53 protein-coding genes and 2 tRNA genes (2 of these 55 only partly in view) are annotated in these 57,156 nt (G+C 61.9%); 18 read left to right on the plus strand and 37 right to left on the minus strand.

Annotation, left to right across the window (positions count from 1 at the left end; translation table 11 throughout):
* The 4 genes from LVD11_RS08845 to LVD11_RS08860 form a co-directional block, all read right to left on the minus strand.
* Nucleotides 1-1,572, minus strand: partial view of a marine proteobacterial sortase target protein gene (locus LVD11_RS08845; protein WP_237058075.1) — the 5' portion only. Its footprint begins 804 nt before the window's first position; 1,572 of the gene's 2,376 nt are visible here — the first part of the coding sequence; it begins with the start codon at nt 1,570-1,572; its stop codon lies off the left edge, out of view.
* A 188-nt stretch (nt 1,573-1,760) separates the two neighbouring features.
* Nucleotides 1,761-2,864, minus strand: coding sequence for a phosphoribosylaminoimidazolesuccinocarboxamide synthase (locus LVD11_RS08850; RefSeq protein WP_237058077.1), 1,104 nt, complete (start codon nt 2,862-2,864; stop codon nt 1,761-1,763).
* 153 nt (nt 2,865-3,017) lie between these two features.
* Nucleotides 3,018-4,133, minus strand: a complete 1,116-nt coding sequence (locus LVD11_RS08855; protein ID WP_237058079.1) for an AI-2E family transporter — start codon at nt 4,131-4,133, stop codon at nt 3,018-3,020.
* Between the two features lie 9 nt (nt 4,134-4,142).
* On the minus strand, nt 4,143-4,436 hold the full coding sequence (locus LVD11_RS08860) for a sulfurtransferase TusA family protein (protein ID WP_237058081.1): 294 nt from the start codon (nt 4,434-4,436) through the stop codon (nt 4,143-4,145).
* 236 nt (nt 4,437-4,672) lie between these two features.
* On the opposite strand from LVD11_RS08860, the gene LVD11_RS08865 reads away from it, so the two are divergent.
* Entirely contained in the window at nt 4,673-6,205 is a 1,533-nt protein-coding gene (locus tag LVD11_RS08865) for a M48 family metalloprotease (RefSeq protein WP_237058084.1), read from the plus strand.
* A 177-nt stretch (nt 6,206-6,382) separates the two neighbouring features.
* On the opposite strand, the gene nadA is transcribed toward LVD11_RS08865, so the two are convergent.
* The 18 genes from nadA to LVD11_RS08955 form a co-directional block, all read right to left on the minus strand.
* A complete protein-coding gene (gene nadA / locus LVD11_RS08870) occupies nt 6,383-7,432 on the minus strand; it encodes a quinolinate synthase NadA (RefSeq protein ID WP_237058086.1) in 1,050 nt (349 codons plus the stop codon).
* 169 nt (nt 7,433-7,601) lie between these two features.
* Nucleotides 7,602-7,677, minus strand: a tRNA-Lys gene (locus tag LVD11_RS08875).
* Between the two features lie 126 nt (nt 7,678-7,803).
* Nucleotides 7,804-7,879: transfer RNA gene (locus tag LVD11_RS08880), tRNA-Lys, on the minus strand.
* A gap of 119 nt (nt 7,880-7,998) precedes the next feature.
* Nucleotides 7,999-8,679, minus strand: coding sequence for a 7-cyano-7-deazaguanine synthase QueC (gene queC / locus LVD11_RS08885; protein WP_237058088.1), 681 nt, complete (start codon nt 8,677-8,679; stop codon nt 7,999-8,001).
* 58 nt (nt 8,680-8,737) lie between these two features.
* Entirely contained in the window at nt 8,738-9,397 is a 660-nt protein-coding gene (queE, locus tag LVD11_RS08890; RefSeq protein WP_237058090.1) for a 7-carboxy-7-deazaguanine synthase QueE, read from the minus strand.
* A 182-nt stretch (nt 9,398-9,579) separates the two neighbouring features.
* Nucleotides 9,580-10,359, minus strand: a complete 780-nt coding sequence (ybgF, locus tag LVD11_RS08895) for a tol-pal system protein YbgF (protein ID WP_237058092.1) — start codon at nt 10,357-10,359, stop codon at nt 9,580-9,582.
* A gap of 68 nt (nt 10,360-10,427) precedes the next feature.
* Nucleotides 10,428-10,910, minus strand: coding sequence for a peptidoglycan-associated lipoprotein Pal (gene pal / locus LVD11_RS08900; protein ID WP_237058094.1), 483 nt, complete (start codon nt 10,908-10,910; stop codon nt 10,428-10,430).
* A gap of 113 nt (nt 10,911-11,023) precedes the next feature.
* Nucleotides 11,024-12,319, minus strand: a complete 1,296-nt coding sequence (tolB, locus tag LVD11_RS08905) for a Tol-Pal system beta propeller repeat protein TolB (RefSeq protein ID WP_237058096.1) — start codon at nt 12,317-12,319, stop codon at nt 11,024-11,026.
* Nucleotides 12,316-13,098, minus strand: a complete 783-nt coding sequence (gene tolA / locus LVD11_RS08910; protein WP_237058098.1) for a cell envelope integrity protein TolA — start codon at nt 13,096-13,098, stop codon at nt 12,316-12,318. Before tolA ends, tolB begins: the two co-directional genes overlap by 4 nt.
* Before the next feature lie 20 nt (nt 13,099-13,118).
* Entirely contained in the window at nt 13,119-13,550 is a 432-nt protein-coding gene (gene tolR / locus LVD11_RS08915) for a protein TolR (RefSeq protein ID WP_237058100.1), read from the minus strand.
* Between the two features lie 18 nt (nt 13,551-13,568).
* On the minus strand, nt 13,569-14,258 hold the full coding sequence (gene tolQ / locus LVD11_RS08920; protein WP_237058102.1) for a protein TolQ: 690 nt from the start codon (nt 14,256-14,258) through the stop codon (nt 13,569-13,571).
* A 3-nt stretch (nt 14,259-14,261) separates the two neighbouring features.
* On the minus strand, nt 14,262-14,666 hold the full coding sequence (gene ybgC / locus LVD11_RS08925) for a tol-pal system-associated acyl-CoA thioesterase (protein ID WP_237058104.1): 405 nt from the start codon (nt 14,664-14,666) through the stop codon (nt 14,262-14,264).
* A gap of 55 nt (nt 14,667-14,721) precedes the next feature.
* The gene (gene ruvB / locus LVD11_RS08930) at nt 14,722-15,744 is read right to left on the minus strand and encodes a Holliday junction branch migration DNA helicase RuvB (RefSeq protein ID WP_237058106.1); all 1,023 of its coding nucleotides are present in this window, start codon (nt 15,742-15,744) and stop codon (nt 14,722-14,724) included.
* Nucleotides 15,745-15,805: 61 nt separating this feature from the next.
* Nucleotides 15,806-16,417, minus strand: a complete 612-nt coding sequence (gene ruvA / locus LVD11_RS08935; protein WP_237058108.1) for a Holliday junction branch migration protein RuvA — start codon at nt 16,415-16,417, stop codon at nt 15,806-15,808.
* Nucleotides 16,418-16,484: 67 nt separating this feature from the next.
* Nucleotides 16,485-17,015 (minus strand): crossover junction endodeoxyribonuclease RuvC, encoded by a 531-nt coding sequence (gene ruvC, locus LVD11_RS08940; RefSeq protein WP_237058110.1) that lies wholly within the window; start codon nt 17,013-17,015, stop codon nt 16,485-16,487.
* A gap of 135 nt (nt 17,016-17,150) precedes the next feature.
* Nucleotides 17,151-17,894: a YebC/PmpR family DNA-binding transcriptional regulator gene (locus LVD11_RS08945; RefSeq protein WP_237058112.1), complete on the minus strand. Its 744-nt coding sequence runs from the start codon at nt 17,892-17,894 to the stop codon at nt 17,151-17,153.
* Between the two features lie 73 nt (nt 17,895-17,967).
* A complete protein-coding gene (gene aspS / locus LVD11_RS08950; protein WP_237058114.1) occupies nt 17,968-19,749 on the minus strand; it encodes an aspartate--tRNA ligase in 1,782 nt (593 codons plus the stop codon).
* Between the two features lie 74 nt (nt 19,750-19,823).
* A complete protein-coding gene (locus LVD11_RS08955; protein ID WP_237058116.1) occupies nt 19,824-20,084 on the minus strand; it encodes an FmdB family zinc ribbon protein in 261 nt (86 codons plus the stop codon).
* Nucleotides 20,085-20,364: 280 nt separating this feature from the next.
* On the opposite strand from LVD11_RS08955, the gene LVD11_RS08960 reads away from it, so the two are divergent.
* The 5 genes from LVD11_RS08960 to LVD11_RS08980 all read left to right on the plus strand — a co-directional run bounded on the left by LVD11_RS08960 (nt 20,365) and on the right by LVD11_RS08980 (nt 25,459).
* Nucleotides 20,365-20,799, plus strand: coding sequence for an HU family DNA-binding protein (locus LVD11_RS08960; RefSeq protein ID WP_237058118.1), 435 nt, complete (start codon nt 20,365-20,367; stop codon nt 20,797-20,799).
* Nucleotides 20,800-20,981: 182 nt separating this feature from the next.
* Nucleotides 20,982-22,712, plus strand: coding sequence for a proline--tRNA ligase (locus tag LVD11_RS08965; protein WP_237058120.1), 1,731 nt, complete (start codon nt 20,982-20,984; stop codon nt 22,710-22,712).
* 124 nt (nt 22,713-22,836) lie between these two features.
* Nucleotides 22,837-23,403, plus strand: a complete 567-nt coding sequence (locus tag LVD11_RS08970; RefSeq protein WP_439651280.1) for a lytic transglycosylase domain-containing protein — start codon at nt 22,837-22,839, stop codon at nt 23,401-23,403.
* 27 nt (nt 23,404-23,430) lie between these two features.
* Nucleotides 23,431-24,498, plus strand: coding sequence for a helix-turn-helix transcriptional regulator (locus LVD11_RS08975; protein ID WP_237058122.1), 1,068 nt, complete (start codon nt 23,431-23,433; stop codon nt 24,496-24,498).
* 148 nt (nt 24,499-24,646) lie between these two features.
* The gene (locus LVD11_RS08980; RefSeq protein WP_237058130.1) at nt 24,647-25,459 is read left to right on the plus strand and encodes a sterol desaturase family protein; all 813 of its coding nucleotides are present in this window, start codon (nt 24,647-24,649) and stop codon (nt 25,457-25,459) included.
* Nucleotides 25,460-25,533: 74 nt separating this feature from the next.
* Here LVD11_RS08980 and LVD11_RS08985 read toward each other — a convergent pair whose 3' ends face one another.
* Nucleotides 25,534-25,911 (minus strand): DUF4345 family protein, encoded by a 378-nt coding sequence (locus LVD11_RS08985; RefSeq protein ID WP_237058132.1) that lies wholly within the window; start codon nt 25,909-25,911, stop codon nt 25,534-25,536.
* A 382-nt stretch (nt 25,912-26,293) separates the two neighbouring features.
* Here LVD11_RS08985 and LVD11_RS08990 point away from each other — a divergent pair, with 382 nt between their 5' ends.
* Nucleotides 26,294-27,148 (plus strand): peptidylprolyl isomerase, encoded by an 855-nt coding sequence (locus tag LVD11_RS08990; RefSeq protein WP_237058134.1) that lies wholly within the window; start codon nt 26,294-26,296, stop codon nt 27,146-27,148.
* Nucleotides 27,145-28,185, plus strand: coding sequence for a HupE/UreJ family protein (locus tag LVD11_RS08995; RefSeq protein ID WP_237058136.1), 1,041 nt, complete (start codon nt 27,145-27,147; stop codon nt 28,183-28,185). The genes LVD11_RS08990 and LVD11_RS08995 overlap by 4 nt, the downstream gene beginning before the upstream one ends.
* 54 nt (nt 28,186-28,239) lie before the next feature.
* Here LVD11_RS08995 and LVD11_RS09000 read toward each other — a convergent pair whose 3' ends face one another.
* The 6 genes from LVD11_RS09000 to LVD11_RS09025 form a co-directional block, all read right to left on the minus strand.
* Nucleotides 28,240-28,716, minus strand: coding sequence for an Lrp/AsnC family transcriptional regulator (locus tag LVD11_RS09000; protein ID WP_232941083.1), 477 nt, complete (start codon nt 28,714-28,716; stop codon nt 28,240-28,242).
* Between the two features lie 133 nt (nt 28,717-28,849).
* Nucleotides 28,850-30,043, minus strand: coding sequence for a pyridoxal phosphate-dependent aminotransferase (locus tag LVD11_RS09005; protein ID WP_237058138.1), 1,194 nt, complete (start codon nt 30,041-30,043; stop codon nt 28,850-28,852).
* Between the two features lie 175 nt (nt 30,044-30,218).
* Entirely contained in the window at nt 30,219-32,402 is a 2,184-nt protein-coding gene (locus LVD11_RS09010) for an autotransporter outer membrane beta-barrel domain-containing protein (RefSeq protein ID WP_237058140.1), read from the minus strand.
* Nucleotides 32,403-32,560: 158 nt separating this feature from the next.
* Entirely contained in the window at nt 32,561-34,024 is a 1,464-nt protein-coding gene (phrB, locus tag LVD11_RS09015) for a deoxyribodipyrimidine photo-lyase (RefSeq protein WP_237058142.1), read from the minus strand.
* Nucleotides 34,021-34,980: a MerR family transcriptional regulator gene (locus LVD11_RS16965; protein WP_305080677.1), complete on the minus strand. Its 960-nt coding sequence runs from the start codon at nt 34,978-34,980 to the stop codon at nt 34,021-34,023. The genes phrB and LVD11_RS16965 overlap by 4 nt, the downstream gene beginning before the upstream one ends.
* Before the next feature lie 34 nt (nt 34,981-35,014).
* Nucleotides 35,015-35,992, minus strand: a complete 978-nt coding sequence (locus LVD11_RS09025) for a YbgA family protein (protein WP_237058144.1) — start codon at nt 35,990-35,992, stop codon at nt 35,015-35,017.
* A gap of 157 nt (nt 35,993-36,149) precedes the next feature.
* Between LVD11_RS09025 and ydiJ the strand changes: the two genes are divergently transcribed.
* The 3 genes from ydiJ (at nt 36,150) to LVD11_RS09040 (ending at nt 40,851) form a co-directional block, all read left to right on the plus strand.
* Entirely contained in the window at nt 36,150-39,194 is a 3,045-nt protein-coding gene (gene ydiJ, locus LVD11_RS09030) for a D-2-hydroxyglutarate dehydrogenase YdiJ (protein ID WP_237058146.1), read from the plus strand.
* 69 nt (nt 39,195-39,263) lie between these two features.
* Entirely contained in the window at nt 39,264-39,944 is a 681-nt protein-coding gene (locus LVD11_RS09035) for a tetratricopeptide repeat protein (RefSeq protein WP_237058148.1), read from the plus strand.
* 496 nt (nt 39,945-40,440) lie between these two features.
* Nucleotides 40,441-40,851 carry a 3D domain-containing protein gene (locus tag LVD11_RS09040; protein WP_237058150.1) on the plus strand — a complete coding sequence of 137 codons (411 nt, stop codon included), beginning with the start codon at nt 40,441-40,443 and terminating at the stop codon, nt 40,849-40,851.
* A 113-nt stretch (nt 40,852-40,964) separates the two neighbouring features.
* On the opposite strand, the gene LVD11_RS09045 is transcribed toward LVD11_RS09040, so the two are convergent.
* Both LVD11_RS09045 and LVD11_RS09050 read right to left on the minus strand, forming a co-directional pair.
* Nucleotides 40,965-41,507 (minus strand): hypothetical protein, encoded by a 543-nt coding sequence (locus LVD11_RS09045; RefSeq protein WP_237058152.1) that lies wholly within the window; start codon nt 41,505-41,507, stop codon nt 40,965-40,967.
* Between the two features lie 179 nt (nt 41,508-41,686).
* Nucleotides 41,687-41,941, minus strand: a complete 255-nt coding sequence (locus tag LVD11_RS09050; RefSeq protein WP_237058154.1) for a baseplate wedge protein 53 — start codon at nt 41,939-41,941, stop codon at nt 41,687-41,689.
* Nucleotides 41,942-42,179: 238 nt separating this feature from the next.
* Between LVD11_RS09050 and trhO the strand changes: the two genes are divergently transcribed.
* Nucleotides 42,180-43,190: an oxygen-dependent tRNA uridine(34) hydroxylase TrhO gene (gene trhO, locus LVD11_RS09055; protein WP_237058156.1), complete on the plus strand. Its 1,011-nt coding sequence runs from the start codon at nt 42,180-42,182 to the stop codon at nt 43,188-43,190.
* 89 nt (nt 43,191-43,279) lie between these two features.
* Here trhO and apbC read toward each other — a convergent pair whose 3' ends face one another.
* Complete coding sequence (gene apbC, locus LVD11_RS09060; protein WP_237058158.1) at nt 43,280-44,428, minus strand: iron-sulfur cluster carrier protein ApbC; 1,149 nt, start codon at nt 44,426-44,428, stop codon at nt 43,280-43,282.
* A gap of 241 nt (nt 44,429-44,669) precedes the next feature.
* On the opposite strand from apbC, the gene metG reads away from it, so the two are divergent.
* The 5 genes from metG to LVD11_RS09085 all read left to right on the plus strand — a co-directional run bounded on the left by metG (nt 44,670) and on the right by LVD11_RS09085 (nt 50,040).
* On the plus strand, nt 44,670-46,697 hold the full coding sequence (gene metG, locus LVD11_RS09065; protein ID WP_237058166.1) for a methionine--tRNA ligase: 2,028 nt from the start codon (nt 44,670-44,672) through the stop codon (nt 46,695-46,697).
* A 72-nt stretch (nt 46,698-46,769) separates the two neighbouring features.
* Nucleotides 46,770-47,705 (plus strand): D-2-hydroxyacid dehydrogenase, encoded by a 936-nt coding sequence (locus tag LVD11_RS09070; protein ID WP_237058167.1) that lies wholly within the window; start codon nt 46,770-46,772, stop codon nt 47,703-47,705.
* 283 nt (nt 47,706-47,988) lie between these two features.
* A complete protein-coding gene (locus LVD11_RS09075; RefSeq protein ID WP_237058170.1) occupies nt 47,989-48,237 on the plus strand; it encodes a hypothetical protein in 249 nt (82 codons plus the stop codon).
* A gap of 71 nt (nt 48,238-48,308) precedes the next feature.
* Nucleotides 48,309-48,788 carry a hypothetical protein gene (locus LVD11_RS09080; protein WP_237058172.1) on the plus strand — a complete coding sequence of 160 codons (480 nt, stop codon included), beginning with the start codon at nt 48,309-48,311 and terminating at the stop codon, nt 48,786-48,788.
* A 379-nt stretch (nt 48,789-49,167) separates the two neighbouring features.
* A complete protein-coding gene (locus LVD11_RS09085) occupies nt 49,168-50,040 on the plus strand; it encodes an NAD-dependent protein deacetylase (RefSeq protein ID WP_237058174.1) in 873 nt (290 codons plus the stop codon).
* Between the two features lie 24 nt (nt 50,041-50,064).
* On the opposite strand, the gene yghU (LVD11_RS09090) is transcribed toward LVD11_RS09085, so the two are convergent.
* The 4 genes from yghU (LVD11_RS09090) to LVD11_RS09105 form a co-directional block, all read right to left on the minus strand.
* Complete coding sequence (gene yghU / locus LVD11_RS09090; protein WP_237058176.1) at nt 50,065-50,943, minus strand: glutathione-dependent disulfide-bond oxidoreductase; 879 nt, start codon at nt 50,941-50,943, stop codon at nt 50,065-50,067.
* A 185-nt stretch (nt 50,944-51,128) separates the two neighbouring features.
* Entirely contained in the window at nt 51,129-51,983 is an 855-nt protein-coding gene (locus LVD11_RS09095; RefSeq protein WP_237058178.1) for a GNAT family N-acetyltransferase, read from the minus strand.
* A 183-nt stretch (nt 51,984-52,166) separates the two neighbouring features.
* Nucleotides 52,167-53,042: a glutathione-dependent disulfide-bond oxidoreductase gene (yghU, locus tag LVD11_RS09100; protein ID WP_237058180.1), complete on the minus strand. Its 876-nt coding sequence runs from the start codon at nt 53,040-53,042 to the stop codon at nt 52,167-52,169.
* Between the two features lie 150 nt (nt 53,043-53,192).
* Complete coding sequence (locus LVD11_RS09105; protein ID WP_237058182.1) at nt 53,193-53,690, minus strand: arsinothricin resistance N-acetyltransferase ArsN1 family B; 498 nt, start codon at nt 53,688-53,690, stop codon at nt 53,193-53,195.
* Nucleotides 53,691-54,060: 370 nt separating this feature from the next.
* On the opposite strand from LVD11_RS09105, the gene LVD11_RS09110 reads away from it, so the two are divergent.
* Nucleotides 54,061-55,293, plus strand: coding sequence for a lipase family protein (locus tag LVD11_RS09110; protein ID WP_237058184.1), 1,233 nt, complete (start codon nt 54,061-54,063; stop codon nt 55,291-55,293).
* An 18-nt stretch (nt 55,294-55,311) separates the two neighbouring features.
* Here the strand turns inward: LVD11_RS09110 and LVD11_RS09115 are convergent, their stop codons facing one another.
* Nucleotides 55,312-57,156, minus strand: partial view of a hypothetical protein gene (locus LVD11_RS09115; protein WP_237058186.1) — the 3' portion only. The gene runs 1,002 nt beyond the window's last position; the window shows 1,845 of its 2,847 coding nt (coding positions 1,003-2,847); its start codon lies beyond the right edge, outside the window — the gene reads right to left on this strand; its stop codon occupies nt 55,312-55,314.

The following is a 57,156-nucleotide window of genomic DNA, read 5'->3' on the forward strand; positions in this document are numbered from 1 at the left end:
GGGGGCCGAACCGATACCAACGGTAAACAGGCGGGTATCGCCCAGCGATTGCCGCACCAGCTCGAACAGGGCGGCCTCATTACCCACCGCACCGTCAGTAATGAATACCACCTGCCGCACCAGGGTCTCGTCGCCGGGCAGCTGCTGCTCGAACGCCTTGCGCAGCGCCGGCGCCATCTCCGTGCCACCTCGCGCCTGCAACGCTTCCACCTGCACCCGCGCCAGGCGCAGGTTTTCAGTGGTGGCATCCACCGGGCGGGGGAAAACCGGGCGTGTCACACTGTTGAATTCAATAATATTGAAGCGGTCGCCGGGCTGCAGGCGCGACAGCGCCAGCAGCAGGCTGTCGCGTGCCTGGCGAATGGAAGAGCCACCCATGGAACCGGAAGTATCGATGACGTAGATCACCTCCCTTGGCAGCCGGCGGATTTTACCGGGCAGGTCCGGCGGCAACAGCAGCAACTGCAGGTAGGTACCCGCACGACCCGCATGGCCCTCGTCGCGGGAGTCTCCTCCCGATGTAACGGCATCATCCGCAACCACACCGGTAAAAAGTGCGGCCTGCGGCAGGGCCGACTGGCGTGGGCGCCAGCGCAGCACGAAATCCCGGTCCATCACCGCATCCCCGCCGCGCAGCGATACGGCATAGGTGCCACCGCCAGCCTGCTTAAAATCGATATCGTGATAGGGGCTGTGGATATCCGCCAGTGGCAGGCCACCCTCCAGATCCACCTCGATGGCGATTCGGTGACTGCCGCTGGCCGTCAATTCCGCCGCCGGCTGCATAAAGGGGCTGATCTTGTGCGCATCCGGCACCTGGTCGGTGGGCAGCGCCCAGCCATTGCCATCCAGCCGCAGCGCCTGCACCGTTTCGTCCGCGGCATCGACCCGCCCCGGAATGTAACGTGGCGTCAGGGTCGTGGGCAGCCGCAGGCTGAAGCTGCCACTGTCGAAACCCACCGGCATCAGGAACCGTACGGTTACATGGACTTTTTCCCCGGGAGCAATGTTGGCTACCTGGCTGGTAAACAGGTTCGGGCGCTGCTGCTCCAGCAGCGCCGCCCGCTTTCCCGCCGCCCGCGCCTCCCGGTAGATTCGCCTCGCCTGCTGGCGCTCCCTGATCTTGCCGACAATCCGGCGCTCGCCCAAACGGATTTCCAGTCTGTTGACGGCTGCCTGCGCCGGCAGCGGGAATACATAAACCGCCTCCTGCCAGCTGCCCGTAGTGTTCTCGAAGGCCTGCTCCAGCTCCACTTCCGCCAGCAGGCCACGCACCCGTAACACGGCGCGGCTGTTCAGGTGCACTGCCGGCTGGTAACTACCCTGCCCACCGGTCCTGAACAACAGGTCGCCGCTGCCGGCTTGCGCCAGGGACACTTCCCGGGTGACCGTGTCCCCGGGTACATTGGCCCGGCTCCCGGCTGCACCCACCACCACCGCCAGGGCGGTTACCAGTAATAGCAGCCAGCGGCCGCGCCGGTCACTGCGGTAGCGGCGCCGGTAATATTCCTCGGTGGGCAACACCACCAGTTCGCGCGGTATCCGCTGTCCGGAAAAAATTGTCCTGTCCACGGGCATCCCTCCATATCGTTTTCTCTATGGAGGGGATTACAGCGGAGTAACCGGGCAATCCCGGGGTCGGTTTATGGCAGCCGAGGGGAGAAACATGGCGAATTGTGGCAGGCGGTAACCCTTGTTATTCCCGACACAAAAAAAACCGGCGCAAGCGCCGGTTTTTTATCAGCCGTCAACAGCCCGGATCAATCGACCAGGCCATACTGGTCGCGCAGGATATCGATCAGCTCTGCCCGCGGATTGTCGGACAGCTCCAGCTCCTTGCCGATAATTTTCTCGGCAATACCCACGTAAGTGGCGGAGACATCCATCAGCATGGCCTCCGGCAGCTCGTTGTCACGTGCGAGCGCCTGGCGCTCGTCCATGCGGTCTTTGTTCAGCAGGATATCCGGGTCCGGGAAATAGTCCAGCAGCGCCTGGCGGAAGCCTTCCTTGGAGTTTTCCACGATCTTGCCCTGGCGATACTGCTCACCGTCCCAGATGCGCGAGGAGTCGGGAGTGCCCACCTCATCCATGTAGATCAGCTTTTCCTTGCCATCGGCGTCGTTCACGTAGCCGAACTCGAACTTGGTATCGACAAAAATCTGGTCGAGCTTGGCCAGCTCGGCGGAGATCACATCGAAGCCCTCTTTCAGCAGTTTTTCGTAGAGGTCGATATCCTCTGCGCTGCGGAAATTGAACGCCTCGACATTGTCTTCGATATTCTTGCGGGTGATGTTTACATCATCCGCCTCTGGAACCCCGGGGATGCCCTTGAGGACGCCCTTGGTGGAGGGTGTGATCAGCAGTTCCGGCAGCTTCTGGTCTTTCTGCAGGCCGTCCGGGATCTCGATACCACAGAACTCACGCTCACCCCTGGCGTAGGCACGCCACATGGAGCCGGTGATGTACTGGCGCGCAATGGCCTCGATCATGACCGGGCGCGCCTTCTGTACGATCCACACCAGCGGGTGCGGGATATCGAGGATATGACTGTCGGCCAGGCCGTTTTCCTTGAACAGCCGGAACCAGTGGTTGGAAATCGCGTTCAGCGCCGCGCCCTTGCCCGGCACGCCACGCATGCCACCTTCGCCCGTCCAGATACAATCGAAGGCGGAGATCCGGTCGGAGATCACCATTACCGCCAGCGGGGCATCCGGCGCCACCGGGTACCCCTTTTCCTCGATCAGGCGGCGGCTGTCCTCTTCAGTCAGCCAGTAAACCGAGCGGACCTTGCCACTGTGGACGGGTTTGTCGGTGCGGATCGGCAGATCATCGTTGACCGCCAGTACTTTATCAGCAAGGCTCATGGCTCTTTCCTATTACCTGTGCGGGAGGGAAAAATGAAGCGCGGCATTCTAGCAAAAGTCCGCGCCGCGCACAGCTTTACACTATGCAAGCGTCTTTTCATGCCACAAATGGTAGGCAGCAGAGACCAGGTTAACTCCCTGCAAAATGCAGGGTTACTCCACCGTATCGGTGGTCTCTTCCCCTTCTTCAGCCTCTTCCCTCGCCTGCCATTCCGCCTGGTGCTCGGTGGTAGGCCAGGCATTCATGATCGCCTTGGCCAGGGTGGCCAGGGGAATCGCAAAGAAGACCCCCCAGAAGCCCCAAATGCCCCCGAACACCAACACCGCCATGATGATCGCCACCGGGTGGAGGTTGACCGCCTCTGAGAACAACAGCGGCACCAGCACATTGCCGTCGAGCAGCTGGATAATGCCGTAGGCCAGCATCAGGTAAAGGAACTCGCTGCTGAGCCCCCACTGGAACAGGCCGATTGCCGCCACCGGGATGGTCACTACTGCAGCGCCGATATAGGGGATCAGAACGCTCAGGCCCACCGCTACCGCCAGCAGAAGTGCGTAGTTGACACCCAGCGCCAGGAAGGCGATATAGCTGACCACAGCGACAATACCGATCTCAATTACCTTGCCGCGCACATAATTGGCGACCTGGTCGTTCATTTCGTACCAGATCTGGCGCAACATTGGGCGGTGACTGGGGAGGAATGAAGCACACCAGTTGATCAGTCGGTCAGAATCCATGAGGAAAAAAAACACCAGGATCGGTACCACCACCGCGTAAATCAGGATTCCGGCCAGGATCGGCAGGTTCGCGATCGAGAAGGTCAACAGGGTCTGGCCGAAGGTACCCAGCTCACTGCCGAGGGTGTTGAAGATTTCCTGGATTTGCGCCGCCGAGACAAGGGTCGGGAAGCGCTCCGGCAGCAACAGCAACAACTGCTGCCCCTGCTCCACCATGTTGGGCAGCTCGGAAAACAGGCGCACCAGCTGGCGCCAGATTATCGGCAGGACGATAAAACCGAGCGCCGCGATAATCCCCACCAGTACCATGCAGGCGGTAGTGACCGCGGCCCAGTGCGGCGCGCCCCATGACTTGAGTCGCTGGACCATGCCCTGCATCAGGAAGGCGATGATCAGCGCCGCCAGCACCGGAGCCAGGACCTGGCCCAGCGTCGCCAGCACCACCATGGCGCCCACCAACAACAGGACCAGCAGGACAACCTCCTCCTGGCTGAAGTAGCGGTTTACCCAGTTGCGTACGATGCTCAGCATAAAATCTCTTTATATCCTGTTCGGCTTCCCGGCAGCCAGCGCACCGGCCCGCAGCCAGTAGTGGAACTCTCCCTGCCGCTGCTCGGCTTTCAGGAGTCCGCGACCGCTCAATTCGGCAAAACTATGGAAATCGCGCCAGGAGCCAGGGTCTGTGGCAAGCACACACAGCAGTGCCCCCGCCGGCTGCTCCCGCAGTGCGCGGCGCATGGCCAGCAACGGCTGCGGGCACGGCAGGCCGCGACCATCCACGACCACCGACTGCTCGCCATCCAGGCTGTATTCGCACGCGCTGCCTGCGTTCATCACCCTCTAACCCTCATTACCAGGGGGCGCAGTATAACGCGCTTTCCCCACGGAAATCGCTGCTCGGTCACGCCCGGCAGATCCGCAGCCACCGGCCTGCGCCGGCAACCGGTCGGTCATTTATAGCGGAAACGCGAACCATTCATCGTCTGACTGGTCAAAACCTCGACAGTTCAACCGACTTGCGTATAGAGTTGGAACCGTATGAGGCGCAATCAAGCGGGCAGTATCCATTCATGACCGAGTTTCCCCTCCCCCAGTACCGATCCCGATCCTCCAGGTGCGGCCGGACTGCACCACGCTCGCTCTGGCGCCGGCTCTGTGCGCTGGTGGCACCGCTGGGACTGGGCCTGGCGCTGGGCAGCGCGCCCCTGGCCGCCACCGCGCAGGACGACGACGGGATTCGCCTGCCGCAGCTCGGCGATGCCAGCAGCGGCGTGGTTTCCCGGGCGCGGGAGAAGGAGCTGGGCCAGATGTGGCTGCGCATGTTCCGCAGCCAGGTTCGCACCTCAAATGACGCGCTATTGCAGCAGTATGTAGAGAACACCCTGCAGGACCTGGCGGAGCACGCCCCCCTGGAAGACAAGTCGCTGGACGTGGTAGTGGTCAAGAACGAGACCATGAACGCCTTTGCCGTCCCGGGCGGCGTCGTTGGTGTGCACACCGGCCTGTTCCTGTTTGCCGAGAACGAGGACCAGTTTGCCTCGGTCCTGGCACACGAGCTGGCGCACCTCAGCCAGCGACACTACGCCCGCACCCTGGAAGCCAAGCGCAATAGCACCCTGCCCACACTGGCAGGCATGCTCGGTGCGCTGGTACTGGCGGCAACCGCAGGGGGCGATGCCGGCCTGGCGGCCATGACCGCAACCCAGGCCGCAGCACTGGACAGCCAGCTGCGCTTCTCGCGCCAGAATGAACAGGAAGCAGACCGCGTGGGTATCGAGACCCTGGCCAAAGCGGGCATGGACCCGGAGGCGGCCGGGGAAATGTTCGAGCAGATGCTCAAGGCAACCCGCTACTACCGGCGCCCACCGGAATTCCTGCTCACCCACCCGGTGACCGAAAAACGGATTGCAGACGCAAAGCTACGGGCCAGCCGGATGCCGGATACCCGCCCCAATGACAATCGCGAATATCACCTGATGCGTGCCCGTATCCGCGTGGCGGCAGAGGCCACACCGCAACAGGCGGTGAAGCGCTTCCAGGCAGAGTTGCGCGGCGTCAATGACAATGAGGACGCGGCACGTTACGGCCTGGCCCTTGCCCAGACCGCTGCGGGCAAGCCGGACAACGCCCTCGAGACCCTGCAACCGCTGCTGGACCGCGAGCCGCACAAGGCGGCGTTTGTACTTGCCCGGGCCGACATCGATGTGACCCGCCATGCATACGACAGCGCCATCCGGCGCCTCGACAACGCCCTGGAACGCAATCCGGGTGACCACGCCCTGACCATGGGCCTCGCCAATGCGCACTTCAAGGCCGGCAACTACCTGGCCGCAGAGCGCATCCTGGAAAAACACAGCCGCACCCGCAAGAAGGACCCGTCAGTCTGGTACCTGCTCGCAGAAACCCACGGGCTTGCGGGCGACATCGTCGGCGTCCACGAGGCCCGCGCCGAGTATTACATCCTCAACGGGGTCTTCGACAAGGCGCTGCAGCACCTGCGCCACGGCATGCGCCTGGCCAAGAATAACTACCAGACCCATGCCATCCTGGAACAGCGCTTCAAGGATGTGGTGGCCATGCAACAGAAAGCCAAGGAACTCTGAGGCCGCTCAACGGGGCCACCGAAATCGGCCGCGCCGTGCGTGGCACAGCCGGATTCACAGGCAGCAAGTCACCGGGAGGGATTCATTCGCTTTTTGGGGCCCTCAGCCGCTCCGCCAGAGCGGGCGATTGCGGCTTACCCGGCGCATGCCGGTCCCGGGGAGGACAGTGCCTGACCCTTAGTCGAGGGGCTTACGGAAGTCGAGCATGCGCTGCAGGGGCTTCATGGCGCGCTTGCCGAGTTCGGGGTCCACAAGTATCTCGTTGTCGCCGCGTTCCAGCACCCCGCACAGGTTTTCCAGCGAATTCATCGCCATCCACGGGCAGTTGGCGCAGCTGCGGCAGGTAGCACCGGCGCCCGCGGTGGGGGCTACGATCAGCTCCTTGTCCGGGCACTCCTTCTGCATCTTGTAGAAAATGCCCTGGTCCGTGGCGACGATAAAGCGCTTCTCGGGGCGCGTGCGGGCCGCATTGATAATCTGCGAGGTCGAGCCCACCACGTCCGCCAGCTCCACTACGGCCGCCGGCGACTCCGGATGCACCAGCACCACCGCATCCGGGTAGAGCGCCTTCAGGTCCGCCACCCCCTTGGCCTTGAACTCCTCGTGCACGATGCACGAGCCATTCCACAACAGCACGTCGGCACCGGTCTCACGCTGCACGTAGCTGCCCAGGTGCTTGTCAGGCGCCCACAGGATCTTCTCTCCCCGCTCGTCCAGGTACTCGACCACATCGAGGGCGATACTGGAAGTCACCACCCAGTCCGCACGGGCCTTTACCGCGGCGGAAGTATTGGCATAGACCACCACAGTCCGGTCCGGATGGGCATCACAGAAAGCGGCGAACTCTTCCGGGGGACAACCGAGGTCGAGGGAACAGGTGGCCTCCAGGGTCGGCATCAACACCCGCTTGTTGGGCGTGAGGATCTTGGCGGTCTCACCCATGAACTTGACCCCCGCGACAATCAGCGTATCCGCCTGGTGCTCGGCGCCGAAGCGGGCCATTTCCAGGGAATCGGACACACAGCCGCCGGTCTCCTCGGCGAGCGCCTGGATCAGGGGGTCGGTGTAGTAGTGCGCCACCAGCACTGCATTCTGCTCTTTCAGCAGGCGCTTGATACGCTCGCGCCACAGCTCCAGCTCTTCTTCGCTGTACTGGTGTACGGCGGGTTCCGCCAGGTGCGCCTGGACCAGGGAACGCGAATCGATAGTCTGGGGTTTCTGACTCATAGACACCTTCGGGCGGCGATAAACCGCGCATTATAGCGCGCTGCAGCCGGGCCTTCCGACTGCGCAAATCCATTTTAACGTATGCTGCACCGTGTCCGGCGGCGGCTCACAGGCCATCATACAGGGGCAGATACACAAAGGGCCGCCCTGCGGCAGCCCTCTGGAAAGATGGTGGGTCGTGCTGGATTCGAACCAGCGACCAATTGGTTAAAAGCCAACTGCTCTACCAACTGAGCTAACGACCCCGAAAGTGGTGCGTATCTTACTGATCTGTTACCAAAAAACAAATCTTTATCACCGCGCCCTGCGACCGCTAACAGGCGCCAGGCGGGCAATAAAAAAGGCCGCCTGCAGGCGGCCCTTCGAAAATATGGTGGGTCGTGCTGGATTCGAACCAGCGACCAATTGGTTAAAAGCCAACTGCTCTACCAACTGAGCTAACGACCCTTAAATGCCTCAATGTGAGGAGCTGCGTATCTTACTGATCTATTTCCGAAACACAATACCTGGCAGAAAAAAAATGTAGAGAATTGAACGGCTTACGCCCTCCCCCCGCCATTTTCCGGTCAGGTCCCGGCATAGACCGTGGGGTCGTCCAGCCCCGCCTCGGCAAAACCGGCGGCCCGCAGGCGGCAACTGTCGCAGCGGCCGCAGGCAGTGCCGTCAGGCTGCGCCTGGTAACAGGACACAGTTAAACTGTAGTCGACTCCCAGCCCGGTTCCGACCCTGACGATATCCGCCTTGCTCATATTCATCAGCGGCGCCCGGATACTCAGGTGATTGCCCTCGACCCCTGCGCGGGTGGCCAGGTTGGCCATCTTCTCGAAAGCCTCGATATATTCCGGCCGGCAGTCAGGATAGCCCGAATAGTCCACCGCGTTGACCCCGACAAAGATATCCCGGGCGCCCAGCACTTCCGCCCAGCCGAGCGCGATCGACAGGAATACAGTGTTGCGCGCCGGGACATAGGTCACCGGGATGCCCCCGGTTTGCTCCTCAGGCACATCGATACCGTCATCGGTCAGCGCTGAACCGCCTATCGTCCGCAGGTCCAGGGACACCACCTTGTGCTCGCGGGCACCCAGGTCAGCAGCGACCCGCTTCGCGGCCAGCAACTCCGCCTGGTGCCGCTGGCCGTAGTCAAAGCCCAGGGCATAGCACTCATAGCCCTCCTCGCGAGCCATGGCCAGTACCGTGGCCGAATCCAATCCCCCGGACAGCAGCACTACCGCTTTCTTCGCTGTCATCTTAACCTCTCTTCCCATCCGAAAGTTTCCATTGCCAGACCGACCACCAGCGACCGGATCAGACGCCCGGGATATCTCCCCACAGAATTTTATGCAGCTGTAGCTGCATGCGCACCGGCAGGCCATCCTCCAGGATCCACTCCGCCAGCTGCCGTGCCGGCAACTGCTCGTAACTCGGTGAGAAGAGCACCTCGCCGACCCGCTCCGGGAGCCGGTACTGGTCCAGGGTGAACCTGGCCCAGTCGTAATCCGCGCGATCACAGATCACGAACTTGACCTGATCGTCATTGGTGAGGGCGTCGATATTGGCCATGCGGTTGCGGTGTTGCTCGCCGGAAGCCGGGGTCTTGAGGTCCACGACCCGGGATACGCGAGCATCCACATCCTCCACGGGCATGGCCCCGCTGGTCTCCAGCGATACCCTGTAGCCGGCATCGCACAGTGCGGTCAGCAGCGGCAGGCAGTTCGGCTGGGCCAGCGGCTCGCCACCGGTGACACAGACATACCGTGCCGGGTACTCCTGAACCTTCTGCAGGATATCTGCCAGGCTCATGCGCTCACCGCCATAGAAGGCGTATTCCGAATCGCAGTAGGTGCAGCGCAGCGGGCAGCCGGTGAGTCGTACAAACACGGTTGGCAGCCCGGCGTCACGGGCCTCACCCTGCAGGGAGTAAAAGATCTCGCTGATCCGCAGTGACTCTTGGGAAAGATCAGTCATATTCTCTCGTCTGTAGACCGGCGCCACCGGGACTCCAGTGGCTAACAGCAATTTACCGGCCCATAAAATAAGAAACGCCCGGGCGGCAGGCCGTCCGGGCGCGGAATCATAGAGCTTTTATGGTCAAAAAACCAGCGATCAGCTTTCCGGGAGCTCAGCCTGGAAACTGGTCCGGGCGGCAATCAGAGGTTTTGCTCCAGGTATTTCTTCGCCAGCTTGGCAGCGCGGGCATCGCTTGCGGCTACCTGCTCCAGGAGCTCCCTGGCCTTCTGGTTGTCACCCAGCTGGTGGTACACCGTACCCAGCTTGTATCGGCCGTCCCACACTTTATTGGATTCAGGGTAGCCATCCAGCAACGCGGTAAACCACTCCCGCGCCTCTTCCAGGTTACCCTGCACCAGCGCTATCTCACCCAGCCAGTAATTGGCATTCGGCGCGTACTTGCCGTTGGGGTACTCTTCCAGGAGCTTCTTGAACTCGGTGCTGGCTGCGGCGAAATCGCCCTCGCGGGCGAGCCCGAAACTGGACTGGTAGCGCTCACGCTCATCATCACTGGCATCCGGGCCACCTGTGCCCACCGCCCCACCGGCGCTGCCGGATAGCGCAGCAGCGTCGTCACCGGCCGGCGGCTGGTCTGCCGGGGCGGCCCCGGACAGGCGCGCTATGCGGCGGTCCAGGTCCATATAGTCTTCGGTGCGCTGCTGTTTGAGGCGCTTGACCTCGTGGCGCAGCTCTTCCACAGCCCCCCGCAATTCCGCCACTTCCTGCTGCAGGACCTGCATTTGATAGTAAGCGTCGGCCTGGGGATTACCCTGGGCGCGGGGGCGAGCGGAAACCGGCGCGCGCGCAGTTCGCGCGTCTGCGTAAGTGGAATCCTGCTCATAGGCGGGCGCCGCGTTGCCGCTGTCGTTACCCAGCTCGACAATCGGCGCCTGCGAAAAAACGGGCGAAGCCGCAGCCATTATGGCTGCGGCAATCGCGACTTTCTTGAGAGAAAATCGAGTCGTAAAGTTCATCGCAATATAGGCAATTACTTAACGATTACTACACGACGGTTCTGGGCGCGGGCGCTCTCGTTGGAACCCGGAACAGCCGGACGCTCCTCACCGTAGCTGATCACTTCCAGGGAAGCGGCATCGACACCCTGCAGTACCAGGAAGTCACGAACGGCGTTGGCACGACGCTCACCCAGGGCCAGGTTGTATTCACGGGTACCCAGCTCGTCGGCGTGACCTTCCAGACGAACGTTCTGGGCGCTGTCACGCAGGCGGTCAGCGTGGGCAATCAGCAGCTCGCGGGTTTCCGGCTTCAGCAGGGACTCGTCAAAGTCGAAGTAGACAACGTTGTCCAGCGGCACTGCGGTTTCCGGCTCCGGCGCGGTGTCAACAACCGGCTCGGTGGGCTGTTCTACCATCTGCTGCTGGGCAGTGTCGTCGGTGTCGGTGCTGGAACAGCCAGCCATTACAGCCAGAACGCAAGCCAGGCCAAGACCAGTTTTTACTGATTTAAACATAAGCAACTCCGCTTTTAAGTGTTATCGAGAAATCCACAAGGTTCAGATTTTGTCTATTTTTTACAACTGCGACCGATACGCCAGTCACAAACAGCGCGTCGGGCAGGCCCCAATCAGTCGAAATAGGGCGACCAGGCCGGTTCGCGTACATCCCCGCTACGAGAGGGCAGCCTGTACTTCACCCCGGCATCCAGCGAAACCGCAGCCAGAATACCTTTGTCCCCACGCTTGGTGGCGTACATCAGCATGGCACCGTTGGGGGCAATGCTGGGGGACTCATCCAGACGCGTTTCCGTGAGGACTCGCATCCTGCCGGAAACGATATCCATCGTGGCAATAGTGAACACCCCCCTGCTCCGATGGACCATCACCAGCGTCTTACCGTCGGGAGAGACCCGCGGCCTCGCGTTGTAGTCGCCATCGAAGGTTAAGCGGTCTACTTGACCGGTGGCAAGGGTCAATTGGTAAATTTGTGGTTTACCTCCCCTATCTGAGGTGAAAACCAGTGATTTACCATCCGGCATCCAGTTCGGCTCGGTATCGATGGAGAAGTGTCGGGTCAAACGGGTGAACTTGCCACTGCGCAGATCCAGCACATAAATCTCCGGATTACCGTCCTTCGACAGCACCATTGCCAGCTTGCTCCCGTCCGGCGACCAGGTGGGCGAGCTGTTGATCCCCTTGAAGTTGGTCAACTGCTGGCGCGCACCGGTACGCAGGTTTTCACGGAAAATCGCCGGCCGCCCGGTTTCGAACGATACATAGGCCACTTCCTGGCCATCCGGTGACCACATCGGAGACATCACCGGCTCGCTGAAGCGACGAATCACTTTCGGGCGCGCACCGTCGATGTCCGACCTGACCAGCGAATAGCTGGGCCGGCCACCGCGCCGTTCCTCCTGCACGTAGATCATCTCCGTGGAGAAGGCGCCCCGGATCCCGGTAATCGCCTCATAGATCTCGTCTGCCGCGCGGTGGGCAATATCCCGCAGCTGGCGACTGCCGCCACTGACCTGCTTGGTGAACATGGTCTGCCGTCCAAAGATGTTCACCAGGTCGAAGGTCAACAGGTAGCCGCTTGCCTGGGGCTCTATACGACCGGTAACGACGTATTCAGTTCCCAGGATTCGCCAATCCCGGAAAATTACTTCATCCGGCGCCTTGGGGAATGACAGCATGTCCTCCTTGGGCACCGGCGCAAACAGGCCACTGCGGCGCAGGTCGGCGGAAATGATATCCGAGACATCCTCCGACAGTACCCCGGTACCGGTAAAAGCGAAGGGAGCCACGGCGATGGGCGTGGGGTCGTCGATACCGCTGGTGATATCCACCACCAGCTGGGCCCGCGCGCTCAGGCTGAGCGAGGCGACGACGAGTACAGATACGAGCTTCAGTAGGTTCTTTATCATTGGCGCAGATCTTCGACTCGGAAATTCAATAGGGTTGTTCGTACTTCACGCTCAAACACCGCCGGCTCCTTGCGGGCCAGGTCCGCCACTTCCGGGAATGTCTCAACCCGGCGGATGGCCGTAAGCACCGAGCGGTCAAGCGCGGCATTACCACTACCTTCTACGATGTTCGCCGCGACAACGCGGCCGGTGGGGACAAAGTTGATCTTGACCACCGTCAACATACCGTTGCGCGCGCTCGGCGGGCGGCTCCAGACCGACTCGATCCGCTGCTGGATCGCCTGTGCCACGGACATCACCGCCTGGGCATCCTCGCGTGCATCCAGTAACTCTTCCTCTTCTTCCAGCGCCTCCTCGAATGCGCTCTTGCGCTCCTGCTCGAGCTGCTCTTTGCGCTCGCGCTCCTTGCGCTCTTTTTCCTTGCGGGCCTTTTCCTCGGCGGCCTTGCGCTTGCGCTCGGCCTCGGCCTTACGCTTCTTCTCGGCCTCTTGTTTCTTCTTTCTCTCCAGAGCGGCGCGGCGCTCGCGCTCGGCTTCCGCCTCGCGCTGGCGCTGCAATTCCTGCTGGCGGCGCTTCTCGCGTATATCTACCTTTGGCGGGGCCTTCTTCTGCTTGACTGTGGCCTCAACGGTAACCAACTTGGCCTGCACAAACTTTGGCATTTGCCGCTTCTCGGGCTCGCTCGAAGCCTCCCAGCCCAGCGTCAGCACGGCGATCAGCAGGCCGTGGAAGGCCAGGCTGGCGACCACGGGCAGGATATAGGAGCTGGCGTTATTCATAATGCTCGCTCACGCCACCCCTATTCCGCCGGCGGCTCGGTGACCAGGCCCACGCTGGGCGCACCGGCCGCCTGCAGCTGGGTCATGGCACCGACGATCAGGCCGTACTTGGCATCCGTATCACCCCACACCAATACCGGTGTCTTGGGCTTTTGACGCAAAACCTTGGCGACAGTTTCCCGGATCTCGTCCATCGGTTTGGCGACTTTCTCATCGTCACCCAGGTTGAGGTAGTAGGTACCATCCGCGCGCACGGACACGATCAGGGGCTCGTCGTCGGTATCGTCGATCGGCGCCGAGGGCGCGTCGGGCAGGTCGACCTTGACGCCCTGCATCAGCAAGGGCGCTGTGACCATAAAGACGATAAGCAGCACCAGCATCACGTCGATATAGGGTACGACGTTGATTTCTGACACCAGTTTGCGCTTGCCGCCCTTGCGAAAAACACTCATGACAATCGTCCGCTCGCGTTAGCTGGAGTGCACTTTGCGGTGCAGGATCGAGGAGAATTCCTCGGCGAAAGTCTCATAGCTGGACAGCAACCACTCCGCCTTGGCGGAGTAGCGGTTGTAGGCCATGACCGCCGGGATAGCGGCAAACAGGCCCATGGCGGTGGCCACCAGCGCCTCACTGATACCAGGCGCCACTGTGGCAATGGTGGCCTGGTGCATGGTCGCCAGGCCACGGAAAGAGTTCATGATGCCCCAGACGGTGCCAAACAGCCCGATATAGGGACTCACCGAGCCAACGGAAGCCAGGAACGGCAGGTTCATCTCCACCTTTTCCTGCTCACGGGACATGGCCACACGCATGGCCCGCTCCGTGCCCTCCATCACAGCCTCAGGACTACTCCGGCCCTGCTGGCGCAGGCGGGTGAACTCGGTGAAGCCGGCGCGAAACAGGGATTCGACGCCGTCTACCTTGCCTTTCTCGGCCCGCGCATTGCCCTCGCGGAACAACTGGTTCAGGTCGGCGCCGGACCAGAAACGGCGCTCGAAGTTGGTCATCCCCTTCTTGGCCCGGGTCAGGTAGAGCCCACGCTGGATGATCATGACCCAGGAAATCACCGAGGCCAGCAGCAGTAGCAACATCACCAACTGCACCAGCAGACTGGCGTTCTGTATCAGCCCCCACAGGGAAAGTTGTTCACCGGCGTTCATGTCTTAGTTCACTGCCTTCAATGCTGTATGGATAGATTCGGGAAGCGCGCAGGGCCTGCGGCTGCCATCTGCAACGCAGGCGACTTTGACCACACCCTCACAGATAATTTCATCATCGCGCCAGATTTTTTGTTCAAATGTCACTGCCGCGCGCCCAAGTTTGCCAATCGCCGCCGTGACCCGCAATGCGTCATCCAGCAGCGCCGAGCGCCGGTACTGGATTTCCGCCGAATGCACCACCAGCAGGAGCCCCTGCTGCGGCATGGCGGGCTTATCATAACCGAGCGAACGCATGAATTCTGTGCGCGCGCGCTCCATATACTTCAGATAATTGACGTAATACACGATTCCGCCCGCGTCGGTATCCTCGATGTAGACACGCAAGGGGATACTGAAAACTTCTGCCACAGGGGTCCTTGTTATCTCTGCTCGCGGCCAGTGGCCGCCTGTCCGGATGCGCGGGTCAGCCCATCCGGTCCGGTTTCGGGATGCCGAAGTGCTCGTAAGCCAGGGCTGTGACCACACGGCCGCGCGGCGTGCGGGCAAGATAGCCCTGCTGGATCAGGTACGGTTCCAGAACGTCCTCGATGGTATCACGCTCTTCACTGACCGCCGCGGCAAGGCTGTCCACCCCCACCGGGCCACCATCGAACTTTTCCATCATGGTGAGCAGTACGCGCCGGTCCAGCTGGTCAAAGCCGCGCACGTCCACGTTAAGCATATTCAGCGCCCGGTCAGCGATACCGGTGTCCACCATGCCATCCCCCTTCACCTCGGCAAAGTCCCGTACACGCCGCAACAGCCGGTTGGCGATACGCGGGGTGCCGCGGGCACGGCGCGCGACCTCGAGGGCCCCGCCCTCGTCCATTTCCACCCCCATCAGCCCAGCGGAACGACGCACGATGCTGGTGAGGTCCTCGACGCTGTAAAACTCCAGGCGCTGCACAATGCCAAAACGGTCCCGCAGCGGTGAGGTCAGTAGCCCCGCGCGGGTGGTGGCGCCAACCAGCGTGAACGGCGGCAGGTCCAGCTTGATGGAGCGCGCGGCCGGCCCCTCGCCGATCATGATATCGAGCTGGTAGTCCTCCATGGCCGGGTACAGCACCTCCTCCACGTGGGGACTGAGCCTGTGGATCTCATCGATAAACAGGACATCCCCCGGCTCCAGGTTTGTCATCAGGGCCGCCAGGTCGCCTGCCTTCTCCAGCACGGGGCCCGAGGTGGTCTTGATGGCAACGCCCATTTCAGTGGCGATAATGTTGGCCAGGGTGGTCTTGCCGAGGCCCGGCGGGCCGAACACCAGCGTGTGGTCGAGGGCATCACCGCGCAGCCGCGCGGCCTGGATAAAGATCTCCATCTGCTCACGCACCACGGGTTGGCCCACATAATCCGCAAGGCTCTTGGGCCGCACAGCACGGTCGTGCTGCTCCTCCTGACCGGAGGGGCCGATGGGCTCAGGGGCAATAAGGCGATCAGCTTCGATCATAATTTACTCACCGGGTTGCGCGGCCGAAAGCCGCTCCTGCTCGACAGTGGTGTGGCGCCGGCTATGCCGGTGCCATGCTTTTCAGGGCCAGGCGGATCAGGGTCGCACTGTCGGCCCCGGGCTGCTCCTTCGCAGCCCGGGCCACCATTTTGCTGGCCTCGGTGGGCTTGTAGCCCAGGGCGGCCAGGGCACTCTCGGCCTCCCCGGCATGATCCACCTGCGGCCCTGCCGAGGCGGCCATCAGCGGGATATCATTGCTGTCACCAAACTGGGGCGCCAGCTTGTCGCGCAACTCAATAATCAGGCGCTCGGCGGTCTTCCTGCCCACCCCCGGCACTTTCACCAGCGCCGCTACATTGTCCTCCGAGACACAGCGGGCAAGGGCCGCGCCGTCGAGACCGGAGAGGATCGCCAGCGCCATTTTGGGGCCCACACCGCTGACCTTGATCAGGGTACGGAACAGGCTGCGATCCGCCTCGCGAATAAAGCCATACAGTTGCTGCGCGGTCTCGGAAACCGCCAGGTGGGTATGCAGCACTACCGGCTGGCCCACAGGGGGCAATTCAAAGATGGTGGTCATTGGGGCCAGCACTTCATAGCCGACCCCCTGCACGTCCACCAGCAGCTGTGGCGGCTGTACCACGGCGAGGCTGCCGCTCAGTCTTCCGATCATTGTTATCCGGTTCTCTGTCTGGTTTTACTTCTTTGTTTATTGCGCGGCCACGGGCGGCCCGAATCTGCTACGAAACCGTCAGGCGCCCGCGACGGAAACGGCCGCGGCCGCGGCCGGCGGTATGCACCAGTGTCTGCATGGTGTGCATATGGCACAGGGCCACAGCCAGGGCATCGGCGGCGTCTTCCTGTGGTGCGGCTGGCAGCGACAGCAGCGTCTTCACCATGTGCTGCACCTGCAGCTTGTCCGCCGCACCACTGCCCACAATCGCCTGCTTGACCTTGCGCGCCTCATACTCCGCCACCGGCAGGTCGGCATGGGTAGCCGCCACGATAGCGGCGCCGCGGGCCTGCCCCAGCTTCAGGGCGGAACCCGCGCTCTTGGCCATAAACACATTCTCGATCGCCATTTGCGTAGGCCGGTACTGGCCCGCAATCTGGCTCACGGCGTCGAAGATTAGCTTGAGGCGCTCGGGCAACTCGGCCGCCGGCAGGCGGATCACGCCACTGGCCACGTAGCGGGCCTTGCCGCGCTCAACGTCGATCAGGCCGTATCCGGTCTTGCGCGAGCCGGGGTCGATCCCCAGGATTCGGGTCAAAGGGCGCCTTCCTGTATGTTTATATAGTAACGGCGAAAGGTAAGAAGTGTCCCAAGGCGGACGGGGAGCGTCAAGGGAGGAAGGGGGGGGCGGGCCTCGCGGCCCGCCGGCGGGGCCTGCCCCCGCCAACCCGGCTCAGCCGAGCTCTGCCATCACCTCTTCGGGGATATCGGCATTGGTGTAGACATTCTGCACGTCATCCAGGTCTTCCAGCATATCCACCAGCGCCAGCACTTTTTCCGCACCATCCTTTTCCAGCGGAATGGTGGTGGAGGGAATCATGGAGATCTCCGCACCGTCCGGCTTGAAGCCAGCCTCGGTCAGCGCATCTTTTACCGGCATATAGTCCTGGAACTCGGTAGTGAGCTCGATACTGCCGTCATCGTTGGTCTCGATGTCCTCGGCGCCGGCCTCCAGGGCCGCTTCCATCAGGGCATCCTCGTCGGTGCCGGGCTCGTAGTACATCTGCCCCTTGCGCGTAAAGAGGTAGGCCACCGAGCCGTCAGTCCCCAGGTTGCCGCCACGCTTGGTAAAGGCGTGACGCACCTCGGCAACGGTGCGATTGCGGTTGTCGGTGAGGCACTCCACCAGGATGGCGACACCACCGACACCGTAACCCTCGTAGGTCACCGCCTCGTAGTTGTCCCCCTCGGCATTGCCGGCACCGCGTGCAACCGCCTTGTCGATGGTGTCCTTTTTCATGTTGGCACCCAGCGCCTTGTCGATGGCGGTGCGCAGGGCCGGGTTGTCATCCGGGTTGGGACCGCTCTTCGCGGCGACGGTCAACTCGCGGATGATCTTGGTGAAAACCTTGCCGCGCTTGGCATCCTGGGCCGCTTTGCGGTGCTTGATATTGGCCCATTTACTGTGTCCAGCCATCTGTAACCTCCGGTAGTTGCGCGGGCGCCTGGAATGCAGGCACCCGCCTTACTCTTGTATTGATTCCGTCCGCTTAGCTGACCTGCTCTTCCTTTTTCTGGCGCAGGCGGATATTGAGTTCGCGGAGCTGCCGTGAATCCACGGTGCCCGGAGCATCGGTCATCACGCAGGACGCGCTCTGGGTCTTCGGGAAAGCAATCACGTCGCGGATCGAGTCGCTGTCGGTCATCAGCATCACCAGGCGGTCGAGGCCGAAGGCCAGGCCACCGTGGGGCGGCGCACCATACTTGAGTGCGTCGAGCAGGAAGCCGAACTTCTCACGCTGTTCGCGCTCGTCAATTCCCAGGGTGCGGAACACCGCCTGCTGCATGTCCTGGTTGTGGATACGGATCGAGCCACCGCCCAGCTCGGTGCCGTTAAGCACCATGTCATAGGCCCGCGACAGCGCCTCCAGCGGGTTTTTCTCCAGTTCTTCCGGCGAGCAGGAGGGCGCGGTGAACGGATGGTGCAGCGAAGTCAGGCTGCCATCGTCCTCTTCCTCGAACATGGGGAAATCCACCACCCACAGCGGTGCCCACTCGGCGGTGTAAAGATCCAGGTCCTCGCCCAGCTTGCAACGCAGCGCACCCAGCGCCTCTGAGACGACCTTGGCCTTGTCGGCGCCGAAGAAAATCAGGTCACCGCTCTCGGCCTGCATGCGCTCCAGGATCGCTGCACGGGTTTCAATGGGCAGGAACTTGGTAATCGGTGACTGCAGGCCGCCCTCGAGGTCATCCTTGTCGTTGACCTTGATGTAGGCGAGGCCCTTGGCGCCGTATATACCCACGAACTTGCCGTAGTCGTCAATCTGCTTGCGGGTCAGCTTATCGTTACCGCCCGGCACCTTCAGGGCCGCAACGCGCCCCTTGGGATCGTTGGCCGGGCCGGAGAAGACCTTGAACTCCACTTCGGCCATCAGGTCCTTGATCTCGACCATCTCCAGCGGAATGCGCAGGTCCGGCTTGTCGGAACCGAAGCGCAGCATGGCCTCGTAGTAACTCATGCGCGGGAACTCGCCCAGCTCCACGCCCTTCAGCTCACTGAACAGGCTGCGCACCATGCCCTCGGTAATGGCCATGATGGCGTCTTCGCCGAGAAAGGCGGTCTCGATATCAATCTGGGTAAATTCCGGCTGGCGGTCCGCCCGCAGGTCCTCATCGCGGAAACACTTGGCGATCTGGTAATAGCGGTCGAAGCCCGAAACCATCAGCAGCTGCTTGAACAGCTGCGGCGACTGCGGCAGGGCGAAAAACTTGCCCTCGTGGGTGCGGCTCGGCACCAGGTAATCACGGGCGCCCTCCGGTGTCGCACGGGTCAGGATCGGGGTCTCGATGTCCAGGAAAGCCTCGCCATCCAGGTAATTGCGGATAGCAGTGGTCAGCCTGGAGCGGAACCGCAGGTTGTGCTGCATCTCGCGGCGACGCAGGTCCAGGTAGCGGAACTTGAGACGCACGTCCTCACCGACATCAGTGTGCTCATCCAGCTGGAAGGGCACGGTTTCTGCCGTGTTCAGGATCTCCAGGGCAGTGCCGTAGACCTCGATTTCACCGGTGGCCATGTTCGGGTTTACCGCTTCCGGCGCCCGGGCGCGCACGCGGCCGGTCACCTTCAGGACATACTCACTGCGCACGCGGTCGGCCAGCTCGAAGTGCTCGGCCGCATCCGGGTCAAACACCACCTGGGCGATCCCGTCGCGGTCGCGCAGGTCGATGAAGATCACACCACCGTGATCACGGCGGCGGTCAACCCAGCCGCACAGGGTAACTTCGCGGTCAATGTCCGCAGAACGAAGGCCGCCACAGTAGTCGCTGCGCATGAATACTATTCCCGTTGTCGATAGTGATTGGCTGGGCGGCAGGCGCCGCCCGATTGGCTCCGGCCCGGCCGCTCTCAGCTGGCCTTGGCCTTGTCCCCGGCGGGCTTGTCCGCCCTGGGCTTGGCCGCATCCCCGGCCAGGTTCTTCTTGCTTCCGGTCTTGAAGTCGGTTTCGTACCAGCCGCCACCCTTGAGGCGGAAGCCGGCGGCCGAGATCTTCTTGCGGAGTTCGGCCTTGTTGCACTCGGGGCAGTCGGTCAGGGGCGCATCACTGATACGCTGCAGGGCCTCCATCTGGTGACCGCAGGCACTGCACTGATATTCGTAAATCGGCATGGATTCAGTACCCGATACATTAAGGGGCGCAGATTATACATTACCCCCCGCGAGGGAAGAAGCAGGCAGCGGCCACCTGTGCCAGCCTTTCCATGCAGGGCGCAACGGGCCACCAAAAGGAGCACGGCGCAGCGGTCCGGGGGCCAAAATCGTGAAAAAAAGCACTATTTTTCCCGCTTAACCCCGTGCGCGTGAAAAAAAACTATATATACTTCGAGGCAGTACCACGCTGTACGAACACATTTTTATCGGAAAAACACAACTCAAAAGGAAGCTACTCATGGCCGCACGCAAGAAAGCCACAGCCAAGAAAGCACCCGCTAAGAAGACCGCAGCGAAGAAAACCGCGGCTAAGAAGGCTCCGGCCAAGAAAGCTGCCCCGAAGGCCAAGAAGGTTACAGCGATCAAGGAGAAGTACACCAAGACCCAGATCCTGAACCAGATCGCCGAGAACACCGAGCTGAGCCGCAAGCAGGTCCAGTCCGTCATGGACGAACTGTCCGACATCATCGAGGGGCATATCAAGAAGCGCGCCGTGGGCGAATTCGCTTTGCCCGGCCTGATGAAGATCACCACCGTGAAGAAGCCGGCCAAGAAGGCCCGCAAGGGTATCAACCCCTTCACCGGCGAGGAAACCGTGTTCAAGGCCAAGCCGGCCAGCACCACCGTCAAGGTACGGCCGCTGAAGAAGCTGAAGGAAATGGCCGAGAAGTAATTCCCGCCGATTCCGGATGCCAGACCCCGCCCCCGGCGGGGTTTTCTGTCTCTGGCCCCGGCCCGGTATAGCGAAATTGCCCCCGTACGGCCCTACCATCCCCAGCCCACCCCGGCGTAAAATACCTGCCCCCTGAGTACGTAACCCAACATAAGCAACACCAACCGGACAAGACTCGATTTATGCGCGCATCCCGCTACCTGATCGCCACCCAGAAAGAAACCCCGAATGACGCCGTGGTCATCAGCCACCAGCTGATGCTGCGCGCGGGCATGATCCGGCGCCTGTCCTCGGGACTGTATACCTGGCTGCCCACCGGACTGCGCGTACTGCGCAAGGTGGAGCGTATCGTACGCGAGGAAATGGACCGGGCCGGCGCCCTGGAGGTGCTGATGCCGGTGGTCCAGCCGGCAGAACTGTGGGAGGAATCCGGCCGCTGGCAACAGTACGGACCGGAGCTGCTGCGGGTCGAGGACCGCCACCACAACCCCTTCTGCCTGGGCCCGACGCATGAGGAAGTGATCACCGACCTGATCCGCAACGAGATCAGCAGCTACAAGCAGCTGCCGGCCAATTTCTACCAGGTACAGACCAAGTTCCGCGACGAGATCCGCCCGCGGTTCGGCGTGATGCGCGCCCGCGAATTCACCATGAAGGATGCCTACTCCTTCCACCTGGGTGCGGACTCACTACAGGAAACCTACGACATCATGCACGGCGCCTACTGCCGTATCTTCGACCGCATTGGCCTGGACTACCGGCCGGTGCTGGCGGATACCGGCGCCATCGGCGGCTCCAGCTCACATGAATTCCATGTACTGGCCGAGAGCGGCGAGGACGACATCGCCTTCTCTACTGACAGCCGCTACGCCGCCAACGTGGAACTGGCCGAAGCCGTGGCCCCTGCCGGGGAGCGCCCGGCCCCCACGGCCGACATGACTGAGGTACACACCCCGGGCCAGAAGACCATCGATGCAGTCAGCCAGTTCCTGGACAGTGATCCGGCCCACTCGGTCAAGACCCTGATCGTACTCGGTGAGGCTGCCGAAGACGGGGAAACCGCCCCATTGGTGGCCCTCATATTGCGCGGCGACCACGAGCTGAACGAGCTCAAGGCGGAAAAACTGGCCGGAGTCGCCAGCCCGCTGCAATTCGCCCCCGAGGAACGCATCAGCGCCGAGCTGGGCTGCGGTATCGGCTCACTGGGACCGGTGGGACTGGGAATCGAGGTCATCGTGGACCGCGCCGCTGCGCACCTGGCCGACTTCACCTGCGGCGCCAACCGCGACGACTACCATCTGACTGGCGTCAACTGGGAGCGCGATGTGCCGCTGGCGCGGGTCGAGGACCTGCGTAACGTCGTAGCCGGCGATGCCAGCCCGGACGGCAAAGGCACCCTGGAGATCAAGCGCGGTATCGAGGTTGGCCACATCTTCCAGCTGGGCGACAAGTACAGCCGCGCGATGAATGCCACCGTGCTGGACGAGAACGGCAAGGAACAGACCATGGCCATGGGCTGCTACGGTATCGGCGTTTCGCGCATCGTTGCCGCCGCCATCGAGCAGAACCACGACAATGCCGGCATCATCTGGCCGGAAGCCATTGCGCCCTTCCAGCTGGCAATCGTGCCCATCAACATGCACAAGAGCGAGCTGGTGCGGGAGAAGTGCGACCACCTCTACGAAACCCTGCGCGAGGCCGGCATCGATGTACTGCTGATGGACGAACCCAAGGCGCGTCTCGGGGCAATGCTGGCCGATGTCGAGCTGATGGGAATTCCGCACCGCATCGTGGTGGGTGACCGCGGCCTGGAAAAAGGCGTGGTGGAATACAAGGGCCGCCGCGACGCTGAAAGCCAGGACTTCGCCGAGTCCCAGCTGGTCGAGGTCCTGCTGGAAAAACTGGGCGGTTAACCGCCCCAGGGCAGCGGCCGGGGGCTGACAGGCTCCCGGCCGCCCGGCTTAATCAGCGGGCTGGCAGCGCCCCCCTGAACTTGCCCCTGCCCTTTCCCCGCGCCTTCTCGTAAAATCCCCTCCCATGATAAGAACAACGCTTTTTACCCTCCTGGCCCTGGTTTTCGCCGCCGGCGCCAACGGGCAGATGCGGATCCCCGAGCTGGCGCCGGCGGAGCGCAAGGCCCTGCGCAATGCCATCGGCCAGGCGGACAGCTTTGCCGACCGCTTTGACGCGGAGGTATGGCTGATGGCCAAGTCACAGCCCCTGGCCCGCTATATCAAGGACCCGGACGAGCGCATGTATGTGCTCAAGGCTGTCCACCGGGAGGCCACCCTGGCCGGGCTAAGCCCGGAGATCGTACTGGCCGTGATCCAGATCGAGAGCGCCTTCAACCCCTACGCGGTGTCCCGGGTGGGCGCCCAGGGCATGATGCAGGTGATGCCATTCTGGAAAAACGAGATCGGCAGCCCCACCGACAACCTGATCGACATGGACACCAACCTGCGCTATGGCTGCACCATCCTCAAGCACTACATCGGCAAGGCCAAGGGCAACCTGGCCAATGCCCTGGCCTACTACAATGGCAGTTATGGCCGGCACACCTACAGCAGCAAAGTGCTGGACGCCTGGGCGGAGCGCTGGCGCTAAGATGAACGGCAGCGGAGCGGGCACCCAATGAATATGGCATTTGTCTTTTTCACCGGTGCCGCCTGCAGCCTGTTACTGCTGGCTGCCTCCAAGCTCGCCACCCATTACCGCAACCTGGCAGCCGGGCGCTGGCTGCTGGTGGTTGTCTGCGGGGTTTTCTTTTATCTGCTGCGCCACACCCTGCCGGAGGCACCGCCGCTGCTGCGCTTTACGGTGGTGTGGCCCTCGATTCTGGTACCCGGCGCCTTCTGGCTGTTTGCCCATGCCCTGTGCTGCGACAGCGAGCGTTTCCCGCGCTGGGGATGGCTGCTGATCGGCACGGATATCCTGGTCAATACCGTCTCTGCCAGCAGTGTGCTGCGCAACGACTGGCCGCAACTGGACGGGGCCGCCTACCTGCTTGCCCAGCCTCTCAAGCTGGGCCTGCTCGGCGCCGGGGTCGCCACCCTACTGCGCCAGTACCAGTCGGATCTGGTGGAGGCGCGCCGCAACCTGAGGCTGGTGCTGATGATCACTGTCGGTGGCTACATGTTGCTGGTGGTGTGCGCGGAGTTCCTGTTTTCTTACCAGCCCGCTCCCGCCGGGGTCGTAACCTTGCACGCGGTACTCGCCAGCCTGCTGTCCCTGGCCGCCTGCCTGTGGCTGCTGGCCCCGGCCCCAGGTGCGCTGGCGGAATCCCTGCCTCCCGCCGGCGAGACCGCAGGGGCTCCTGAGGCCAATGCTCCACCGCCGCCCCGGATGGATGACAGCCAGCGAATACTGGCCGAGCGGCTGGAAAGCCATATGCAGTCCGGTGGTTACCGGGAGACGGGCCTGACCATCCGCGCGCTGGCAGAACAGCTGGACGCCCGTGAACATGTCCTGCGGGCACTGATCAATCGCCACCTGGGCTACCGAAATTTCAACGAATTCCTCAACCAGTACCGGATTGACGAAGCCAGCAGCCGGCTGGCGGATCCCGACCAGACCCACCTGCCGGTTCTCACTATCGCGCTGGATATCGGCTATCGCTCCCTGAGCCCCTTCAATGCGGCATTCAAGCGCCGCCACAGCCAGACCCCCACTGAATACCGGCGCACCCACCTGCCCGCCTGAACCGCCGTATTTCCGGAATCCGTCAGCTGTTTTTCGCTTTCCGTAAGCCAGCCGGGCATAACTGCCCCAGACTGTAGCCATGTGCCGTGGGGAGCGCTTGCCCCGGCAGGCAACCCAGGATGAAAACGAATATAAGAGGGGTAAGACCATGGAACTGGCATTCCTGTCGGACATGGCACAGCAGTGGCTGTCACATTTCAGGACCGACCTGTTTCGTTACCTGATGGCGGCCACCGCGGTGAGCCTGTCAGTAAGCTGGCTGTTCCGGGGCTGGATGGAGCGTCGGCGGATCCAGAAGCGCCGCGCCCACTGGCGGGATATACGCCGGGAGGTCAGTTTCTCCATGCTCACCCTGGGGATCTTTGCCACTGTTGGCATTATCACCAGCATTCTGCGCGACTGGGGGCTGGTTAAGCTCTACTGGGAGTGGGGTGACTATCCGCTCTGGTGGGCAATCGTCAGCCTGCCGGTGGTCATCCTGGTCCATGACACCTACTTCTACTGGACCCACCGGACCATGCACCACCCGAGGCTGTTCCGGCATTTCCATCGCGTGCACCACCTGTCGCGCACCCCTACCCCCTGGGCCGCCTACAGTTTCTCTGTGGGCGAGGGTGTGCTGATGGCCATCTTCTCCCCCCTGATACTGACAATTCTGCCGCTGCATGTGCTGGTATGGCTGGCCTTTATTTTCGTGATGATCTTCCGCAATGCCATGCTGCACGCCGGCTGCGAGTTCCATCCGCGCGGCTGGGTCGACGGGCCGCTGGACTTCATGACCACCACCACCCACCACGACCTGCACCACCAGAAATTCCGGGGTAATTACGGCTTCTATTTCACCTGGTGGGATCGGCTGATGGGGACGGAGTTCAGGGACTACAAGGATGCTTTCCGCCGCGCCGCCAGCGGCGACACAGAGAGCGGGAATGATGGGAAAGGTTTACAGGTGACAACCTGACACCGAATTGCGGCTGATCGGCAAAAACTCCGCAAGTTTGCGCGGTACCACTTGCGGTGCCGCGCTTTTTTAACTCAGTTTACCGCGCGCCGCCTGTCCCGTTCCTGCAGGTAGCAGGCAGTTCCCCAGAGGACCAGCAGCACCTCGGTGGCAAGGAACACTCCGTTGCGCCAGTCAAAACCACTGTGCGCCAGCATGCCCACCAGTCGCCCGCCACCAAAACCGGCATAAGCCATGGTGAGCAGGAGAAACGCCGTGGCGCGATGGCGCCGGAGGACCAGGGCGAGCACAGTGGCCGCTGCAATCATCAGCATCAGGCCGCCAAAGGTGGCCAGGAATTCCGGCATGGCTGAGGGCGCCAGCAACGCAAAGTCGATCGTCTTGGCGAACCCCCCGGGGTTGGCAAAGGCCATCACACCGATGATGGCGTATACCAAAGCATTCAGAATCAAGTAAATCGTTCCACTGTTTTTCACTGCCTGCCTCCTGTTAAAACCGGCTCGCCCATATGCCCCTTTAAAGTTTGGCCCCCCACCCCCCGACGGGCCAGCTTTCAGCACCCGTCGATGAAAATTGCGTACCGGATGCGGCTTTACCTGCCAGGCGGCCACGGCCGGAACCACTCCGGACTACTATCCGATCGAGCATCATTGCAACCGCCATTGGGAATTCCAGCTCGGCGCACAACGCCACCAGTTTAATACGCTCCCGACAACCACCGGGATCCTGGCGGTCGCGATTAACAGGGCGTGTTTCTGCTCACCCAACCGGCATGGCACCGGCTCATACAGCCCCGGCAAGCACAGGCCCAACAACAACGGTAAGGACGTCAGTATGCGTAATTCGTACCTGCGTGAACCTCTGGTGCATTTCGCCCTGATCGGTGCGCTGCTGTTTGGCATCAATGCTGTTTTTAACGACAGACGTGACAGTACGGATGAGATCATGGTTACCCGTGACCGTATCGATCACCTCGCCGCCGTATTCGAGCGGCGCTGGCAGCGACCGCCCACCGAGCAGGAATTACGTGGCCTGGTGGACAACTTCGTGCGTGAGGAAGTGCTCTACCGGGAGGCCGTGCAGCTGGGCCTGGACAGGGACGACACTGTTATCAGGCGGCGCCTGCGGATGAAAATGGAGCTCCTGGCGCGGGACCTGGTCGACGCCGTGGATCCCGACGAGAAAACCCTGCGGGATTTCTACGCCGCCAATACCGAAGAATACAGCCGGCCGGCACGCATGAGTTTCCGGCAGGTCTATTTCGACCGGGCAGCCCACGATAAGCCGGAATCAGCCATCGAGACAGCCCGGTCGCTGCTGTGGGAAGGTGTACCGGAAACTGAGCTCGGCAACAGCAGCCTGTTGCAGCGACACTACCGCAACGAAAGCGCCGAGCGGCTGGAACGGGTATTTGGGGCGGGCTTTGCCGGGAACCTGCTCGAGCTGCCCCTGGAGCAATGGACTGGCCCAGTGAAATCCGCATACGGGCTGCACCTGGTTTTTATCGAGGAGCGTGAGCCCCGGCGGGTAGCCGACTTTGAGGAGGTGCGCGCGAAGGTACTGCGCGACTGGCAGCTCAGCAAGAAGCAACAGGTGCTAGAGGCACAGTATGAAAATTACCGTACGGGCTACAGGATACGTATCGGCGAGATACAGGGCCGCCCGGCTAGCGGGGTAGCCATGCAATGAAACAATTGTCACAGTCCCCGGTTACGCTGCTTTTTGCCGCATTTGCCCTGCTGCTGTCCTGCCAGGCCTGGTCCCACGAGTTGCGCCCCGCCTACCTGGAGGTCCAGCAGACTGCAGAAGAGTCCTTCCGGGTGACCTGGCGGGTACCGGCCCGCGGCGACCTGCGACTGGCCATCAATGCACGCTTTGACGACAGCGTGGTGGCCATGGGCACGCCACGCGCCAGCTTCGCCAATGGCTTTTACACCGAGTCCTGGGATATCGGCCACCCGGACAAACTGGCCGGGGCACGGGTCTCCATCGATGGACTCGCCCGGACCATGACCGACGCACTGGTGCGTATCCAGTGGCAGGACGGGCGCGAACAGGTCGCGCGCCTGTTGCCGGACAAAACCGGAATGGTGGTGGATAACACAGCCACTAGCGGCCAGGTTGCCGCAACCTATTTCGTGCTGGGCGTGGAGCATATCCTCCTTGGCATCGACCACCTGCTGTTCGTATTGGCACTTGTACTGCTGGCCAGCGGCTGGAGGCAACTGGTGATCACCATCACTGCTTTCACCCTGGCCCACAGCCTGACCCTGGCCGCCGCGGTGCTCGGCTGGCTTGCCGTACCCCAGGCGCCGGTTGAGGCCATCATTGCCCTCAGCATTGTGTTTGTCGCCAGTGAGATACTGCACAAACAGCGCGGCCGCTCGACCATCGCTATTCACCGGCCATGGCTGGTGGCGTTTGCCTTTGGGCTGCTGCACGGGCTGGGATTTGCCGGCGCGCTGGCGGAGGTCGGCGTACCGGAACACTCGATCCCGCTGGCCCTGGCGGTGTTCAATATCGGCGTGGAAGCAGGACAGCTGGCCTTTATCAGCACGCTGGCAGCGCTCTATTGGCTGGCCCTGCGGCTGCCGCCGGTGCAACTGTGGGAAGCCCGCAGCAGCGGGTCAGCCACAACACTGGTGGCGACTCCGGTCTCTTACGTGGTGGGCGGCCTGGCCGCATGGTGGCTGGTGGATCGCACCCTGGCGATGATACTGGTGTGACCCAGCCCGCGGGGTGGTAATGGGCGGGAGATGCCCGCCCGACAAGCAGGTCAATCAGTCCTGGAACAGCAGCTCCAGCGGATAGCCTTTGAATGGCTTGGTCTTCTCGATCACCAGGTGCGAGGTCATGCGCGAGATGGCCGCATCCTCGTTGGCCAGCAACTGCTCGGAGACGCGGTTGAAGTCGGCCGCGTCCGGGCAGATAAAGCGCAGCATGTAATCGAACTCTCCCGACATCTTCACGCAGGAAACGATCTGCGGGATATCATTGATGGCGCGCCGGAAGCTCTCGCTGGTACGGGCATCCTGGCGCTTCAGGGCCACATTGACGTAGAACTCCGCATGGCGAACCTTGTCCAGGTTGACCTCCGCCAGGAACTCGCGGATATAGCGCTCACTGGTAAGCCGCTTGACCCGCGCCAGGCAGGCACTCTCGGACAGGCCAATCTCTTCACTCAGGTTCAGGTTGCTGATGCGCGCGTTAGTCTGCAGTGCCTGCAGGATTTTCAGGTTGTGCCGGTCGATTTTCACGGTGTTGTTGATCTTCTACCACGGAGGGGCCAAGGATACCGGCATTCGCGCCGGGCCGAAACATCGGGCGAGCCGTCCAACGGCCCACCCAACCGGAACACCCTGCCGGCGGGCGCCGGAAGGGCAGTCTCAATCAACCAGCCTGGCGATTGCCACTGGTGACGAAGCGCTCGATACGGTCCAGCGCGCGACGCAGGTCACCGTCGTCAGCAGCCAGCGTCAGGCGTACATGGTTGACCGCACTGGCACCGAAGGGGGCACCCGGCAGCACCGATACGTGCTCAGCATCCAGCAGCGCCTCGGCAAAGGCCTCGCCGGACTCGGCCACCTCGGAAACATCCACCATCACAAACATGCCGGCATCCGGCGTGGCACAGCTCAGCCCCGGAATCTTCGCAATCCGCTCGACAATCAGGTCGCGACGCTGCTGGTAGGCATCACGCATCTGGCTGACAAAGTAGGAATCGAACTCCAGTGCAAACGCCGCCGCCTCCTGGATAAACTGCGGGCAGCCGAAGATGGTGGCGCCGGCGAACTGGGCCAGTCGCTCAGTCAGCTCGCCCCTGGCCACGGCCCAGCCGAGACGCCAGCCACTCATGGCGTGGGACTTGCTCAGACCGTCAATCACCACCACATTGTCCAGTTCCTCGGCAGCGGTGCGCAGGGAAGTATGGCGACAGGCGAAGGTGATCATCGAGTACATCTCGTCGCTGATTAGCCAGATATCCCGTTCGCGGCAGTAGGCTGCCAGTTCGCGCAGCTGCTCCGGGGTAGCCATGGCGCCGGTGGGATTTACCGGGGTATTGATCATCACCACGCGGATGTCGTCGGTGATTGCCGCCTTGATCGCTTCCACGTCAAAGGCAAAATTGTCTTCTGCCGGGCAGGCAACTTTCTGCATATCCAGGCCCAGGGCGTTACAGATGGGCACATAGCCGATATACATGGGCTCCGGGATGAGCACTTTTTCTCCCGGGTTCAACAGGCAGGCGAGCACGGCATAGATGGCGTTGGTACCACCAGGGAACACCACCACATCATCGGGGCTGCACGGATGTGGCGACACCTTGCTCTCGATCGCGGCAATGGCGCTGCGCAGCATCGGTTCGCCGGCATCGGGAGAATAGTGCGTACGACCGACACCCAGGCGCGCGCGGGTGTAATCGAGAATCGGCTCCGGGGTATCGAAGTTGGGGTCGCCCACACACAGGAAAATCACGTCCTCGCCTTTGTCGGCCAGTTCGTGGGCCCGGTCACTGACCGCCCAGACATTGGCATCCGCCTGGTTGAGTCGCTCGCTGGCGTTACTGAAATGGGGCTTGTACATCGTTCCTGTTCCGGTTGTTATCGATATCTCTACGTTAACAACCGGGCGGGTAATCGATGGCGCGATAGCGCGGTGCTTTTCGCATTCCCGCGCCAATTTAGGGGCCTTTGCCGCAGAAAATTCGGTGAACGGAACAGGCTCCCGTTCACGCTCTCCAGGGTTCCGGATTCCAGATTCAGAAGCGGTAATTGATGTTCAGGCCTCCGATCTCGTCTTCCGGGCGCAGCATGATGTTGCCGCTCACCTGCAGCTTTTCGGTGACATTCAGGCCCACCATGGCACCGGCGCCATTCTGGAAAAAACCGCGCCCGTCACTGTCGTAAGCCCTCAGATAAGCGCTGTTGCCACGGACCGACTTGAGCCCGACGCGGACGTCGGCGGTATCGTCACCGTCATTGCCCTCCACCCAGACCTCTCCGAACCAGCGCCACTCGGCATTTTCCGGCGCGTTGTAGAAGAACCCGGCGCGGTAACGCAGGTACTCCCGATCCTGCCCCTTCACCTTGAGGCCGATGGGGTCCAGGGTCTCGCCGGTGACGCTGCTGACATACCTCAGGTCGCGGTCGGTACGTTCGCGGAACCGGTCTACCTCCACCTCGGTCCACTCCAACGATACGAACGGGCCCAGCTGGCAGGGCAGCGCCGGCGCGGTATCGTAGCCACCGCGCAGGAACACGCCGGAGGCATCCCCCTCGGTCCCGGCCTCCACCCGGGTCCTGAACGACTGGCCCAGGTGAATCCGGCGATCCACTTCGTCGTAATCAATATCGCTATAAGTGACCCCGCCATCCACAAACCAGCGCTCGTCGTTCCAGCGGGCGAACCAGCTGAAATTCAGGTTATCCGCCTCCAGCCACAGGTTATCCGGCGTGTACTCGGTGGTGCCGTAGGACATCGACAGGGCCCACTCGAAATTCTCGCCGGCATTGAAGCTGAACCCGAACAGGCCATCCCAGGCATTGTCGTCATACGCGGGCGCCGGTCCGCCACCCAGCTCGGTACGCTGCCAGGCACCGCCGAAAAAGATGGTGGTGGTGGGCTCACGGAAACGCTGGGCAATCAGGTGGTGATCGATGTTGGTCTGGTGGGTGCGGTAATTCTGGTAACCCAGGTCCGGCAGTATCGCGAAGCCGACCGGCGCACTCAGTACCGAGTAGTAGTAGTCGCCGAGCACCTCCTGCACCGCCAGGGTCGGGTGTACCCCGTCGTTGAAATACAGCTGGTCCGCATCGGGCGCACTGCCACCCTCGCTGAAAACCGGATCCGGGTTGGCGCAGGCGCCCGTCATATAGCAAGTGGCGGCCTGGTCGATGTCGGCAAAGCCGAACAGGCCCGGCCGCTCCAGCGCCAGTGCGGCAAGTCCGGCGGAATCGAGGATCAGTACATTGGCACCCAGCAGCACCAACTGCGAGCGCAGTGCCTCGTTATACAGTGACGTGCCGATATTGGCGCTGCTCACCGCACCGGGGCCGAGGTCGTTCATCAAGGGCGTATTGCCCACCCGCGGCACGTTGGACACCACGACATAGTCCGCTCCCGCGGCACTCAGCTCGGCCACGGCAACCGTGAGGAACCGGGCCGCGCGGTCCATGCTCTCGGGGGTGATGGTGCCGGCAAGGGTACCGGCGATGATGTCGTTGGCGCCGCCGTTCAGGTAATACAGGGCACGGGAATCAATACGGTTACGCTGCAGGAAGCCCTGGCCACTGGCATTGGGCACCCCGCTCAGCCCGATGCCGTTGCCGGGGTCGTCCACCAGGGCCTGGAGGGCCACGGGATCGCCGAATGCCCCGACCGCAGCCACCACTTCCGCCGGTGGCAGGTAGGGGCTTTCGCCGGCGGCTGGATCACAGACACCGTCGGGACCGCAGCGGGTGGAGTCCGGCAGGATTGTGGTCAGGTTGTTATGGTCCGCAACAGTGGTGTCGGGGAACAACTCGAGAAAGCGCTGCGGTCCCACCACGTCGAGCAGCACATCGGCGGCCTGGTTGCCGCCCACGGCCCAGTTATTGCCGTTGGCGAGCAGCGACTGCGCAATCTGCGCCACCTGTTCCTCGGGGGTACCCGGGGCCGGCGCACAGGGAATGGCCCCACCAAAGTCGGGGCCCAGCCCGAAACAGGAAGGTGTGAGCATGGGCAATCCGAAGCGCTGGGCAGTGAAACTGATGGCCGGCTGGCGCGGGGTTTGCCCACCTGGGTCTGAGTTGGTGAATATCCCCGCGTTGCCGCTGTCAGACAGGCTGTCACCGAAGACATAAAAATTGCTGTACAGGCCCGTGGTGACGCTCTCGTCGGCAAAGCTGGCCGACGCCACTGTCAGCGCCAGGGTCAGGCTGACGGATCTTGCCGTAAATCCCATATCGCACTCCTTTGCGCGCGCGGCTTGCGCGTCTGGACTGTTATGTTGGCGATGGTCGCGATGGGCCAAGTATAGACACGCCTCACGGATAGCCCCTGCCGGCGCGATAAATTCCCGTTATTGCGCGGCAGTTTCCCTGCGACCGCGCCATCGTCGGTTCATTTCAGGTCCGCAAATGCCTCGATGGCGCGTTTGCGGGTTTCCTTCACATCACAGATCGGCGGCGGGTAGTCAGACATACGCGGCGGGCAGTGGATTTCATCGCCGCGCACACTTTGCAGTTCCGGCACATAGCGACGGATAAAGTCGCCATCGCGATCAAATTTTTTTGACTGGCTGTAGGGATTGAATACGCGAAAATACGGGGCAGCATCGGTGCCGGTGGAGGCGGCCCACTGCCAGCCACCATTGTTGGAGGCAAAATCCGCGTCCACCAGTTTGTTCATGAAATAGCGCTCACCCTGGCGCCAGTCAATCAGCAGGTTCTTTGTCAGGAAGGACGCCACCACCATTCGCAGCCGGTTGTGCATCCAGCCGGTCTGCTCCAGCTGCCGCATCGCCGCATCCACGATTGGCACGCCGGTTTCGCCGAGGCTCCAGCGGCGAAAAGCCAGCTCGTCGCCGGACCAGGCCACGCCCTCGGTCTCCGGCTTGAAGGGCTGGTGCCTGCAAAGGCGCGGATAGGCGACCACCAGGTGGGTATAAAACTCACGCCAGATCAGCTCACCCAGCCAGCAGGCAATACCGTCACTGCCGCCGCTCCAGCGATCATTGTTGTAATCCAGGGCCATATGCGCACATTGGCGCACGGAAATGGCACCACTGTTCAGGTAGGGCGAGAGTCGTGAGGTACCATCAATCGCGGGGTAGTCCCGCTCATCCTCGTAACCGTCGATAATCCCACTGAACGCCTTCAGGCGGCGCGCCGCCGCTTTTTCCCCGGGCTGCCAGCCCAGCACAGTGCCGCGCTTGTCCACATCCAGCTTGTATCCCCGCAGGCGCCCCGGGATGGTTTGCACCAGGTTGTGACTGCCCTCCACTTCCAGCCAGGCGGGCCACTCCTCGTCTCCACTTCGCTTGCGGGGCGCCGGCAGGGGCTGGTAACTGTCGCCGCCAAACTGGCTGATAAAGGCGCGCTTGAAGGGGGTAAAGACCTTGTAGGCCTCCCCACTGGCGGTGGTCACGGAACCGGGCGGCACCAGGGTGCGGTCGGTGCAGTATTCCACCGGCACTTCAATTTCCTTCAGGGCATCCCGCACGGCGCCGTCACGCCGCTGTTCATTCAATGGATATTCCGCATTGGCAAAAAGGACATCGACGCCGAGCTTTTCCACGACCTGGCGCATGGCCGCCGGCACCTGGCCGAACTCCCCCAGCTCGAGGAAATACAGCGGTATATTGCGCTGGGCAAGGCTCTCCTGCAGCTCGCGCAGGCAGGCCATACGAAACGCAACCAGCGGCTCTCCCTCGTCCTGGTCCTGCCAGGTCTTGGGGCAGGCAATGAATATCACGGCAAACTCCGCACAACTTGCTGCCGCGCGGTGCAGCGCAGTATTGTCATGCACCCGGAGGTCGTTGCGCAGCCATACCAGGCCGCGACGGAACGCTGCCTTGCCTCTCATACCACACTCTCCCGGAGCTCTTCGATGGCCTGTATGCTGCTGGCGGGCAATAGCCTGCCATTGCCCGCGCTCGTCAGTCGCAACAGGTCGCGTTTCTGCAGTTCGATAATTTCTCCGGCAAACCACAGTGGTGCCCGCATGTTACGCAGGGCGCGTTCCGCGCCACTGCCGAACGCCGCCATGGGCAGCGCGTTATGGCTGAAACAGATGGCGCCGCGGGCGTGCAGCTTTTCCACCGCGAACGGCAGCTCGGAAATTTCCTCCACCGGCCCCAGGCTCACGGTATCGACACCCGCAGCCAGCAGGCCCGTGGCAAAGAGGGCGGCAAACGCCTGCTGCTCAGCGCCAGGAAAACTCACCAGTAACAAGCGGCCAGTCCCGCTGGCCGCCTTACCAGACAGGTTCCGCTGGCCAGTGCGTATCGCCATGGCCAGCTGTGCGTTCAGCTGCTCCCAGAAAAACGATCTCAGCACGCTGCTGCCAAAGCGGGTGCGGCGGCTCAGCTCGCGGTGCAGCGGTGCCAGCCAGCGATCCAGCAGCAGTGCCGGCGGGTAGGCCGCCAGCAGCTGTTCCAGGTGATGTCGCAGCGCGGCCGGCTCGAAACGCCCCGCAACGTCGAGGGTTCCCTGCACCGCCCGGGCCCAGCTGTCCCCCTCATCCGCAGCGCCGGCGTCTTCCTCGCCCCGCTCCAGTAACGGGCGCACCTTGCCGATAGGCACGCCGCGGGCCAGCCACGCCTGGATATCCCGGACCCGCTGCACATCCGCCTCGCTGTATAACCTGTGCCCCTTACCTGTGCGCGCGGGCACTAACAGGCCATAACGACGCTCCCAGGCGCGCAGGGTGACCGGGTTGACGCCGGTGCGCTGGGCGATATCACGGATTGGCAGCATCGTATCCCCTGGCGCCTCTGCGGCAGATCCAGCTTCGGGGAATTTCAGGTCAGAGACACTCATTTTCTGGACACCGTTATCGACCAATCATCAGGTCTCAGTGGAAATCACACAGGCCCATTTCGGCGGGCTCTGTGGCCAGCAACAGCTGGCTATGGATAAAGTGGTGCGGGCTGCGCGGCAGGTAATGACGCAACAGGGTCAGGACCGCCGAGGCGGGCTTCAGGCCCAGGCGATAGTCCTCGATCAGCTGGGTCAGCTCCGCCTTCTCTTCCCGGCTGAGGAATTCCTTCAGGTGCCCCTGGACATGCATCAGGGCGTTGGTCCGGTCCTTGCGGCTGGCCATATGCGCCAGGATCTCCATCAGCCGGCCGCGCACCTCAAAGGCAAATGTGTCAGCATCATGGGACCTGGCATCGGCAATAAAACGGCCCAGATCGCGGGTCTTCACCTGGTGATGGGCCAGCAGCAGGTACTTGTAGGCGGTGTAGAACTCGATGATCCGGGCGGGTCGTGGATCTTCCTCCACATACCGGAACCAGGCATCGTAGGCGAATACCCGGGTGAGGAAATTCTCACGAATCTCGCTGTTGTTGAGGCGCCCCGCCTCCTCCATCGGCAGGTGCGGAAACTGCTCACGCACCCGCGCCGCGAACATACCCACCCCTTCACTGTCGTGCCCATGGCCGTTGGGCAGGTAACGACGCACCCCTTTCAGGCCGCAGCTGGGGGAGTTCTGCATAAAGATGTAACCGCGCACGTGCTGTAACTCCGGAGCCACACTGTCTGCGTAATCCCGCAGGGGCCCGGTGACATCCAGCTCCGGATCAACCACACCGATTACCCGCACTTCAGCCTCCGGGGAGGGGTCACTCTTCACCAGGCGGATGGGATCCCGCGGCACCCCCAGGCCGATCGCCACCTCGGGGCACAGCGGCACATACTCGAAACAATGCCCCAGCAGCTCGGTGCACACACGACTGTGCTTGTGGCCCGCGTTGTAGCGCACCGGGTCACCCATCACACACTGGCTGATACCGACAGGTATCTTCTGGGTTAAAAGCTGGATGTTCATATCGACCTTGTACACTTTCTAAATGTGTACAAGGTTTATAGCGCGAACCCCTTGCTTATACAACATTATTTTTTGTACAACAGGGTTCCGCAGACGCTTGCGCTGTCAGGTGTCGCAGCTACAATGCCAGACCCTGCCGAGAGCCACGGATGAAGTGATGATCCCAGCACTGCGCGAAATCGACGAGGTACAGTCGCTCTACCTGCAATTCCTGCAAGCACTGGCGGATGCGGGTTTCCGCGGAGATACCAGCCCCAGCTATGCCAGCCGCACGGTGCTGGCCACTGACAACTCCATTTACCAGGTCCTGCCCCAGGCCGTGGTCTATCCCCGTGACACCCACGACCTGCAGTTGCTGGCCGAACTGGGCGACCGCGAAGCGTTCCATCAGGTGGTGCTGTCCCCCCGTGGCGGCGGTACCGGCACCAACGGGCAATCCCTGACCGACGGTATCGTGGTGGATATCTCCCGGCACATGAACCGAATACTCGAGATCAATGCCGACGCGGGCTGGGTCCGGGTACAGGCGGGAGTGGTCAAGGACCAGCTCAATGCCGCCCTGGCCCCCCACGGCCTGTTCTTCGCCCCGGAGTTGTCCACCAGCAATCGCGCCACCATCGGCGGCATGATCAATACCGACGCCTCCGGGCAGGGTTCATGCGTCTACGGCAAGACCCGCGACCACGTGCTGGAGCTTTCCACCGTGCTGCTGGGTGGCGAGCTGCTGCATTCCGGCCCCGTCAACCACGAGACGCTGAGCGAACTGCTTGAACGGGAAGACCGCATCGGCAGCGTCTATCGGGTCAGCGACGATATCGCCCGGGAGAAAGCCGACCTGATCGAGGAGAAATTCCCCCGCCTCAACCGCTGCCTGACCGGCTATGACCTGGCCCACCTGCGCGACAGCGACAGCGGCGAGTTCAACCTCAACAGCATCCTCTGTGGCTCCGAGGGCACCCTGGGCTTTATCGCCGAGGCGAAGCTGAATGTGCTGCCCATCCCGAAATGCGTAGCGCTGGTCAACCTCAAGTACGACAATTTCCAGGATGCCCTGCGCGACGCCAGTGACCTGATGGGCGCCGGCCCCACTTCGATCGAGACCGTGGACAGCAAGGTCCTGCAGCTGGCCATGGGGGATATTGTCTGGCACAGCGTCAGCGAGTTTTTCCCCACCGGTGATCGCCCGGTCCGCGGCATCAACCTGGTGGAGTACACCGCCGACTCGGAGGAGGAACTGGACCGGGCCCTGGACCGGTTTACCGCCCAGGTGGAAAACGCGATTGGCGAGACCGGTAAGAGCTTCGGCTATTCCATCGCCCGCGGGCACGGCGAAGTCAACCGGATCTGGGCGATGCGCAAGCGGGCTGTGGGACTGCTGGGCAATGCCCGCGGCGAGAAACGCCCCATCCCGTTCGTGGAAGATACCTGTGTGCCGCCGGAACACCTGGCGGACTTTATCGCGGAATTCCGCGCGGTTCTGGATGAGGCCGGTCTGGACTACGGCATGTTCGGCCATGTGGACGCCGGTGTGCTGCACGTGCGTCCGGCAATCGATATGAAGGACCCCCAACAGGCGGCGCTAATCCGCCCCATCACCGACCGGGTGGTGGCCCTCACACAGAAATACCACGGGCTCCTGTGGGGTGAGCATGGCAAGGGGGTCCGCTCCGAGTATGCGCCGGAGTTCTTCGGCGAGCTCTACGCCGAGCTGCAAAGGGTCAAGGCGGCCTTCGACCCGCGCAACCAGCTCAACCCAGGCAAGATTGCCACCCCCAGTCGCGCCTCCGGCCTGCTGAAAATTGATGCCGTGGAGACCCGCGGCGAGCGCGACCGGCAGATCCCGGTGCAGGTATGGGAAGGCTACAGCGAGGGCGTCCACTGCAACGGCAACGGGGCCTGCTTCAACTGGGACCCGGATTCCGCCATGTGCCCCTCGTACAAGGCCACCCGGGAGCGGATTCATTCACCCAAGGGTCGCGCGTCCCTGATGCGCGAGTGGCTGCGCTTGCTCAGTGCCCGGAATGTGGATGCTGTGGAGGCGGCACGAAAATCCCGCGAGCAGTCCTTCTTTGTCGGCCTGCCGGGGCGTATCAAGAACAGCCTGGCCAAAGCCAGGGGCGAATATGACTTCAACCACGAGGTCAATGAGGCCATGCAGGGCTGCCTGGGATGTAAATCCTGCGTTGGGCAGTGCCCCATCAAGGTGGACGTGCCGGAATTCCGCGCCAAGTTCCTGGAACTCTATTACAGCCGCTACCTGCGCCCACTGAAAGATTACTTCGTCGGCAGCCTGGAGTTCGTGATGCCACACCTGGCCAGGGCTCCGGGCCTGTACAACTGGCCGCTCAAGCTGGCACCGGTACGCTGGCTGCTGGAGCAAGGCCTGGGCCTGTCCGATACTCCCGCACTGGCCCGCAAGAGCCTGGAGAAATCCATGGCTGAACTGGGCGTGCCTTACGCCAGCCGGGCCACCCTCGACGCACTGGGACCGGCACAGCGTGAGCGCGCCGTTATCATCGTCCAGGACGCCTTCACCAGCTATTTCGACGCAGGGATGGTGGCGGACGCACTACGGTTGCTGCGCCAGCTGGATTTCTTCCCGCTGGTGGCACCGTTCAAGGCCAACGGCAAACCCCTGCACGTACACGGCTTCCTGCGCCAGTTCCGGCGCGTGGCGGAGGCAAACAGCGAGATGCTCGAGCAGCTGGCGGACACCGGTGTGCCCCTGGTGGGTATCGACCCGTCCATGACCCTGACCTACCGCGCCGAGTACCACAAACTGCTGGGAGACCGTGCGCCCCGGGTGCAGCTACTGCAGGAATGGCTTTCCGGCCAGCGCGAACACCTGGAACAGCAACGTGCACGCCTGCGTCCCGCCACCTTCCGGCTGCTGCCCCACTGCAGCGAACAGACCAACGCAGCCGCCTCGCTGCAGGACTGGCGGGATGTGTTCGTCGCCCTTGGCCTGCAACTGGAAACCGAGAACCTGGGTTGCTGTGGCATGGCCGGGACCTACGGTCACGAAACCACCCACAGGGAGACTTCGCGGGTGATTTTCCAGCAGTCCTGGGCCCCGCGCCTGACGGGTGAGACCACGCAGCTGCTGGCCAGCGGGTACTCCTGTCGCTGCCAGGCCCGACGCTTTGCGGGAGTAAGCCTGCGCCACCCACTGCAGGGACTACTGGCACAACTGCAGGATTAGGGGTTTACTAGGGGTAGATCGGCCCGGGAATCGGGCCCCGATACCCCACAGAACCGGGAAGCGACTGCGATGTATCGACTGCTGACACCCCTGTTGCTTGCCGGCCTGCTTGCAGGACCGGCTGCGGCGGAGACTCTCCCGCCCGTCACCAACCTGGTGGAGTCCGCCGAGGCCCACACCATGGAAGGAGATTTCGACGCCGCCCTGCCCCTGTATGAGCGCGCAATCGCCGGCCTGGGAGAACAACCGTCCCGGCAGCACGCACTGCGTTACCGCTACGGCATGGTTCTGAATGCGCTGGGCGCCCGGCAGGATCCCGAGACCTTCTATCCTCTGGCACGGGCCCAGTTCACCGCCGTACTGGCATTCCTGGATGACGGCGGCGAGCTGGAACACTCGGCGGCCCGAGTCACCTCCGCCCTGGCACACACCTTTCACCAGCAGGCCCCCCACACGCGGAGCCCCATACACCAGTCGCAGATGCTGCGCCGTGCCTACCACCTGTATAACGATGCCGCACAGGGCCTGGTCCGGGAGCAGGAGTGGCACAACCTGGCCATTACATTCTTTAACCTGGGCCAGGTGTGCGAGTGGCAGGGTAACCTCGAGGAAGCCATCGAGTGGCTGGAGAAAGCCGTGGCGCTGGACGCTCGCCACGGATTCCCGGACCTGGAAGAAGACCGCGCCTACCTGTATGCCCTGCGTGAGCAGGTCAATCCCCCTGCCCGGGCCAGTGCCACCGCCCTCTGACCCACTGTTGCCGCTATCCGAAACCGGCCGCAAAGCGCTGTTCGGGCACCGGGAACAGCGGAAAACCGGGATCCGGACAGATAGTCACAAATAATTTTTCCAGAACTTTCTCCTGAATGGGCCCAGATTAGGAGCGACTTTTCGCTGGTTTTTTGAGCACCCCCTAGCATGACATCGCTATCAACGAGCCTGAATTGCCCGGAAACCCTGTGCTAGCACCAGCGAAATTTTTCAGTCACATATTTACCAATAATTCATTTGAAAGAATGAGATTCCTTTCAAAGGCGCAAATTAGCACATTAGGATTGATGGCAGCGCTGACATTGATACCGGTAGCCGCTGTTTAAATTTTGCACAGAAATATTTGATTCAGCACACACAACCCGTAATATAGCGGCCACTGATCAATTATTGATCAGTTATTTCCAAACTAACTTGGAAATGTCATCAGAGCCCCCCGGGCCTGTGACCAACTCATTCCTGGAGGTAACGGGAAATGCTGAAACAGACTCTGCGCAACTTTGTATTTTTTATGACCGCCGTCCTTGCGGCCTCTGTGAGCCTGAACGCATCAGCCACCGTTAAAACAGAAAAAACCATGGTTGTTGACGCCACCGCTTACAACTCTGTGCCCGGCCAGACGGACGACGATCCCTGGGTAGCGGCGTGGAACAACCGCCTGCGTCCCGGCCAGAAAGTGATTGCAGTGTCCCGTGACCTCGAGAAGCATGGCCTGACCAACGGCGCCAAGGTGAAAATCGAGGGCCTGCCCGGCACTTACACCGTACGCGACCGGATGAACAAGCGCTTCAAGAACCGTATCGATGTGTGGATGGAGAAAGATATCCAGAAGGCCCGTAAGTGGGGCAAGAAAAAGCTGAAAATCGTTTATCAACCGGTCAAGTAAGCACTCGATTCACACCGCGAACAACAGCAACTGACCGCGGCCATCACCGCGGCCTCAAACGCCCCGCTCCGCGGGGCTTTTTTTGGGGGGTCGCAAAACCCCGACCACCGCTATCAGGGCTCGGTTTCCGCGTCGACTCCGGGAAGCTCCCGGCAGTTCTCGTCGCTGGTATGAAAGCGGCCGGGCTGGCGATCCCGGTTATAACGGAACCTGGGCCCGTCATCACCGAGCACTATCAGGTATTCCTCCTTCTCCCACTGTCCATCCGCGCGATATTCCGTCAACCAGAGCAGCGCCGGCTCACCCTCGTAACAGCGGCCGTAAAACAAGCGGGTTTTCTCCACCAGTTCCTTGCTCAGGTAGTCCCGGTACTGACCGGGATAGGTATACCGGTCGCTCGACAGCGAAAGCCCATCCCGGTCCTTATTCCCCGGCCGGTCCCGGGGCACCCTGTGGATATAAATCGAGGTGTTTTCATCGCAGTCGACACAGCTGCGCCCGGCGACCACGGCGTAGTCATCAAGTTCGGCGACCAGTTGCGCCTCGGCCAGGTTGGTTTCGAGTACCCGCCCTCCCGACAGGTGGATGTCCACTGCATGGACCGGCAGGCAGGCCAGGAGGCCCAGGAAAGCAAGAAGGGGTTTTACTGCGGACATCGACAGGGGCACCGCTCTCAGTCACCGGATGGGTCACCGGAAGCATTCTTTCCGTAGAGCTTCGCGGTGCCCCGTGATTGGGTAGTGCGCTGTCACACTGTCGCGAATCCCTGCCAATTAAAACCATAGCAGGGAAATCGGGAAGCGGTGCTCAGAAATCGTCGGGGGAATCCCCTGACTCAGCTTTGCTCCTCTTCCACCGGGCCCACGAAGGTGGCAATGCCTTCCTCGCGCAGGGCGTCCATGGCCTCCTCGAGCGCCTCACGCTCGGTTTCGAAGGCATCCTCCCAGACAGTGGAGTTGTCATTATCGTCGACAATCTCCAGCAACCAGCCACCTTCGCCATCCTCATAGATATCGATGTGGACGTTCAGCCCGTCCTCACTGTAGGTCTGGCTCAGCTCGGACTCGCGGGGTTCAAACTCATCTTCCATGGGGTGCCTCACTTCGGGCCGCTCATTCAGGTCGCAGCACTGTGACAAGATGCGGCCGGCCGGTCAATCAAAATCGTTCGCGCCTGCCTGATGGGGCGGGGTGAATCGCCCATTAAATGTACGACAATCGCCCGGGAGTGCGTTAAAATGCGCGGCGATTTTTAGCCCCGGCAAGGCCAGTCCAGGCCGGGAAGTTTTTGCCCCGGATTTACGCTCCGGCCTGCAATGAGGAAAACCCATGTCCCAGTACGTAGTCTGTGCGCTCTACAAGTTTGTCAACCTGGACGACTTTGAATCCCTGCGCGACCCCCTCCTGGAAGTGATGCTCAAGCACCGCGTGCGCGGCACCCTGCTGCTGGCCCGTGAGGGCATCAATGGCACTGTCGCCGGCTCCCGCGAGGCCATCGATGCCCTGCTTGCCCACCTGAAAAGCGACCCGCGGCTGGCGGAGCTGGACTTCAAGGAGTCCTACACGGATACCCCGCCGTTCCGCCGCAGCAAGGTGAAACTGAAGCGCGAGATTGTGACCATGGGCGTCGAGGGCATAGACCCGCGCCGGACCGTCGGCACCTATGTGAAGCCGGCGGAATGGAACGCACTGATCAGCGACCCGGAGGTGGTGTTGATCGATACCCGCAACGATTACGAGTACCAGGTGGGCACCTTCGAGAACGCGGTCAACCCGAAGACCGACAGCTTCCGGGAATTCCCCCAGTACGTGAAAGACAACCTGGACCCCGCCAAACACAAGAAGGTGGCCATGTTCTGCACCGGTGGCATCCGCTGTGAGAAGTCCACCGCTTACCTGAAGGAGCAGGGTTTCGAGGAGGTTTACCACCTGCAGGGGGGCATCCTGAAGTACCTGGAGGAAGTGCCGCAGGAGGAGACCAGGTGGCAGGGCGAGTGCTTCGTTTTCGATGACCGCGTGACCGTGAACCACAACCTCGAGCGCGGCGAGTACCAGCAGTGTAATGCCTGCCGTATGCCGGTCACAGAAGAAGAAATGCAGTCACCGCAGTTCGAGCAGGGCGTCAGCTGCCCGCACTGTTTTGACAAGGTCTCGGACGCTGATCGCGCGCGTTTCCGCGAACGGGAGAAGCAGATCCAGCTGGCCAAACAACGCGGCGAGGAGCATATCGGCCAGGATGCCCGGGAAACCACCGCCGAGCGTCGCCAGCGCAAGCAGGCGCTGCGCCGGCAACAGGCCGAGCAGGCCAAACAGGAAGAACTGCGTCGCCAGCGCGCCTGATTGCGCGCCCGCGCGGAAAAGGCAACCAGAAAAGGCCGCCCCGGTGTCCCCGGGCGGCCTTTTTATTGGCATGGGAACCCGACCTGCGTTCAGCCGATTTCAATCTCCGGCATGTGATCCGCACCACTGCGCAACCACAGTTCTGCTGCCGCGCGCCGGGCGATTTCACGGTAGTGCCCAGCCACTTGCCCATCGGGTTCCGCCACCACACTTGGGCAGCCGCTGTCGGTGCCCTCGCGGATCGACATGGCCAGCGGCAACTGCCCCAGCAGGCCGGTGTCGTAATCGGCCGCGATACGCTCGCCGCCACCGGCACCGAATACCGGTTCGGTATGGCCGCAGTTCGAGCAGGTGTGCAGTGACATGTTCTCGACAATCCCCAGCACCGGCACATCCACCTTGCGGAACATCTCGACCCCCTTGATGGCATCTTTGAGGGCCAGGTCCTGGGGCGTGGTAACGATCACCGCGCCGGCCAGGGTGGCTTTCTGGGCCAGGGTCAGCTGAATGTCCCCGGTACCCGGGGGCATATCAACCACCAGGTAGTCCAGCTCCTCGTCACCCTGGCACCACAGTGTCTGGGTAAGGATCTGGTTGAGGGCACCGCTGGCCATGGGTCCGCGCCAGACAGCCGGGGTATCCTCGGTCAGGAGGTAGCCAATGGACATGGTCTTAAGGCCGTGAGCCTCCACCGGCAGGAAAAACTTTTGCTCCCGCACCTCCGGCCGCGCCGCCTCGGTGCCCAGCATGGTGGGCAGGCTGGGACCGTAGATATCTGCATCCAGCAGGCCGACCCTGGCACCCTCGGCTGCCAGTGCCAGGGCCAGGTTGACCGCCGTGGTGGACTTGCCCACCCCGCCCTTGCCGGATGCCACGGCGATAATGTTTTTTACGCCGCGAAGGTGTTCGGGGACCTCCCCTGCCTCAGTGGCCGGGATCTCGGAGAACAGCTCGAACTGCAGCCCGGCGTCCCCCAGCGGCCCACCGCGCAGGGATGGCATACAGGCCTCGTGGATCCGCTCACGCCACTCGTCTTCCTCACTGGCGCACGGATACCCCAGCGTAATGCCCACAAAGACGGTGCCGTCGTCGTAGCCCACCTCGATATCCGCCTCGAGTTCGTCCAGCACCCGCCCGGTGCCCGGGTCATGCAGGCTGCCCAGGCACTCCGCCAGCCGCTCCAGCTCTGCCTGCACATCGGCCGGCAGGTCTCCGTGTTCGTGATCGTGTTCGCTCACCCTCATCCCTCTTTCCGGTGGGTATCATTCGATGCGTGCATTGTGTCTGATGGGTCCGCCCAATTCTAGGGAAACCCGCAGTACGTCCACGACTGCCCCGCGCCCCCTGCGCCCTCCCAGCGGGGCCCCAGATCTGCTATATTCGCCGGTCTTTTTACCGTGGCCGCAACCCTGCGGCCGGAATCCGCCGATTTCCCCGGAGAGTCGGCGCGAATCAGCGAACCAGCAGATGGAAGAACCGATGTCCGACAAGCGCAACATCCTTGTTACCAGCGCCCTGCCCTACGCCAATGGCTCCCTGCACCTGGGCCATATCCTGGAATACATCCAGACCGACATCTGGGCGCGCTTCCAGCGCGCACGTGGCCACGACTGCCTGTACATGTGCGCCGATGACGCCCACGGCACCGCCATCATGCTGAAGGCCGAGCAGCTGGGCCTGACCCCGGAACAACACATCGCCAATATGCAGGCGGAACACGAGAAGGATTTTGCCGATTTCCTGATCGGTGTGGACAACTATCATTCGACCCACTCCGATGAAAATCGCGAGCTGTCCGCGCTGATCTACAAGCGGCTGCGTGACAACGGCCATATCGCCACACGCACCATTACCCAGGCTTTTGATCCGGAGAAAAACCTGTTTCTCGCCGATCGCTATATCAAGGGCACCTGCCCGCGCTGTAAGGCCCCGGACCAGTATGGCGATAACTGTGAGGTGTGCAGCGCCACCTACAGTCCCACCGAGCTGATCGATCCGGTATCCGCCATCTCCGGCGCCACACCAGTGGAGAAGGAGTCCGAGCACTTCTTCTTTACCCTGCCGGAGTTCACCGATTTCCTGAAACAGTGGACCCGCTCCGGCACCCTGCAGGGTGAAGTGGCCAACAAACTGTCCGAGTGGCTGGATGAAGGGCTGCAGGAGTGGGATATTTCCCGCGATGCGCCCTACTTCGGCTTTGAGATTCCCGATGCTCCGGGCAAGTATTTTTATGTCTGGCTGGACGCCCCCATCGGCTATATGGCCAGCCTGAAAAACTACTGCGACGCCAGGGGTCTCGATTGGCAGGACTACTGGAAAAAGGACAGCAACGCCGAGGTCTACCACTTTATCGGCAAGGATATTGTCAACTTCCACGCCCTGTTCTGGCCGGCCATGCTCGACTCCGCCGATTTCCGCACGCCCACCAAAGTCTGCGTACACGGCTTCCTGACCGTGAATGGCAAGAAGATGTCCAAGTCCCGCGGCACCTTTATCAATGCGCGCAACTACCTGGACCACCTGCACCCGGAATACCTGCGCTACTACTTTGCCGCCAAGCTGACCAGCGGGGTCGACGACCTGGACCTGAACCTCGAGGATTTTATCGCCCGGGTGAACTCCGATCTGGTGGGCAAGGTAGTCAACATTGCCTCGCGTACCGCCAAGTTTGTCAGCAAGTCCGGCGGTGCGCTGGCCAATGAGCTGGCGGACGAAGCGCTCTGGAGCCAGTTCGTAGAGGCCGCGCCGCGGATTGCCGACCTGTACGAGAATCGCGAGTACGCCCGCGCCATGCGCGAAATCATGGCCCTGGCGGACGCCGCCAATGCCTGGATCGCCGACAAGGCACCGTGGTCGCTGGCCAAGGAGGAAGGCAGGGAAAATGAGGTCCTGGCAATCTGTTCCCAGGGCGTCAATATGTTCCGCGCCCTGATCACCTGGCTGGCGCCGGTGCTGCCGGAAACAGCGCAAAAAGCCGGGGACTTCCTCGGTGTGGAACTGGACTGGCAGGCCGCCACCACCCCACTGGCCGGCCACACGATTAACAAGTTCAAGCCTCTGATGCAGCGCATCGAGCAAAAGCAGGTGGACGCGGTACTGGAGGCGGCAAAGGAGTCCCTCGCCCAGCTGCAGGCCGAGACCAAGCCCCTCAGCGGACCGCTGGCGGACGAGCCCATCGCGGAGGAAATCCAGTTCGATGACTTCGCCAAGGTGGACCTGCGTATTGCCCTGATCGCCAATGCCGAGCACGTGGAGGGGGCGGGCAAGTTACTCAAGCTGACCCTCGACCTGGGCGGCGAGACCCGCCAGGTATTCGCCGGCATCAAGAGCGCCTACAAGCCCGAGGACCTGGTGGGCAAGCATACCGTGATGGTGGCGAACCTGGCCCCGCGCAAGATGCGCTTCGGTGTGAGCGAGGGCATGGTGCTGGCCGCCGGCCCCGGCGGCAAGGACCTCTGGATCCTCGAACCGCACGAGGGCGCAAAGCCGGGCATGCGGGTGATGTAACGACAGGAACTCGTACGGGGTGGCCCATGGCCGCTCCTACAAAGCACTTTCCGCAGAACAGGGAGGATCGGCATGCGCGGCGTTTTCCTCGACACGCTCACCATGAAACCCGGGGAGCTCGACACCTCGGGACTGGAAGCAAGTCTCGATCACTGGGACTTCCACGAAACCACCAGCCCGGCACAGGTGGCGGAGCGTATTGCGGGTGCCGATGTGGTGATCACCAACAAGGTGGTGCTGGATCGCCAGCTGATCGAGAACGCTACCGACCTGAAACTGATCTGCGTCTGCGCCACCGGCACCAACAACGTCGACCACAACGCTGCCGAGGATCGGGGCATTCCGGTGCGCAACGTGGCCGGCTACGCCGGCGCATCCGTGCCCCAGCATGCGCTGGCCCTGATCCTGGGGCTGGCCACACGCTGGCACCAGTACCACAGCGATGTGATGGCCGGGCGCTGGAGCCAGTCGCCGGTATTCTGCATGCTGGACTATCCGGTAATGGAACTGGCGAAAAAAAAGCTGGGCATAATCGGTTACGGCGACCTGGGCCGGACCACCGCCGACCTGGGGCGTGCCCTGGGGATGGAAGTACTGGTGGCCGAATCCCTTTCCGGCGAAAAGAAAAGCGGGCGTGTACCGCTCCAGCGGCTCCTGGCCGAGTCCGATGTCATCAGCCTGCACTGCCCGCTCACAGCCGAGACGGACAGGCTGGTAAACCGGGAATTCCTCGCCGCCATGAAACCCGGCACCCTGCTGGTGAACACCGCCCGTGGAGGGCTGGTGGATGAGCCGGCGCTCGCAGACGCCCTCAGGAGCGGGCATCTGGGCGGGGCGGCCCTGGACGTGCTGAGCGTGGAACCTCCGCCCGCCGATCACCCCCTGCTGGCGGGCGACATCCCCAACCTCATCATTACCCCCCACAGCGCCTGGATCAGCCGCGAGAGCCGCCAGCGGCTGCTGGATGGGGTGGTGGCCAACATCAGGGAATGGCGCCGGTCCAACTGAACGACAACCGGAGCGGAAGTCCCGCTCCCACCACGCTTTCGCTGTACCGGCTAATGAGCAACCGTTTGCGACTGTGAATCAATTCATGTCCATTGCCACCCTCTCAGCGGCCCCTCCCGGCCTTTCCTCCTTAACTATCCATGCACAAGCCATGCACACCGCCGTAAGTCCCAGCGCCCATAGCCAGTGAATTGGCGGTCACCTTAATCCGGGGTCCCGCATACCAATTTGCGACAGCGACTCTACGATTGAAACAGAGAACCCGGACTTGAGGAGATCTTTTATGGCTACTGCAAAAGCCCCTAACAGTTCCAGCCAGGAAAAGCTGAGGCAAGCCTATCACCTTGCCGGTGAGGCAGCCTCCGACCAGGCTGCACACCTGCGTGATCGTGCACGCTCCTCGGTCGAGAACAGCAAGCGCCGCGCCACTGACCTGGAGCAGCGTTTCGAATCCCAGATCAAGAAGCATCCTGTTGCGAGCGTGGGATGTGCATTCGCGGTGGGCTGGGTCATCGCTAAACTGCTGAAGTAAAGCCCTGCGAGCCTTGCTCGCCGGGCAATACTGCCAAGTTACTGATACCTGTTTCCTGGACACTGACACCGATGCAGAAAGATCAAGATTCAGCAACGGATACCAATGATTCCGGACCGGCCGCGCAGGAACGCGGCCGGACTTCTTTTGATTCATCGCAGGCGAATCCGGAGCCGCCGGGGACGGGCCCACTGGCCCAGGCTGAAGCAACCGTATCCCTGGTGTCAGCCTGGCTCAACAACCTGCAGACACTGTTCAGGCTGGAGCTCGACCGCACAATAGAGGCCGGGAGGCGCATCCTGGCTATACAGCTTGTCCTTCTGCCTCTGGCTATCGCCTTCCTGCTAAGCCTCTGTGCCAGCGTCGGGCTGGTTGCCTATTACTTTTCTCAATCAATTTATATCGGCTTCGCCGCTTTTGTCGTAGCCCAGACTGTGCTGATTACAGCCATGGTTCTTTACATGAAAAAGCTCCGCGCCCTGCTCGGCTTCAGCGAAACGCGCAAGCAGGTCAAAGAGGCTGTAGACGATGTCCTTGAAACACTTAAATAGCCGAATCAGCAAATGTCGACAGGATATGGATCTCCAGCGAGACGCGATCGTGACGCTGGTTAGCTCCCAGAAAAGTGTCATTGACCGGGAGGCGAAGCGCATACCGTTACCCGTCGCTATCGGCGGGGCGATGGTCGCAGGGTTTGTCGCCGAGCGTTTTTTCCGCTCTCCTTCCTCCTCGCAGCTATTCCGGGCTTATATGATGTGGCGGGCATTCTGAGGACACCGCCTCCAGTGGCGGTCAATGCCGGGCGAGAGCAACCCGGACGGAGGCTAGCCTTCGCGGGCTCCGGGACTGGTCGCAGGTAAAAAACCGGGGTTTGGCTTTCCCGGGAGCTCCAGCTAGAGTTGTGGTCCGGACACAGTCAGCCAGTTACCTATGAATACAACCAGCCAGAGAGCGCCTTCGATTGAAGCGGAACCGGTTATCGCCCCCCTGCAGGCGGCAGAGCAGCTGGCCGCATTTATTCGCAGCCACCCGCGCCTGTTGATTCTCACCGGCGCAGGGGTCAGCACAGATTCCGGCATTCCAGACTACCGCGATCAAGACGGTGCATGGAAACGCAAGCAGCCGGTGCAGCACCAGGATTTCATGCGCAGCCTGGAAATCCGCCAGCGCTACTGGGGCCGCAGCCTGATCGGCTGGCCGGTCATTCGAAGATCACAACCAAATCCCGCCCACCGCTATCTGGCAGAGCTGGAACAGCGAAACTTCAGTGAACTTCTGGTCACCCAGAACGTCGACCGACTGCACCAGCGGGCGGGCAGCAGGCAGGTGATCGACCTGCACGGACGGGCCGACCAGATTATCTGTATGGATTGTGGTTACCGTTGCGATCGGCAGGTGGTACACGAGCGTTGCTACACACTAAACCCGGATTTTCACCAATACCAGGCAACCACCGCACCGGATGGTGACGCGGACCTGGAGGTGGATTTCAGTCGTTTCCGCATTGCCGACTGCCCGGACTGCGGCGGCATCCTGAAACCTGACGTGGTGTTTTTCGGGGATAACGTGCCGCGCAACCGCGTCCAGTCCGCGCTGGATGCCCTGCAGGCCAGCGACGGGCTACTGGTAGTGGGCTCGTCGCTGATGGTGTACTCCGGTTTCCGCTTCTGTCGGGTTGCGCGCGAGCGAAACAAGCCTATCGCCACCCTCAACCTGGGGCGCACCCGCGCAGACGACATCATCGACCTCAAACTCAGTGCACGCATCGGCGAGACCCTGGCGGCAACGCTGGCGCAGCTCTGAATACTGTTTCCGGCCTCGCCCGGATTAGTCCTCGGCGCCGCCGCCGATTTTGTCCTGGGTGCGGTTGTCGAAATCACTGGCGTCGTGCCGCTCGTGCAGTTGTTCCTCCGGTTCACCCCACGTACGGTTCACCATGCGACCTCGCCGGACTGCCGGGCGCTCGGCAATTTCATCCGTCCAGCGGATCACATTGCGGTAGGTATGGGCTTCGAGGAATTCGGCTGCATCGTATACCCTGCCTTTTACCAGAGCGCCATACCACGGCCAGATGGCCATATCGGCAATGGTGTACTCGTTGCCGGCAATATACGTGTGATCGGCGAGCTGGCGATCGAGCACATCCAGCTGGCGTTTTACCTCCATCGTGTAACGGTTGATCGGGTATTCGTAGGGCTCCGGGGCATAGGCATAAAAATGACCGAAGCCCCCACCCAGCAGCGGCCCCGCACCCATCTGCCAGAACAGCCAGTTGAGAGCCTCGGTACGCTGGGCGGGTGTATGGGGCAGGAACGCACTGAATTTTTCCGCCAGGTACAACAGGATGGAGCCCGACTCGAAGACGCGTATCGGCGGGCGCATACTCTGGTCGAGCATGGCCGGGATCTTGGAGTTCGGATTCACCTCAACAAAGCCACTGCCAAACTGGTCGCCCTCGGTAATATCGATCAGGAAGGCATCGTATTCCGCCCCATCAAAGCCCAGCGCCAGCAGTTCCTCCAGCATGATAGTGACCTTGACCCCATTGGGTGTGGCCAGCGAATAGAGCTGCAGGGGGTGCTCGCCCTGTGGCAGGGCCTTCTCGTGGGTGGGGCCGGCGACAGGGCGGTTGATATTGGCAAACTTGCCACCGCTCTCCTGGTCCCATTTCCAGACCCGGGGCGGGGTATAGGAATCATCCGTCATTCTTGCGCCTCCGTCTGCTGCCTGACGATGGGCTTCGCCTGCACTGGGACACGCCAGTACCCGTGCAAACAGGGGATTAACAAAAGCTACGTACTGCAGGAAGGATAGCGTCCCCCGTGGCGATCACGACAGGCAGCGAATCGCAGGAACCTGTGGGTCAGATGCGGCAGAGCCAGGGAGTGAACCTATCCCAGCTCGAAGCTGGTGATACCGAAGACCCGCTCGATCGGAATACCGGGAGGTGTCCCGCTATACATACGCGCGGTTTCAAACACCATCTCCATCCTGTGACGCTCAGCCAGCGCCAGGGCGTGGCTGTTGGCCTCAGGAATATCGAGATAAACCGGCCGTCCCGTGGGTACGCAGGCGGTGAGTGCCAGGTAGAGACGCTCCGCAAGGTCTGCGTCATCCGCGAACAGCGGGCCTATCTTGTAGCCCTCATGGCAGGTGCGCAGTACGCCATAGCCATATAGCTGGCCATTTTCCACCGCGCCCAGCGCCACCGAGTCCGGCTGGGAAATCCACGCCCGCAGGAAGTGCTCGCGCGGGGCGGTAAATACCTCGCAGTCATAGGCGGTGATTGCCGCGAAAGGCACCCACGAGAGCGGCACGACAGAATGCGTACCCTGGGCGCTGGCCGCGCCCTGTCCGGTCAGGCCCAGGTAACGGATATTGCGATGGGCTAGACCGAACCCGGCAGACCGGTAGTTCTCCTGCTGGGCCACCACACCATCCAGCCCCATGGTACGCCCCCCCAGGTAACTCATCGCCGCCTCCGCAAGTTTTTCACCATAACCAGATCCCCGGTACGCCGGATCGACGATATACAGGCCCAGGAACCCGAAATCCTCGCCATAGCGGACCGCGGAGATGGTGCCTACCGGCTCCTCGCCCAGCAGGCCAATAAAAAACCCGTGGGAATCGGCAGCGTAAAAACAGGCGGCGTCGTGCAGCCCTGGATTCCAGCCCTCCCGCCGGGCCCAGTCCAGGGCAATGCAGAGTTCCGACGGATGCATGTTGCGAATCGAAAAGTCACTCACGGCAAACCTCACCTTTCAGCCCGGGGCTCCTGGCTTTTGCCTTAACTGTAGTATCGGTGGGGGCGGTTCCGCCGGCCTGGAAAGTAATCATCCGCAGTAAGACAGTGACGGGATGGTTGCGGGAGCAGTTGCTCGCCGGTGACGGCGGGCCGGCGTAACCCGCCGCCATATTCGGGACGGGCGTCAGGCCTCTTCCGTGGCCAGCTTGTCCTGGGTACGCTTTTCGAAATCGGAAGCGTCATGCCGTTCCCGCAGCTGCTGGGCAGGATCACCCCAGGTGCGGTTGACCATCTTGCCACGCTGCACAGCCGGGCGCGCGCCTATCTCCTCCACCCAGCGGTTGACGTTCCTGTACGTGTGCGCCTCAAGGAACTCTGCTGCATCGTAGGCCTCGTTGCGCACCACGGCCGAATACCAGGGCCAGATCGCCATATCGGCAATGGTGTATTCCTCGCCAGCCACAAACTGGTGGTCCGCGAGGCGACGGTCGAGGACATCGAGCTGGCGCTTGACCTCCATCGTGTAGCGGTTAATCGGGTACTCGTACTTCTCCGGGGCGTAGGCATAGAAATGGCCAAAGCCGCCCCCCAGCAGTGGTGCCGTGCCCATCTGCCAGAACAGCCAGTTCAGCGTTTCGGTGCGCGCACCCGGGTCCCCGGGGAGGAAGGCCCCGAATTTTTCCGCCAGGTAAAGCAGGATAGAACCGGACTCGAAGACCCGGGTTGCCGGGGCGGTGCTGTGATCAACCAGCGCCGGGATCTTCGAATTGGGATTGATCGCCACAAAGCCACTGCCGAACTGGTCGCCCTCAAGGATATTCACCAGGTGGGCATCATACTCGGCCTCCCGGAAGCCCCTCGCCAGCAGCTCCTCCAGCATCACCGTCACCTTGACGCCGTTTGGTGTGGCCAGCGAGTAAAGCTGCAACGGATGCTTTCCCACCGGCAATTCCTGCTCATGCGTGGGACCGGCCACAGGCCGGTTGATACTCGCAAACTTGCCGCCGCTATCAGCGTCCCATTTCCAGACTCTCGGTGGGGTATAAGTGTCATCTGACATAAACACTGCTCCGGTATGTGACTTCAGTGCTTAACCATGGGGGTCAATCGCCAAACCTTCAAGCGCTGAATGAGAGCTCACCCGGAGGACGACACGGGATCAGGCAAGCAACTGGCAGGATTCTGTAAGCAGCAGCGCACGAAAACCGCCTTAAGCGTCTTCCAACAGCCGCTGCCAATAGCCCACATCGATCCACTGGCCGAATTTCTTACCCACCTGCTCGAAATGCGCCACCTTTTTCATCCCGAAGCGCTCATGTAATGCCACGCTGGCAGGATTGGGCAGGGTGATACCACCAATTGCCACATGCACCGGCAAATCCTCCAGCTTTGCAAACAGGGCATCGTAAAGCTGCCTGCCCCAGCCGCAGGAGAGCTCAGTATGGGAAACGTACACCGTGACCTCAACCGAGTGACGATAGGCGGACCGGGCCCGCCAGCCCGTGGCATAGGCGTAGCCGACCAGCTCTGCGGACTCGTTTTCAGCGACCAGCCACGGCAAGCCCTGCGCAGCCACTGCCGCAAAGCGTCGCTGCATTTCATCGGCGCAGACTGGTTGCTCCTCAAAGGTCGCACAGCTATTGGCAATATAGTGGTTGTAGATTTCCGCCACTGCCTTTGCATCGGCGCTATCGACACTCCTGATCATCAACTTCCTTCCGGTCTTGTAAAAGGCCCGAATCCAACCTGGTCACAGCCTTCTCCAAGGCAGTACGCCGCAGACCACCCTGGTAATCGTAGCCCTCGCATCAATGACAAATTGAGCAGTATCAAGGCAGGAAACGGCACGGCCAGAGCGCCTCAATAAAAAATTCAATCACTTACAGCGATTTCCCGATGTTTTACTTGAGGCTCCGAAAACCCGCCCTGTGCGCCCGACTTTATTCAACGCGCTAAAATAGTAAACTCAAGACAAGTGCCAACCACACGCACAACAATAAAGAGCAACACTGTCGTCCCGTCGTGTCAGCCTTAACGGAACCAGTTCATAGTCCAACCCATAATAAAGGAGAACAACCGTGGATTACTTCCAGGGAATGAAGCGCTTGCCGGGCCTGCCGATGGGCCGCGCCGCCTACAGCGACAGAATGGCCTATATCGGCGCAGAGTTGTCCCGACTGGTTTACGAACCCTTCACATCGGATGCCGACCTGACCGGGTTGCTGCACAAGCTGGGCAAGTGCAGCAACGATACCGAGCGTCGGGAAATCCTCGCGGCCTGGAGCAGCCACCTGCAAAGTCATGCCTGCGGGCTCGAGGGGGGCATTCGCAGCATCCTGCAGGAGAACAATTTCGAGCCGATCAATTTTTATGACGTTGCCGAAACCCAGGCATTACTCGCACAGATGGATGGGGGCGGTGGCCAGAAAGTCCTGGTACTTTGCTTCCGCGGTACCGAGATAAACGCGTGGGACATCATCACCGATCTGCGCTTTCCGCTAATGCCGGCAGGTAATGAGGGCCGGGTGCACACGGGCTTCAAGCGCGCCTTCGAGAATGTCCGCACGCAGATAGAAAATGACCTGCTGCAAAAACCGAAGTTACCCCTGTACATCTTTGGCCACAGCCTCGGCGGGGCCCTCGCCCTGATCTGCACCAGGGAATTGAACCCGGATGGCGACGGTGCCACCTATGTCTACGGCTGCCCCCGCACCGGCGACCAACCATATTTCAGGCGCGTAAAGACACCAATCTATCGCCTTGAGATGGGTGGTGACCCGGTGCCCATGGTGCCTTTCGGGTACGGGTTCGGGGCCTGCCTCGCCCTGTTACGGCTGATCCCCCTGAATGGCACCCTGCAGCTGGCCCGCTGGCTGCGGAACAAGGTACTGGGCTATTACCACACGGGTTTCCGGGTTTTTATCAAGCACGCCCCCAACGAGCCCGATGCGAACGACCTGGGGTTCCGCAGAATGCGCGTAGATTTTTCCGCAAACATCTTCTGGCGCATGCAGAGTATCTGGCGTGCCTGGATCAGTGTGCTGCCGGATATCAAGGGCGTGGCAGGCTTCCATTCCGTCCGGCTCTACAGCGATATGCTGCAGGCCCATATGCTGCGCCGTAATCTGGGCCTGCTGCAGGCTCCTGGCAGGACAGTCACTGCACCCGAGACGGACCTGGCAGCAACGGCCGGGGCAACGGCAACAGAAGAGCCGGCGCCGAAAAAGAAAAGCACTCCGCGCAAGAAGAAGAGCACGCCCCGCAAGCAACCGGCCCGTCGTCGCCAGACCGAGAGCGAGCCCTCCGACTGAGGGGAACCTGCCGCCGGCTCAGCTGTAGAGCCGGCGGGATTCCGGCTCTCCCTCGAGCTCCATGGCAATCGACAGCGGCGGCTCCCCATCGATACAGGCAGCCCTTGCCAACAGGCCGATAAATGCCATCGTCTGCTTCGACATGCTGTCGGCGGGATGGAACAGGAAATACTGCCTTACCCGCAGCCAGCGATGCAGGCAGAATGCCAGCAGCTGGTTGTCCCGCTCGATCTGTCCCCCGTCGCCCACGGTCGCGTCACTGTGGTAATGCTGGTGCAGCTTGCGCAATATCAATGCCCAGCTCTTGGCAAAGAGATGGACGCGGCGGGCATCCCGCAGGCCACGGGAATCCAGGCTGCGAACCGGAGGATTGTCCAGGCAACGGGCAAAAGGTGCGGCAAAGAAGTCGTCCCGGCCACTCAACGGGCGGTCCTCGCTGCGCGGGCCGGCATTGAATGCAGTAAACAACTGTTCCGCATCCGGATAGTGCCGGTAACGCCGATCCAGTTGCCGCACCGCACGACACGCAATCGCCAGGCGCTTTTCACTGACCACATCGAAGTCCTGCAGCGCTTGCAGGACATCGGCCAACAATCCGGTATCGGTGCTGTTCTGTGGATCTGCGTAGTCCAGTAAGGCCTCCAGCGCCTCATCCTCGATGGTGAGGCGGGCCTCGATCTGCGCATTGATGAAACCACCCCCGGCCTGCCCCTGCCACTGGCAGTAACGCTGCACGGCCGCCCCGGCCGCCAACGGCGACAGGAGCCCGCTGCCCACCAGGCCGTCCAGAAAAGTCTCCAGCTCATCGAGTTCAAGTCGCTCATCCTGCTGCGTAACCGCCAGGTTGAGGGGCAGGCTGCGACGGCCTCCCCGACGGATGTTGAGCAGCGACAGGAACCCGGCCGACTGTTGCTCGCGGATACCATCCAGCGCCCGGCGCACTTCCAAGCGGGACTGGATAGTAATATTTCCCGCCAGGTCCTGTTCCAGCTGCACACGACTGTCGACAATGGACAGGCTGCCCAGGGACAGCCCCAGTAATGCCAGTTCAGTCGATTTGGTTTCCCGGCGCTCCAGCAGTTCACTGGCACTACCAGAGACCAGCTCCACGCCGGCGAGCGACGTCGGCTGCTTTTCCAGCAGGCCCGCAAGCACCTCCAGGTCACCAGACAGTAACTTCCGGTAGAGGTCGCGAGCTTTATCGTTATCCGGCGCGAGACGCAATTCTATCTCCGCCTCCCGCCGCCGCTGGCGCTGCTCCCGGGCAAGGATCCGTAATTCGATCCTGCGGCGGGCCACCGCCTCGATGTTCGCGGTGAGCGCCTGGATACGCGCATCGATCTTTTCCAGAGCCGCGCGCACGCCCGCCAGCGCTGCATCCAGCCGGTTGGCGGCGGAATCGACTGCGCTGGCGATACTCCCCCCCAGCTGCGCCAGCTCGCCCAGCAGATCCGTCGCGGTATCCTGTGCCTGCGCCTCCACAGTATCCGCGAGCTTGCCCTGTAGCGCCTCCAATAACCCGTGTATCTCATCGGCAATACGCTCACGCAATTGTGGCGGCACCCCGGCGGGCAATACCTCTGCGACCGCAGCCGCGCCCTGCTGCGCCAGGACCGGCCCGGTGGCGCGACTGAATATCCCCGGCCCGCTATCGAGCCACCGCACCAGCCGGTCCGCCACAGACTGCTGTAGCTGTTCATGATCCGTTTCGGCCCCGCCGACCAGCCTGAGCAGAGTCTGCAGGTCGGAGTCCGTCGCCACCCTGGCCGCCAAACTCTCCAGCAGCTCAAGGTACCGGGTCTGCAGCAGGCTGCCCGGTTTAAGGAAGGCTCCAAAACGCCGGTAAACCCCTTCGTAGTTGCG

This window comes from Microbulbifer sediminum (assembly GCF_021729035.1).
Classification (GTDB): domain Bacteria; phylum Pseudomonadota; class Gammaproteobacteria; order Pseudomonadales; family Cellvibrionaceae; genus Microbulbifer; species Microbulbifer sediminum.

Coding starts and splice junctions, on each gene's coding strand:
- nadA (WP_237058086.1), bottom strand. CDS start 7,432: ATGAGTCAGAAACCCCAGACTATCGATTCGCGTTCCCTGGTCCAGGCG.
- LVD11_RS08975 (WP_237058122.1), top strand. CDS start 23,431: ATGAATATGGCATTTGTCTTTTTCACCGGTGCCGCCTGCAGCCTGTTA.
- LVD11_RS09050 (WP_237058154.1), bottom strand. CDS start 41,941: ATGGAAGATGAGTTTGAACCCCGCGAGTCCGAGCTGAGCCAGACCTAC.
- ydiJ (WP_237058146.1), top strand. CDS start 36,150: ATGATCCCAGCACTGCGCGAAATCGACGAGGTACAGTCGCTCTACCTG.
- LVD11_RS08955 (WP_237058116.1), bottom strand. CDS start 20,084: ATGCCGATTTACGAATATCAGTGCAGTGCCTGCGGTCACCAGATGGAG.
- LVD11_RS08850 (WP_237058077.1), bottom strand. CDS start 2,864: ATGAGCCTTGCTGATAAAGTACTGGCGGTCAACGATGATCTGCCGATC.
- LVD11_RS09005 (WP_237058138.1), bottom strand. CDS start 30,043: ATGTACAAGCCCCATTTCAGTAACGCCAGCGAGCGACTCAACCAGGCG.
- LVD11_RS09040 (WP_237058150.1), top strand. CDS start 40,441: ATGCTGAAACAGACTCTGCGCAACTTTGTATTTTTTATGACCGCCGTC.
- yghU (WP_237058176.1), bottom strand. CDS start 50,943: ATGACGGATGATTCCTATACCCCGCCCCGGGTCTGGAAATGGGACCAG.
- tolQ (WP_237058102.1), bottom strand. CDS start 14,258: ATGAACGCCGGTGAACAACTTTCCCTGTGGGGGCTGATACAGAACGCC.
- LVD11_RS09010 (WP_237058140.1), bottom strand. CDS start 32,402: ATGGGATTTACGGCAAGATCCGTCAGCCTGACCCTGGCGCTGACAGTG.
- metG (WP_237058166.1), top strand. CDS start 44,670: ATGTCCGACAAGCGCAACATCCTTGTTACCAGCGCCCTGCCCTACGCC.
- ruvA (WP_237058108.1), bottom strand. CDS start 16,417: ATGATCGGAAGACTGAGCGGCAGCCTCGCCGTGGTACAGCCGCCACAG.
- ruvB (WP_237058106.1), bottom strand. CDS start 15,744: ATGATCGAAGCTGATCGCCTTATTGCCCCTGAGCCCATCGGCCCCTCC.
- LVD11_RS09085 (WP_237058174.1), top strand. CDS start 49,168: ATGAATACAACCAGCCAGAGAGCGCCTTCGATTGAAGCGGAACCGGTT.
- aspS (WP_237058114.1), bottom strand. CDS start 19,749: ATGCGCAGCGACTACTGTGGCGGCCTTCGTTCTGCGGACATTGACCGC.
- LVD11_RS09045 (WP_237058152.1), bottom strand. CDS start 41,507: ATGTCCGCAGTAAAACCCCTTCTTGCTTTCCTGGGCCTCCTGGCCTGC.
- LVD11_RS09035 (WP_237058148.1), top strand. CDS start 39,264: ATGTATCGACTGCTGACACCCCTGTTGCTTGCCGGCCTGCTTGCAGGA.
- LVD11_RS09080 (WP_237058172.1), top strand. CDS start 48,309: ATGCAGAAAGATCAAGATTCAGCAACGGATACCAATGATTCCGGACCG.
- LVD11_RS08970 (WP_439651280.1), top strand. CDS start 22,837: ATGATAAGAACAACGCTTTTTACCCTCCTGGCCCTGGTTTTCGCCGCC.
- trhO (WP_237058156.1), top strand. CDS start 42,180: ATGTCCCAGTACGTAGTCTGTGCGCTCTACAAGTTTGTCAACCTGGAC.
- tolB (WP_237058096.1), bottom strand. CDS start 12,319: ATGATAAAGAACCTACTGAAGCTCGTATCTGTACTCGTCGTCGCCTCG.
- queC (WP_237058088.1), bottom strand. CDS start 8,679: ATGACAGCGAAGAAAGCGGTAGTGCTGCTGTCCGGGGGATTGGATTCG.
- tolR (WP_237058100.1), bottom strand. CDS start 13,550: ATGAGTGTTTTTCGCAAGGGCGGCAAGCGCAAACTGGTGTCAGAAATC.
- queE (WP_237058090.1), bottom strand. CDS start 9,397: ATGACTGATCTTTCCCAAGAGTCACTGCGGATCAGCGAGATCTTTTAC.
- tolA (WP_237058098.1), bottom strand. CDS start 13,098: ATGAATAACGCCAGCTCCTATATCCTGCCCGTGGTCGCCAGCCTGGCC.
- LVD11_RS09070 (WP_237058167.1), top strand. CDS start 46,770: ATGCGCGGCGTTTTCCTCGACACGCTCACCATGAAACCCGGGGAGCTC.
- LVD11_RS09105 (WP_237058182.1), bottom strand. CDS start 53,690: ATGATCAGGAGTGTCGATAGCGCCGATGCAAAGGCAGTGGCGGAAATC.
- LVD11_RS08860 (WP_237058081.1), bottom strand. CDS start 4,436: ATGAACGCAGGCAGCGCGTGCGAATACAGCCTGGATGGCGAGCAGTCG.
- LVD11_RS08945 (WP_237058112.1), bottom strand. CDS start 17,894: ATGGCTGGACACAGTAAATGGGCCAATATCAAGCACCGCAAAGCGGCC.
- pal (WP_237058094.1), bottom strand. CDS start 10,910: ATGTTTAAATCAGTAAAAACTGGTCTTGGCCTGGCTTGCGTTCTGGCT.
- LVD11_RS08990 (WP_237058134.1), top strand. CDS start 26,294: ATGCGTAATTCGTACCTGCGTGAACCTCTGGTGCATTTCGCCCTGATC.
- yghU (WP_237058180.1), bottom strand. CDS start 53,042: ATGTCAGATGACACTTATACCCCACCGAGAGTCTGGAAATGGGACGCT.
- LVD11_RS08855 (WP_237058079.1), bottom strand. CDS start 4,133: ATGCTGAGCATCGTACGCAACTGGGTAAACCGCTACTTCAGCCAGGAG.
- LVD11_RS08980 (WP_237058130.1), top strand. CDS start 24,647: ATGGAACTGGCATTCCTGTCGGACATGGCACAGCAGTGGCTGTCACAT.
- LVD11_RS16965 (WP_305080677.1), bottom strand. CDS start 34,980: ATGAGTGTCTCTGACCTGAAATTCCCCGAAGCTGGATCTGCCGCAGAG.
- ybgF (WP_237058092.1), bottom strand. CDS start 10,359: ATGGCTGCGGCTTCGCCCGTTTTTTCGCAGGCGCCGATTGTCGAGCTG.
- LVD11_RS09075 (WP_237058170.1), top strand. CDS start 47,989: ATGGCTACTGCAAAAGCCCCTAACAGTTCCAGCCAGGAAAAGCTGAGG.
- phrB (WP_237058142.1), bottom strand. CDS start 34,024: ATGAGAGGCAAGGCAGCGTTCCGTCGCGGCCTGGTATGGCTGCGCAAC.
- LVD11_RS08965 (WP_237058120.1), top strand. CDS start 20,982: ATGCGCGCATCCCGCTACCTGATCGCCACCCAGAAAGAAACCCCGAAT.
- LVD11_RS09025 (WP_237058144.1), bottom strand. CDS start 35,992: ATGAACATCCAGCTTTTAACCCAGAAGATACCTGTCGGTATCAGCCAG.
- LVD11_RS08995 (WP_237058136.1), top strand. CDS start 27,145: ATGAAACAATTGTCACAGTCCCCGGTTACGCTGCTTTTTGCCGCATTT.
- LVD11_RS08960 (WP_237058118.1), top strand. CDS start 20,365: ATGGCCGCACGCAAGAAAGCCACAGCCAAGAAAGCACCCGCTAAGAAG.
- LVD11_RS08865 (WP_237058084.1), top strand. CDS start 4,673: ATGACCGAGTTTCCCCTCCCCCAGTACCGATCCCGATCCTCCAGGTGC.